The sequence below is a fragment of the Mesorhizobium sp. B2-3-4 genome (genome assembly GCF_006442315.1).
Taxonomy (GTDB): domain Bacteria; phylum Pseudomonadota; class Alphaproteobacteria; order Rhizobiales; family Rhizobiaceae; genus Mesorhizobium.
The window spans coordinates 171181-227196 of record NZ_VFVY01000002.1; the positions used below are offsets into that span (position 1 = coordinate 171181).

General features: G+C 64.8%; 53 protein-coding genes (2 of these 53 cut by a window edge). 30 read left to right on the forward strand and 23 right to left on the reverse strand.

Translation table 11 applies throughout. The features are described from left to right. The 5 genes in view from FJ967_RS04490 to FJ967_RS04510 are tightly spaced (each overlapping or abutting the next) and all read right to left on the reverse strand, a layout consistent with a single transcriptional unit that may run on beyond the window. Window positions 1–1149 carry the 5' portion of an aspartate aminotransferase family protein gene (locus FJ967_RS04490; RefSeq protein WP_140730493.1) on the reverse strand. The gene continues 168 nt to the left of window position 1, outside the view, so 1149 of the gene's 1317 nt are visible here — the first part of the coding sequence; its start codon is at window positions 1147–1149; its stop codon lies beyond the left edge, outside the window. After that, window positions 1146–1931 (reverse strand): N-formylglutamate amidohydrolase, encoded by a 786-nt coding sequence (locus tag FJ967_RS04495; RefSeq protein ID WP_140730494.1) that lies wholly within the window; start codon window positions 1929–1931, stop codon window positions 1146–1148. Before FJ967_RS04495 ends, FJ967_RS04490 begins: the two co-directional genes overlap by 4 nt. Continuing rightward, the gene (locus FJ967_RS04500) at window positions 1931–3253 is read right to left on the reverse strand and encodes a glutamine synthetase (protein WP_140730495.1); all 1323 of its coding nucleotides are present in this window, start codon (window positions 3251–3253) and stop codon (window positions 1931–1933) included. Before FJ967_RS04500 ends, FJ967_RS04495 begins: the two co-directional genes overlap by 1 nt. After that, window positions 3250–3912 carry an isochorismatase family cysteine hydrolase gene (locus FJ967_RS04505; protein WP_140730496.1) on the reverse strand — a complete coding sequence of 221 codons (663 nt, stop codon included), beginning with the start codon at window positions 3910–3912 and terminating at the stop codon, window positions 3250–3252. Before FJ967_RS04505 ends, FJ967_RS04500 begins: the two co-directional genes overlap by 4 nt. Then, the gene (locus FJ967_RS04510) at window positions 3909–4865 is read right to left on the reverse strand and encodes a MurR/RpiR family transcriptional regulator (RefSeq protein ID WP_140730497.1); all 957 of its coding nucleotides are present in this window, start codon (window positions 4863–4865) and stop codon (window positions 3909–3911) included. The genes FJ967_RS04505 and FJ967_RS04510 overlap by 4 nt, the downstream gene beginning before the upstream one ends. Before the next feature lie 154 nt (window positions 4866–5019). On the opposite strand from FJ967_RS04510, the gene FJ967_RS04515 reads away from it, so the two are divergent. The 10 genes from FJ967_RS04515 (at window position 5020) to FJ967_RS04560 (ending at window position 15493) form a co-directional block, all read left to right on the forward strand. Further along, window positions 5020–6186 (forward strand): FAD-binding oxidoreductase, encoded by a 1167-nt coding sequence (locus FJ967_RS04515; protein ID WP_140730498.1) that lies wholly within the window; start codon window positions 5020–5022, stop codon window positions 6184–6186. Beyond that, window positions 6186–8048 carry a branched-chain amino acid ABC transporter ATP-binding protein/permease gene (locus FJ967_RS04520; RefSeq protein WP_140730499.1) on the forward strand — a complete coding sequence of 621 codons (1863 nt, stop codon included), beginning with the start codon at window positions 6186–6188 and terminating at the stop codon, window positions 8046–8048. The genes FJ967_RS04515 and FJ967_RS04520 overlap by 1 nt, the downstream gene beginning before the upstream one ends. A 43-nt stretch (window positions 8049–8091) precedes the next feature. Beyond that, entirely contained in the window at window positions 8092–9264 is a 1173-nt protein-coding gene (locus FJ967_RS04525) for an ABC transporter substrate-binding protein (protein WP_140730500.1), read from the forward strand. Between the two features lie 4 nt (window positions 9265–9268). Beyond that, window positions 9269–9973 carry an ABC transporter ATP-binding protein gene (locus tag FJ967_RS04530; protein ID WP_140730501.1) on the forward strand — a complete coding sequence of 235 codons (705 nt, stop codon included), beginning with the start codon at window positions 9269–9271 and terminating at the stop codon, window positions 9971–9973. A gap of 6 nt (window positions 9974–9979) precedes the next feature. Next, the gene (locus FJ967_RS04535) at window positions 9980–10861 is read left to right on the forward strand and encodes a branched-chain amino acid ABC transporter permease (RefSeq protein ID WP_140730502.1); all 882 of its coding nucleotides are present in this window, start codon (window positions 9980–9982) and stop codon (window positions 10859–10861) included. Between the two features lie 18 nt (window positions 10862–10879). After that, on the forward strand, window positions 10880–11509 hold the full coding sequence (locus tag FJ967_RS04540) for an FMN-binding negative transcriptional regulator (protein WP_140730503.1): 630 nt from the start codon (window positions 10880–10882) through the stop codon (window positions 11507–11509). 31 nt (window positions 11510–11540) lie between these two features. Next, complete coding sequence (locus FJ967_RS04545) at window positions 11541–12581, forward strand: ornithine cyclodeaminase (RefSeq protein WP_140730504.1); 1041 nt, start codon at window positions 11541–11543, stop codon at window positions 12579–12581. 250 nt (window positions 12582–12831) lie between these two features. Further along, entirely contained in the window at window positions 12832–13851 is a 1020-nt protein-coding gene (locus tag FJ967_RS04550) for an isopenicillin N synthase family oxygenase (RefSeq protein ID WP_140730505.1), read from the forward strand. 287 nt (window positions 13852–14138) lie between these two features. Beyond that, on the forward strand, window positions 14139–14828 hold the full coding sequence (locus FJ967_RS04555; protein WP_140730506.1) for an SDR family NAD(P)-dependent oxidoreductase: 690 nt from the start codon (window positions 14139–14141) through the stop codon (window positions 14826–14828). A gap of 413 nt (window positions 14829–15241) precedes the next feature. Then, entirely contained in the window at window positions 15242–15493 is a 252-nt protein-coding gene (locus tag FJ967_RS04560) for a DUF768 domain-containing protein (RefSeq protein WP_140730507.1), read from the forward strand. Between the two features lie 57 nt (window positions 15494–15550). On the opposite strand, the gene FJ967_RS04565 is transcribed toward FJ967_RS04560, so the two are convergent. The 3 genes from FJ967_RS04565 to FJ967_RS04575 all read right to left on the reverse strand — a co-directional run bounded on the left by FJ967_RS04565 (window position 15551) and on the right by FJ967_RS04575 (window position 19345). Then, entirely contained in the window at window positions 15551–16669 is a 1119-nt protein-coding gene (locus FJ967_RS04565) for a P1 family peptidase (protein WP_140730508.1), read from the reverse strand. A 3-nt stretch (window positions 16670–16672) separates the two neighbouring features. Beyond that, entirely contained in the window at window positions 16673–18319 is a 1647-nt protein-coding gene (gene xseA / locus FJ967_RS04570; protein WP_140730509.1) for an exodeoxyribonuclease VII large subunit, read from the reverse strand. Window positions 18320–18388: 69 nt separating this feature from the next. Further along, window positions 18389–19345 carry a LysR substrate-binding domain-containing protein gene (locus tag FJ967_RS04575; RefSeq protein WP_140730510.1) on the reverse strand — a complete coding sequence of 319 codons (957 nt, stop codon included), beginning with the start codon at window positions 19343–19345 and terminating at the stop codon, window positions 18389–18391. Between the two features lie 177 nt (window positions 19346–19522). On the opposite strand from FJ967_RS04575, the gene FJ967_RS04580 reads away from it, so the two are divergent. After that, window positions 19523–19813 carry a DUF1127 domain-containing protein gene (locus FJ967_RS04580; protein WP_140730511.1) on the forward strand — a complete coding sequence of 97 codons (291 nt, stop codon included), beginning with the start codon at window positions 19523–19525 and terminating at the stop codon, window positions 19811–19813. 166 nt (window positions 19814–19979) lie between these two features. Here FJ967_RS04580 and FJ967_RS04585 read toward each other — a convergent pair whose 3' ends face one another. From FJ967_RS04585 to FJ967_RS04600, 4 genes are all read right to left on the reverse strand, one after another. Then, on the reverse strand, window positions 19980–21011 hold the full coding sequence (locus tag FJ967_RS04585) for a DUF937 domain-containing protein (protein ID WP_140730512.1): 1032 nt from the start codon (window positions 21009–21011) through the stop codon (window positions 19980–19982). A gap of 89 nt (window positions 21012–21100) precedes the next feature. Further along, a complete protein-coding gene (locus FJ967_RS04590; RefSeq protein WP_140730513.1) occupies window positions 21101–22474 on the reverse strand; it encodes a glutamate--cysteine ligase in 1374 nt (457 codons plus the stop codon). Window positions 22475–22620: 146 nt separating this feature from the next. Beyond that, window positions 22621–23355: a 16S rRNA (uracil(1498)-N(3))-methyltransferase gene (locus tag FJ967_RS04595; protein ID WP_140730514.1), complete on the reverse strand. Its 735-nt coding sequence runs from the start codon at window positions 23353–23355 to the stop codon at window positions 22621–22623. A gap of 31 nt (window positions 23356–23386) precedes the next feature. After that, window positions 23387–24034: a hypothetical protein gene (locus FJ967_RS04600; protein WP_140730515.1), complete on the reverse strand. Its 648-nt coding sequence runs from the start codon at window positions 24032–24034 to the stop codon at window positions 23387–23389. 88 nt (window positions 24035–24122) lie between these two features. Between FJ967_RS04600 and FJ967_RS04605 the strand changes: the two genes are divergently transcribed. Both FJ967_RS04605 and FJ967_RS33910 read left to right on the forward strand, forming a co-directional pair. Beyond that, window positions 24123–24821: a type 1 glutamine amidotransferase gene (locus FJ967_RS04605; protein WP_140730516.1), complete on the forward strand. Its 699-nt coding sequence runs from the start codon at window positions 24123–24125 to the stop codon at window positions 24819–24821. Window positions 24822–25109: 288 nt separating this feature from the next. Next, entirely contained in the window at window positions 25110–25241 is a 132-nt protein-coding gene (locus FJ967_RS33910; RefSeq protein ID WP_013893872.1) for a hypothetical protein, read from the forward strand. A 30-nt stretch (window positions 25242–25271) separates the two neighbouring features. Here the strand turns inward: FJ967_RS33910 and FJ967_RS04615 are convergent, their stop codons facing one another. Genes FJ967_RS04615 through FJ967_RS04625 form a run of 3 tightly spaced genes read right to left on the reverse strand, consistent with a single transcriptional unit; the run spans window position 25272 to window position 28040 of the window. Further along, a complete protein-coding gene (locus tag FJ967_RS04615) occupies window positions 25272–26039 on the reverse strand; it encodes a metallophosphoesterase family protein (protein ID WP_140730517.1) in 768 nt (255 codons plus the stop codon). A 35-nt stretch (window positions 26040–26074) separates the two neighbouring features. After that, window positions 26075–27211, reverse strand: coding sequence for an alpha-hydroxy acid oxidase (locus tag FJ967_RS04620; protein WP_140730518.1), 1137 nt, complete (start codon window positions 27209–27211; stop codon window positions 26075–26077). 25 nt (window positions 27212–27236) lie between these two features. Continuing rightward, a complete protein-coding gene (locus tag FJ967_RS04625; protein ID WP_140730519.1) occupies window positions 27237–28040 on the reverse strand; it encodes an FCD domain-containing protein in 804 nt (267 codons plus the stop codon). A gap of 206 nt (window positions 28041–28246) precedes the next feature. On the opposite strand from FJ967_RS04625, the gene FJ967_RS04630 reads away from it, so the two are divergent. From FJ967_RS04630 to glcF, 5 genes are all read left to right on the forward strand, one after another. After that, window positions 28247–29569, forward strand: coding sequence for a DUF3422 family protein (locus FJ967_RS04630; protein ID WP_140730520.1), 1323 nt, complete (start codon window positions 28247–28249; stop codon window positions 29567–29569). A 156-nt stretch (window positions 29570–29725) separates the two neighbouring features. Further along, window positions 29726–31222 carry an FAD-linked oxidase C-terminal domain-containing protein gene (locus FJ967_RS04635; protein ID WP_140730521.1) on the forward strand — a complete coding sequence of 499 codons (1497 nt, stop codon included), beginning with the start codon at window positions 29726–29728 and terminating at the stop codon, window positions 31220–31222. Continuing rightward, the gene (locus tag FJ967_RS04640) at window positions 31176–31808 is read left to right on the forward strand and encodes an ASCH domain-containing protein (protein ID WP_246675171.1); all 633 of its coding nucleotides are present in this window, start codon (window positions 31176–31178) and stop codon (window positions 31806–31808) included. The genes FJ967_RS04635 and FJ967_RS04640 overlap by 47 nt, the downstream gene beginning before the upstream one ends. After that, window positions 31805–33010 (forward strand): FAD-binding protein, encoded by a 1206-nt coding sequence (locus FJ967_RS04645; protein WP_140730523.1) that lies wholly within the window; start codon window positions 31805–31807, stop codon window positions 33008–33010. Before FJ967_RS04640 ends, FJ967_RS04645 begins: the two co-directional genes overlap by 4 nt. 65 nt (window positions 33011–33075) lie before the next feature. After that, the gene (glcF, locus tag FJ967_RS04650; protein ID WP_140730524.1) at window positions 33076–34401 is read left to right on the forward strand and encodes a glycolate oxidase subunit GlcF; all 1326 of its coding nucleotides are present in this window, start codon (window positions 33076–33078) and stop codon (window positions 34399–34401) included. A gap of 8 nt (window positions 34402–34409) precedes the next feature. On the opposite strand, the gene FJ967_RS04655 is transcribed toward glcF, so the two are convergent. Together FJ967_RS04655 and FJ967_RS04660 are read right to left on the reverse strand one after the other, a co-directional pair. Beyond that, window positions 34410–35330, reverse strand: coding sequence for a bifunctional 5,10-methylenetetrahydrofolate dehydrogenase/5,10-methenyltetrahydrofolate cyclohydrolase (locus tag FJ967_RS04655; RefSeq protein ID WP_140730525.1), 921 nt, complete (start codon window positions 35328–35330; stop codon window positions 34410–34412). Window positions 35331–35640: 310 nt separating this feature from the next. After that, complete coding sequence (locus FJ967_RS04660) at window positions 35641–36369, reverse strand: L,D-transpeptidase (protein WP_140730526.1); 729 nt, start codon at window positions 36367–36369, stop codon at window positions 35641–35643. A 211-nt stretch (window positions 36370–36580) separates the two neighbouring features. Between FJ967_RS04660 and FJ967_RS04665 the strand changes: the two genes are divergently transcribed. Beyond that, window positions 36581–37219, forward strand: a complete 639-nt coding sequence (locus FJ967_RS04665; protein ID WP_140730527.1) for a DNA-3-methyladenine glycosylase I — start codon at window positions 36581–36583, stop codon at window positions 37217–37219. A gap of 90 nt (window positions 37220–37309) precedes the next feature. On the opposite strand, the gene FJ967_RS04670 is transcribed toward FJ967_RS04665, so the two are convergent. Together FJ967_RS04670 and FJ967_RS04675 are read right to left on the reverse strand one after the other, a co-directional pair. Beyond that, window positions 37310–37699: a hypothetical protein gene (locus FJ967_RS04670; RefSeq protein WP_140730819.1), complete on the reverse strand. Its 390-nt coding sequence runs from the start codon at window positions 37697–37699 to the stop codon at window positions 37310–37312. Between the two features lie 53 nt (window positions 37700–37752). Beyond that, window positions 37753–38004: a hypothetical protein gene (locus tag FJ967_RS04675; protein WP_140730528.1), complete on the reverse strand. Its 252-nt coding sequence runs from the start codon at window positions 38002–38004 to the stop codon at window positions 37753–37755. Window positions 38005–38254: 250 nt separating this feature from the next. Between FJ967_RS04675 and hisS the strand changes: the two genes are divergently transcribed. The 4 genes from hisS (at window position 38255) to FJ967_RS04695 (ending at window position 43683) form a co-directional block, all read left to right on the forward strand. Then, the gene (gene hisS / locus FJ967_RS04680; RefSeq protein WP_140730529.1) at window positions 38255–39760 is read left to right on the forward strand and encodes a histidine--tRNA ligase; all 1506 of its coding nucleotides are present in this window, start codon (window positions 38255–38257) and stop codon (window positions 39758–39760) included. A gap of 259 nt (window positions 39761–40019) precedes the next feature. Continuing rightward, window positions 40020–41141, forward strand: coding sequence for an ATP phosphoribosyltransferase regulatory subunit (locus FJ967_RS04685; protein ID WP_140730530.1), 1122 nt, complete (start codon window positions 40020–40022; stop codon window positions 41139–41141). Then, window positions 41138–41836: an ATP phosphoribosyltransferase gene (gene hisG, locus FJ967_RS04690; protein WP_140730531.1), complete on the forward strand. Its 699-nt coding sequence runs from the start codon at window positions 41138–41140 to the stop codon at window positions 41834–41836. Before FJ967_RS04685 ends, hisG begins: the two co-directional genes overlap by 4 nt. Before the next feature lie 74 nt (window positions 41837–41910). Then, window positions 41911–43683, forward strand: a complete 1773-nt coding sequence (locus FJ967_RS04695; RefSeq protein ID WP_140730532.1) for an AMP-binding protein — start codon at window positions 41911–41913, stop codon at window positions 43681–43683. Between the two features lie 7 nt (window positions 43684–43690). Here FJ967_RS04695 and FJ967_RS04700 read toward each other — a convergent pair whose 3' ends face one another. Then, complete coding sequence (locus FJ967_RS04700) at window positions 43691–45235, reverse strand: alpha/beta hydrolase (protein WP_140730533.1); 1545 nt, start codon at window positions 45233–45235, stop codon at window positions 43691–43693. Between the two features lie 201 nt (window positions 45236–45436). On the opposite strand from FJ967_RS04700, the gene FJ967_RS04705 reads away from it, so the two are divergent. After that, entirely contained in the window at window positions 45437–46078 is a 642-nt protein-coding gene (locus FJ967_RS04705; protein WP_140730534.1) for a class I SAM-dependent methyltransferase, read from the forward strand. Window positions 46079–46220: 142 nt separating this feature from the next. Continuing rightward, window positions 46221–47195: a nucleoside hydrolase gene (locus FJ967_RS04710; protein ID WP_140730535.1), complete on the forward strand. Its 975-nt coding sequence runs from the start codon at window positions 46221–46223 to the stop codon at window positions 47193–47195. A 63-nt stretch (window positions 47196–47258) separates the two neighbouring features. Here FJ967_RS04710 and FJ967_RS04715 read toward each other — a convergent pair whose 3' ends face one another. Then, window positions 47259–47936, reverse strand: coding sequence for a TetR/AcrR family transcriptional regulator (locus FJ967_RS04715; RefSeq protein ID WP_140730536.1), 678 nt, complete (start codon window positions 47934–47936; stop codon window positions 47259–47261). A 103-nt stretch (window positions 47937–48039) separates the two neighbouring features. After that, window positions 48040–48984 carry a nucleoside hydrolase gene (locus FJ967_RS04720; protein ID WP_140730537.1) on the reverse strand — a complete coding sequence of 315 codons (945 nt, stop codon included), beginning with the start codon at window positions 48982–48984 and terminating at the stop codon, window positions 48040–48042. 103 nt (window positions 48985–49087) lie between these two features. On the opposite strand from FJ967_RS04720, the gene FJ967_RS04725 reads away from it, so the two are divergent. The 4 genes from FJ967_RS04725 (at window position 49088) to FJ967_RS04740 (ending at window position 52844) form a co-directional block, all read left to right on the forward strand. Beyond that, window positions 49088–50098, forward strand: coding sequence for a 2OG-Fe(II) oxygenase family protein (locus tag FJ967_RS04725; protein ID WP_140730538.1), 1011 nt, complete (start codon window positions 49088–49090; stop codon window positions 50096–50098). 86 nt (window positions 50099–50184) lie between these two features. Further along, on the forward strand, window positions 50185–51042 hold the full coding sequence (locus tag FJ967_RS04730) for an ABC transporter substrate-binding protein (protein ID WP_140730539.1): 858 nt from the start codon (window positions 50185–50187) through the stop codon (window positions 51040–51042). A 57-nt stretch (window positions 51043–51099) separates the two neighbouring features. Beyond that, on the forward strand, window positions 51100–52041 hold the full coding sequence (locus tag FJ967_RS04735; protein ID WP_140730540.1) for an amino acid ABC transporter permease: 942 nt from the start codon (window positions 51100–51102) through the stop codon (window positions 52039–52041). After that, complete coding sequence (locus FJ967_RS04740) at window positions 52038–52844, forward strand: amino acid ABC transporter ATP-binding protein (protein ID WP_140730541.1); 807 nt, start codon at window positions 52038–52040, stop codon at window positions 52842–52844. The genes FJ967_RS04735 and FJ967_RS04740 overlap by 4 nt, the downstream gene beginning before the upstream one ends. Window positions 52845–52853: 9 nt before the next feature. Here the strand turns inward: FJ967_RS04740 and FJ967_RS04745 are convergent, their stop codons facing one another. Next, on the reverse strand, window positions 52854–53762 hold the full coding sequence (locus FJ967_RS04745; RefSeq protein ID WP_140730542.1) for a hydrogen peroxide-inducible genes activator: 909 nt from the start codon (window positions 53760–53762) through the stop codon (window positions 52854–52856). A gap of 162 nt (window positions 53763–53924) precedes the next feature. Here FJ967_RS04745 and katG point away from each other — a divergent pair, with 162 nt between their 5' ends. Beyond that, a protein-coding gene (gene katG / locus FJ967_RS04750; RefSeq protein ID WP_140730543.1) for a catalase/peroxidase HPI crosses the window boundary here: on the forward strand, window positions 53925–56016 show its 5' portion. Its footprint extends 107 nt past the window's final position; 2092 of the gene's 2199 nt are visible here — the first part of the coding sequence; it begins with the start codon at window positions 53925–53927; the stop codon falls past the right edge of the window.

Here is a 56016-nt window from a genome sequence, read left to right on the forward strand (position 1 = left end):
CGCGCCCAGCTCGTAGCCGCGATAGATGATCTTGGCGGTCGTCGTGGCCGCGACCGGCTCGCGCGTCGCGCGGTCCTTGACGAGGTCGACGCCGATCGCCAGCCCGCGCCCGCGCACATCGCCGATGATCTCGTACTTTTCGCCGAGCGCCCGCAGCGCGTCGGAAAAGAGTTTGCCGATCCGTGCCGAGCGTTGGACCAGGCCTTCGCTCTCGATCGTCTTCAGCACCGCATTGCCGGCCGATGCCGCCACCGGGTTGCCGGCGGTCGTCTGCAGGGCGAAGGCAGGCGCATGATCCATGATGTCCTTCGGGCCGACCACGGCCGACAGCGGCAGCCCGCCGCCAATGCCCTTGCCGAACACGACGAGGTCCGGCGTCAGCCCCTCATGCTGGAAACAGTGCATCATGCCGCTGCGGGCAAGCCCGACCTTGACCTCGTCGACGACGATCTTGATGCCGTGTTTGCGGCAGCGCTCCTGCAGCGCTTTCAGGAACCCCGCCGGCGGCACGATCAGCCCGCCATCCGACATCAGCGGCTCGATGAACACGGCCGCGACCTGATGCGGCGGGCAGGTAGTTTCGAACTGGTAGTCGAGCAGGGCCAGCACGTCCTCGCCACTGAAAGCCGGCCGGAACGGATCGGGATAGGGCAGCAGCACCACGCCCGGGCGCGGCAGCGTGTGGGTCATCGCGGTGTGGCCGCTGATGCCCATCGAGCCCGAAAGGTTGCCGTGATAGGAACCGATGAAGGAGATGAAGCGGGAGCGGCCAGTGGCCGCTTGCAGCACGCGCACCGCGCAATCATTGGCGTCCGAGCCGGAATGACCGAACCAGACGCGACGCTCGCCGTCTCCCGGCGTGATCGCCAGCAGCCGCTCCGCCAGCGAGACGGCGGGTTCGTTGGGATAGAGCAGCAGGCTGGCGCCCGCCATGTCACGGATCGAGGCTTCAACCGCCTCGACGATGGCCGGATGGCCGTAACCAAGCACCGCCGGTCCGGCCGATCCCGACAGGTCGAGCAACGAACGGCCGCCTTCCTCGAACAACCGGTTGCCCTTGCCGCCGATCACGCTGAGCGGCGAGAAGCGCAGCTTGCCGATCTGTGCGATCGACGCCGCGTCCCGCTCGCGCAGGCTGAGATTGCTCACGAAACCGTCTCCGCTTCATGCGCGGGGAGCGCGGCCGCCAGCCGGTCTGCCCACTCCTCGATGCCGGACCGTGTTGCCAGGAGGTCCTGCCTTATCTCGACAAGGACGGCGGGGATGCCGCGGTCATCGCCATGGATGGGCACCGCGTAGTCGGCGTCGCGGCTGATCACATAGGGCACGTTGGCCGCGACATTGAGTGTGGCGTCGGTGCGCAGGCCCGAAAGGATTTTCGCGGCGAGGTCGGCCGCATGGTCATGCAACACACCCGCATGCCATGGCCTGGCGACGCCGAGAAAGACCGGCGTGAAGGAATGGATGGTCACGATCCGCGTCGGCCAGCCCTCGACCGTCCGGCGGTCGAGATGTCCGGCCACCCGTTCATGGAACGGCGAAAACATGATCTCGGCGCGCCGGGTCCGTTCCGCCGTGTCGATACCGGTATTGCCCGGAATGTCGGTGTCCTCCGAGAGCACGGGAATGCTGCCCGCGCTGCCCAATGGCCGGTTGAGGTCGATCAGCAGCCGGGAATAGCCGCTGAGGAAGGCCGGAGCATCGAGCCGCACCGACAACAGGCGCGTCACCTCCGCGGCCCCGATGTCCCAGGCGATGTGACGTTGCAGATGGGCCGCATCCAGCCCGAGCCGGCCATATTCCGCCGGCATGTGGTTGGATGCGTGCTCGCACAGCAGGACAATATCCGAGCGGCCGTGCTCGTTGAGGACTTCGACGGCGTCGGGCCAATCTTTTTGAGGCAGCAAGTCTCTTTCGCTCCGCACGGTCATCAATAGAGCGTCCGGTAAAGATCGCAGATAGCGGCCGGATCAAGGCCGGCGAGGCGGTCGGCTTCATGCCGCTTCAGCCCGACGAAGGTCTCGATGAATACAGGCGCGAACCATCCGGTCACTGTCTTGTCGGCGAGAAGCGCATCCAGCGCCGCCGGCAAGGTCTCGGGCAGCCGCACCAGGCCGAGCTTTGCCCGCTCCGCCTCACTCATCAGCGTCGGGTCGCCGGTCACCAGCGGCGGCGAGGGCAGATCCGCCTTGAGCCCTTCAAGCCCGGCACGGATGATCGCCGCCAGCGACAGATAGGGATTGCCGGTGGCGTCGGCGGCCCGGTATTCGACATTGTACTGCCGGGCCGGATCGCGCCCGCCGATCGTCACCGTCGGACAGATGCGCAAGGACGCCTCGCGATCCCGGTCGGCGAGCCAGGTGTAGGACGAACTCCAGCTGTGCGGTTTCAGCCGGTAGAAGGACGACACGCTCGACGCCGTCATGGCGGTGATCGCCGGCAGGTGGCGCAGCACGCCAGCGCAGAAGGCGCCGGCCTTGGCGGAAAGGCCGCCGGGCCGCGCCGCATCGTAGGTCACCGGTTTGCCGTCCTGATCGACGAAGCTGAAATGGATGTGCACGCCGTTGCCGACGGCATCGGGAGCGATCTTGGGCGCGAAGCTCGCGCGCCAGCCGGCATTGCGCGCCACTTCGCGCGTAACCTCGCGGATGGCGACGGCACGGTCGGCTGCGGCAAGCGCATCGGCCGGCTCGTGCGTCACCTCGAATTGCTCGCTGCCGAATTCGGCGATGACCACTTCGGGGCCGACACCCGCCTCTTCGAGTGCCGCCATCAGATTGGGGGCGAACGGGTCGGTGCGGCGCAGCGCGGCGAAGGACATTGAATGCGCCGGCGCGAAGCTGCCATCGGCAATGTGAAACTCATGCTCGAAGGCGGCGATGACCGAAAGGCCGGTTGCGGCCTTCAGCTCCGCCAGCGCGTCCTTCAGCATCGTGCGCGTGCAGCCGAGCCAGGGACTGCCGTCGAGTTCGACAATATCGCCGGCAACCATGTCGAAAGGCGTTGCCGTTCCGGTTCTCTCCGTGCGGAAGCGCGCCTTGAGATCGGGGATAAGCCTGAGGTCGCCGGACGAGCCCCAGGGGTTGGGGTCGACGATGGAGTTGAACGGCGTCATAGACAGATTGGCCTGAAGCCAGCCGACACCTGTCGCGGCGGTTTTCTGCAGTCTGCTTTCGACAACGAAGCGTCCGCGCGTAATCGCGGAAAGATCGGTTGTGACAACCGCGACGAGGGGTTCGACAGCGGATGTCATGCCGGTTTTCCCAGGGCGTTAAAGCGGTCGACGATGGTGTCGGTATCGGCGACCCAGCAATAGCCGCCGAAGGCCTTGAGCGCGAGGTCATGGCGTTCCTGGGTGATGCTGGCGCAGGCATCGGACACGCAGGTGACCAGGTAACCGCGGTCCGCGCCGTCGCGCACCGACATGTCGACGCACTGGTCTGTCAACACGCCGACCACCACGAGGTAACGGATGCCGAGGTTCTTCAGGAGATAGTCGACATTGGTCGAGTTGAAGAGACCGGACGACGTCTTTGGCAGCATGATCTCATCGCCGACAGGCGCCAGCGACGGCACGGGAAGACCTTCCGGGAGGCTCGGCGGGACATGGATTGGCGTCAGCTTGTGGTCGAGCGAACGATCTCGGCCATCTTCCGTCAGGCTCTGGATGATGGTGTGCAGCACCTCCACCCCGTTGGCGCGCGCCGCCGCAAGCAACCGCTCCTGGTTCGGGATCGTCTGCGACGATGTCTGACGATAGAAATAATGGTCCGGGCCACGCTCCGGATGCGAGGGATCGGCGCCCGGTTCCAGCCAGATGCGCTGCATGTCGACCAGCAGCAGTGCCGTCTCGCCGGCGCGGAAGGCTTCGTCTCGCTTGGGTAGGGCCTGCTTGGGCGGGGATTGGGTCATGCTTTGTGGTCCTGCTTTGCTGATTTGGGTCCAGGTGTCTTGCGTGGTCCAGCTGTCTTTCTCGGCCCGGGCGTCTGGCGCCCGCCATCCTCTTGCGGGTCGCTGTCGAGCGTCACCGCATTGGCGTGGCGGACGGTCTCGATCCTCTCGATGCGGGCTCGTGCCTCGTCGCCCAGCGTCGAAACAATGTGGGCGGTCAGCGCCTCCATCTGTGCGATGGCCGGCGCCAGCGTGTCGTAGGGCGAGGCGACTTCGAGCGGACTGACGATGGTTACTTCGGCGAGGTCAGATATCGGCGACAGCCATTGGTCGGTGAAGAGCAGAATGCGCACGTCGAGTGCCGCGGCCTGTCTTGCATAGGCCATCACGTCAAGCTGATAGCGGCGATAGTCGAAGACGACGAGCACGTCGCGGCGGCCGAGATCGGCTAGCGTGTCGAATGCCTGGGGTGAGAGCACGCCGAGATCGCGGACTCCGGTGCGGAACTGCACCAGATATCCGGCCAGCATACCGGCGATGTGGCGGCTGAATCGCCCGCCGACCAGCACGATCTCGCCCTTGGCCTCCATCAGCAGGCGCGCGGCCCGCTCGTAGGTCTGGACCGGTGTCGCGGCGGTTGCCTTCTGCAGGGCCGCCGTGACGGAATCGAGATAGGCCAGCACCGCGCTGTCGCTGGAGCTGGTTTGCCGCTTGGTCTCCATCATCAACAGCGGCGAATGCAGCCTGGCTTCGACCTCGGCCAGCAGCTTTGCCTGGAAATCCGGAAACCCTTCATAGCCTAGCTTGACCACCAGCCGGACCACGGTCGGATCGCTGACGCCGGCGCGCCGGGCAAGCGACGAAGCGGTGCCGAGGCCGGAGGTCGGATAGTCGGTCAACAGCAGCCGGACGATCTTCTCTTCCGACGGCGTCAGCGCCAGATCCCCGCGCATCAGAACATCGCGTATCGCCATTGGCCTCCCCGAAAAGCGTGTTGGGCTCTTAGCCTCGTTGTGTTGAGTTTATTACAGGGATTTTAATTCCGGTCAACAATGAAGAGATGTTGACATTACTGGAAGAGTGGCCTTAGCTTGTCCGAAAGCAGCCAAGAGACTGTGGGGAACAGCCATGCGCAATGGAAACGACGTCATCGTCGTCGGTGCCGGTATCGTCGGATCGAGCACTGCCTATCATCTGGCCAAAGCCGGTGTGAACGTCACGCTGATCGAGCAGACCCATCCCGCCGGCGGTCCGTCCGGCAAATCGTCGGCGCTGCTGCATGCTTTCTACCTGATGCCGGAACTGTCGCAGCTTTCGATCCGGGGCCGGGAGATATTGGTGTCGTTGCCCGAGATCGCCGGAGAGGGCTCTTTCGTGACCGAAATCGGCATGATGTGGGTCTGCGGCAAGGACAATGAGCCGGGCTGGAAAGCGGCGGCCGAACGCATCCGCGGCGAAGGCGCGCGCATCGAGACATTGTCGCCGCAGGCTTTCGCCGATGCGGCACCGGGCTTTGCGCTGGACGATGTCGCGCTGGCGCTTTGGGAGCCTGAATATGGCTATGCCGATGCCTTCGGCGCCACCAACGCCCTTGCCCGTGCCGCCCGGGCCAATGGTGCCAAGATCTTGCAGAACACGCTTGTCGAGGCTCTGCTGAGGAAGGGAGACCGTATCACCGGTGTCGCCCTGACCGATGGGACGGTGCTGGAAGCCGATACGGTCGTGCTGGCCGCCGGGCCGTGGACGCGCCGCTTGCTGGCGACGGTCGGTCTCGACCTGCCGCTGCATGTCGAGCGCCATCCGATGGCTGTGCTCAATGCCGCCGGCAAGGCCCGGCATGTCATGCCTTTTGCCTGGTGCGACGACATTTCCTGCAACTACGCGCGGCCCGACAATGACGGTGTCATCCTGGCCGGCACCTGGGCCGGCGGCGGCACCGGGCTGCGCCACGAGCATGCCGGCCGTCCACGTCTGGTCGAGAATCCCGACACCTACATGGAAGGCGTCGAGGAGTCCGAATCGGTCGAAATCCTCGAGACCTTCGCCACCCGCGTGCCCGCCATGACCGAACTCGGCATTCGGCCCGGTTATGCCGGGCTCTACGACATGAGCCCCGACGACCTGCCCGTCATCGGACGGATGCCCGGTGTCGAGGGGCTGGTCGTCTCGGCAGGATCCTCCGGCCATGGTTTCAAGACCGGACCCGCCGTCGGCGAGGCAATTGCCAGACTTGTCAGCGAGGGCGCCCAGCCGATCCTGGCGCCGTTTTCGCCCGACCGCTTCAAGGCCGCGTGATGGCTTCCGTTGCGATGAGCGAGAGCAAGTCAGGCCGTTTCATGCCGGCGGCATTCCGCAATGCGACGGCCGACGCCTTGTGCATGGTGGCGGTGCTGTTGCTGGTGGCGCTTGCCGCCTTCTTCTTCGGCGGCGTCGCCATGCAGCGCGTCGTCACTTATGCCGCGATCATGCTGACGGCGGTGCTTGGCCTGCAGATATTCTCAGGCAACAGCGGCATCGTCTCCTTCGGCCAGGCTGCCTTTGTCGGCCTCGGCGCCTATGCAACCGGCATTCTCACCATGCCGACCGCGCTGCAGCGCACGGCATTGCGTGATCTGCCGCAGTTTCTCGCCGGGCATGAACTCTCCTTCTTCGCCGCGCTCGCCGTGGTGCTGGTCCTGGCTGTCGTCATAGGGCTGCTGACCGGCACGCCTCTGCTGCGGCTCACAGGATCGAGCGCCTCCATCGCCACGCTTGCCATGCTGATCATCGTCTACACGCTGCTCGTAGCCGGGCGCGAAATCACCCGCGGCAGCCAGCCTTTCTACGGCGTGCCGCGCGAGGTCGGCCTGTGGACAGCCGCCGCCGTCGCCTCGGTGGCCCTGGTGGCGGCACGGCTGTTTCGCGAAACCTCTTTCGGTCTCGCCAGCCGCGCCGCGGCCAATGACGAGCGCGGTGCCGCCGCCGTCGGCGTCGATCAACGCACGGCGCGGCTGGCTGCCTGGGTGGCGGGAGTGGTCGCCGCGATGGCCGCCGGCGCCATGATGGCGCAGTTTCTCGGGGCTTTCTCGCCGCGCGATTTCTATTTCGACCTCGGCTTCACCATGCTCGCCATGCTGATCGTCGGCGGCATGACGTCTTCGCTGGGCGCCTTCGCCGGCGTCGTCGTCACCATCGTGGTGATCGAGATCGTGCGCCGCTTCGAAGGCGGCGGCGAGGTGCTTGGCCTGCATCTGCCGGTGCTGTTCGGCCTGACCCAGGGCGTGCTCGCCATCGCCATGATCCTCGTCATCTGGCGGCGACCGACCGGTCTCTTCGGCGAGCGCGAACTCAATCTCCTGCGCCGTTCCGGACGCAAGCCGGACATGGCTTCGGCCGCGCCGCCGCAGCAGGTTGGCGGGGACAAGCTGGTGGCCGACCGTCTGTCGCGCCGCTATGCCGGCGTTGTCGCCGTCGACAACGTCAGCTTGAGCTTCGAGACCGACAGCATATCAGGCATCATCGGTCCCAATGGCGCCGGCAAGACGACGCTGCTCAACATGCTGGCCGGTGATATCAAGCCGAGCGCCGGCACGGTATCGGTGGGTGGCACGGTGCGTGAGGCCTCGGCCTTCCGCTTTGCCCGGTCGGGCATTGCCCGCACCTTCCAGAATATCCGCGTTTTCCCGAGCATGACCGTGCTGGAGAATGTCGTCGTCGCCGCCCGCCAGGTCGAACCCGATCTCGGCCGCGCCGAGGCCGCGGCGATGCGCGAGCTGTCCCGCATGGGCCTGGACAAGTTTGCCGATCAGCCGGCCGCAAGGCTTGCCTATGGGCAGCGTCGACGGTTGGAGGTGGCGCGCGCCTTGGCGCTGAAACCGCGCTTCCTGCTGCTCGACGAACCGGCGGCCGGCATGAATGCCGTCGAAACCGCCGAGCTGGTTTCGATCCTCTCGGCGGTGCGTGCCGAGCGCCGCATCGGCGTGGTGCTGATCGAGCACGACATGCGGCTGGTGATGAATCTGTGCGAGCGCATCGTCGTCATCGACCATGGCCGCGTCATCGCCGACGGCACGCCCGCCGATGTCCAGAACAATCCCGCCGTCATCGCCGCCTATCTCGGCAGCCGCACGGCACGCGCCACGACGGCGCACGCGACAGCTGAAAACCAGACCGCATAGAACCGCCACCGCCAACGATAACAAATCCAGAAGGAGAACCGACATGCCAAGCCTTTATCGCCTCCGCCGCGCCGCCTTGTGCGCGGCCGTGTCCGGCGCCACCATCGCCGTCGTTTCGACAGCGTCCGCCGAGGAGATCATCATCGGCGCCGCGACCGCGCAGACCGGCGTGTTGGCGCCCTATGACCAGCCGGCGCTTGCCGGCCTGCGCATGGCGCTCGACGAACTCAATGCTAAGGGCGGGCTCGGCGGCAAATACACCGTCAAGCTGATGATCAAGGATACGCGCTCCGACACCGCGCAGACCGCCACCGTCGCTCAGGAGCTGATCGACGCCGGCGCCAAGATCATGATCACGCCTTGCGACGCCGATCCCTCGATTTCCGCCGGCCAGCTCACCCAGCCGCTCGGCATCCCGACGCTCACCCTGTGCGGCTCGGCGCCCGTGCTCACCGGTGCCGTCGGCGACGTCATGTTCGGCACCTATCCGGCCGACAACGTGCAGGCGACGGCCGTGGCCGATTTCGCCGTGTCCGAAGGCAAGAAGAAGGTCTTCCTGCTGACCTCGCCCGACACCACCTACACCGCCAACCTGCCGGAATATTTCGGCAAGGTGTTCGAGAAGAAGGGTGGCGCCGTTGTCGGGCGCGGCACCTTCACCATGGGCCAGCCGGACTTCTCCGCCGAGATCACCAACATCAAGGGTCTGGCCGACAAGCCGGACCTGATCATGACGGCGGCCTACGAGCCTGATTTCCCTGCCTTCATCCAGCAATTGCGCGGCGCCGGCGTCACCATCCCGGTCTACGGCGCCGATGCCATCGGCACGCCGACCATTAAGGCTCTCGGCAAGCTGGTCGATGGCGTCGTCTACACGGCGGCCGGCTATGCCGAGCCCGGCAGCAAGCTGGAAGCCTTCAACGCCGCCTTCACCAAATATGCCGGCCATGCACCGGAATCGACCTATGAGGTCAACGGTTACGAGATCGGCCTGATCCTCGACCAGGCGGTCAAGACCGCCGGCACCGACGATCCCAAGGCAGTCCGCGACGCCATCGCCAACCTCAAGGATTTCGAAGGCATCACCGGCAAGATCACCTATGCCGGCACCAATCGCATGCCGCTCAGGCCCGTGGCGCTAATGCGTTACGATGGTGGCGAAGGCAAGCATGTCGAGACGCTGATCCCAGACGCAGCCGACGTCCCGGCGCCGTGATCTCATGCTGAGCGTCGAAGCCCTCAAGATACGCTACGGTGAAGTCGAGGCGGTGCGCCGCGTTGACCTCACCGTCGACAGCGGCGAGATCATCGCACTCGTCGGCGCCAATGGCGCCGGCAAGAGCTCGACGCTCGGCGCGGTCGCCGGGCTGGTGCCGGCGGCGTCAGGCAAGGTGATCTTCGACGGTGCCGACATTACCGGCCTGACGCCGGAGGCGATCGCTCGCAAGGGCGTCGCGCTGGTGCCCGAGGGCCGCCGCATCTTCGCCAGCCTGACCGTGGCCGACAACCTGCGCCTTGGCGGTGCGGTGCATCAGCCGGCGGCGGAGGCGAGGCTGCGCGAAGAGGAAATGCTGGAGCTGTTTCCGATCCTGCGCCGCTACCACCGCGTCAAGGGTGGCAATTTGTCGGGCGGCGAACAGCAGATGCTGGCCATCGCCCGCGCCCTGATGGGCAAGCCGCGCATGGTCCTGCTCGACGAACCCTCGCTCGGGCTCGCCCCGCAACTGATCGATACCGTCTTCGACCTGATCGCCGAGCTACGCCGCAAGGGCCTTACCATCCTCCTGGTGGAGCAGAATGTGGCGCTCGCGCTGGAAATCGCCGACCGCGCGGTGGTGCTTGCCAATGGCGAGGTGGTGCTGTCGGGCACGGCGAAAGAACTCGCCTCCTCGGACCTCGTCCGCCAAGCCTATCTGGGAGCTTGAGAAGCAATGGTCGCGCAACAGATCATCAATGCGGTCAGCCTCGGCGGCGTCTATGCGCTGCTGGCGCTCGGGCTGGCGATCGTCTTTTCAATTGTCGGCCTGATCAATTTCGCCCATGGCGAGCTGATGACCTTGTCGGGCTATGCGCTTCTGGCATCGCTGGTGCTCGGCTTGCCTTTTCCGGTCGCCGTGCTGGTCGCCGTCACCTGCGGCGCGCTCGCCGCCGTCGCCATGGAGCGCATTGCCTTCAGGCCGATGCGTGGCGCCTCCGTCACCAGTCTTTTGCTGACGAGCTTCGCTGTGTCCAGCCTTTTGAAAGTCGTCTTCCAGAACGGCATTTCGGCCCGGCCGCAGGCCGTCGCCATGCCCGGCTGGATGACGGGTGCCTTCTCCTTCGGCGATTTCACCATCGGCGTCGGCCCCAGCATCTCCATCGTCGTTTCCGCCCTGGCTCTGATTGCGCTTGAAGTCTTCCTGCGCCGTTCGGTCACCGGCACGGCGATGCGCGCCGCGGCCGAGGATTTCGACGTCGTGCGGCTGATGGGCATTCCGGCGAGCCGTATCATCGCCACCGCCTTCCTGCTCTCCGGCCTGCTTGCCGGCCTGGCGGCGATGCTGTGGGTGGCGCAGCGCGCCTCCGTCGATCCGCTGATGGGCTTCACGCCTGTGCTGAAGGCATTCATCGCCGCCGTGGTTGGCGGGCTGGGCAGCCTGCCGGGCGCCGTCGCGGGTGGCTTCCTGCTCGGCATCATCGAAGTTCTGCTGCAGGCGACGCTGCCGGCGACGATCGCGCCCTATCGCGACGCCATCGTGCTGTCGGGGGTGATCGCCGTGCTGCTGCTGCGCCCGCAAGGCCTGATCCCGGCCGTGCGCGTCCAGCGAAGCTGAGCGTCAGGGCACACACGGATGTACAGCAAACCTGAATACGAGCCGTTGTCGCGCGACCAAGTGTTCGGTCTGATCGAGACGGCTGCTTTCGCCACCGTGGTCACTGCCGGGCCACAGGGGTTGGCCGTCTCGCATCTGCCATTCGTGCTCGATCGCGCACGCGGCGAAAACGGCACGCTGGTCTCGCACCTCGCCAGGGCCAATCCGCACAGCGCGCTGATTGCCGAGGGCAGGGAGACGGTCGCGGTCTTCCACGGGCCGCATGGCTATATCTCTTCCTCCTGGTATCCCCGCAATCCCGTCCGCGACAGCGCGCCGACCTGGAATTTCGCCGTCGTCCATTGCCATGGGCATCCCGTGCCGCTCGACGATCACGGCACCGCCCGGCATCTGCTGCAACTGGTCGACGTGCTGGAAAAGGATCGCGACGACCGCTGGCGCATGCGTGAGCTCGGCCCCGGTGGCATGGAACGGCGCATTCCCCACATTATCGGTTTCGACCTGCCGATCGAACGTCTCGAAGCCAAGTTCAAGATGGGGCAGGATGAGCGCCGCTACGACACTTCAGGCGCGATCGACGCGCTGGAGCAAAACGATCCGGTGCTTGCCGCGATGATGAAGGCGCACAACGCGCACCGCACGGACTGACTGGCGCAGGAATGCGGGCAAGGACCAGGACATGATCCCCAATCTCAACATCGTGCCGTTCGTCAGCGTCGACCATATGATGAAGCTGGTGCTCAGGATCGGCGTCGAGCGCTTCCTGGTCGAACTCGCCGGTTACATCGAGGACGACTTCCGCCGCTGGGAGCTGTTCGACAAGACGCCGCGCGTCGCCTCGCACAGCGCCGAGGGCGTCATCGAACTGATGCCGACCAGCGACGGCGAGGTCTACGGCTTCAAATATGTCAACGGCCATCCCAAGAACATGCGCGAGGGCCGCCAGACCGTGACCGCCTTCGGCATGCTGGCCGACGTCCACAACGGCTATCCCGTATTGCTGTCGGAGATGACCATCCTGACGGCGCTGCGCACCGCGGCCATGTCGGCGCTTGCCGCCAGGCATCTGGCGCCGGCCGGCTCCCGCTGCATGGCGCTGATCGGCAATGGCGCGCAGGCCGAGTTCCAGGCGCTCGCCTTCAAGGCGCTGCTCGGCATCGACAGGCTGAGGCTCTACGACATCGACCGGTCGGCGACCACCAAATGCATCCGCAACCTTGCCGGCCTCGGCTTCGACATCGTTGCCTGCGCCAGCGCGCAGGAAGCGGTCGAGGGCGCCGACATCATCACCACCGTCACCGCCGACAAGCAGTATGCCACCATCCTGACCGACAACATGGTTGGCTCGGGCGTGCACATCAATGCCGTCGGCGGCGACTGTCCGGGCAAGACCGAACTGCACCGCGACATCCTGTTGCGCTCGGACATCTTCGTCGAATACCCGCCGCAGACCCGCATCGAAGGCGAAATCCAGCAGCTGGCACCGGATCATGAGGTGACGGAGCTGTGGCAGGTCATGACCGGCGCGGTCAAAGGCCGGCGCGACGCCGGCCAGATCACGCTGTTCGATTCGGTCGGCTTCGCCATCGAGGATTTCTCGGCGCTGCGTTATATCAGGGACCAACTGTCTTCGACCGGGCTCTATCAGGAACTCGACATGCTGGCCGACCCCGACGAGCCGCGCGATCTCTTCGGAATGCTTCTGAGAGCGGCCCAATAAGGCAGAGGCCGCGCGCCTGCCGGGGTACCGTATCCACTCAATGATCGCGATCATTGTCAGCTTGCCGGCGCGCGTGGAAAAATTATTCGTCGCGGCGGCTTCGAAGGGCCGATCGTTTCTTCCTTGGCAATCTGGTCTCGATGAGACTTGTGCGCATTGCTGGCGGTTGTGACCGTCGAAGAGTGCACGCATGTCCAACAGACCTGGCTGTGGATGGGCACACGCCCGGAAGCCAGGAAAGGAGCCTGATATGCCCAGAATAGTGCCCGTGCTCGATTTGAGCCGCTTTGAACAGGGTGCATCGGAGCGCCGGACGTTTCTGGCGGATCTGCGCTCCGCTTCGCGCGACATCGGCTTTTTCTATCTGGCCGGGCACGGCATCTCCTGGGCCGATATCAGCGAGGTGCTGACCGCGTCCCGCCGCTTCTTCGCTTTGGCCGAGGCCGACAAGCTGGCGATCGAAATGGTCAGGTCCTCGCAATTCCGCGGCTATACGCGTGCCGGCGGCGAACTGACCAAGGGCAAGGCGGACTGGCGCGAACAGCTCGATATCGGCGTCGAGCGCCCACCCATAGCGCAAGGCCCCGGAATTCCCGCCTGGACACGTCTGCAAGGGCCGAACCAGTGGCCGACCGCACTGCCGGAACTCAAACCCGCCCTGCTGGCCTGGCAAGCCAAGGCGACGGCGGTGGCCATCAGACTGCTGAAGGCCTTCGCGCTGTCGCTCGACCAGCCGGAGGATGCCTTCGACCCGATCTACCGCGACGAGCCCAACCACCGCATGAAGATCGTGCGCTATCCAGGCCGCGAGGCGACCGGCGGCGACCAGGGCGTCGGAGCGCACAAGGATGGCGGTTTCCTGACGCTGCTGCTTCAGGATGACAACAAGGGGTTGCAGGTCGACTATGACGGAAGCTGGGTCGATGTGGACCCCATTCCCGGAACGCTGGTCGTCAATATCGGCGAATTGCTTGAACTGGCCTCGAACGGCTATTTACGCGCCACCGTGCATCGCGTGGTGACGCCGCCCGCCGGCATCGAACGCATTTCGGTGCCGTTCTTCTTCAGCGCCAGGCTCGATGCGACGATACCGTTGCTCGAACTCCCGGACGAACTGGCCGCGCAGGCGCGCGGGCCGGCCAGCGATCCACACAATCCGCTGTTTCGCGATGTCGGAACCAATGTGCTGAAAAGCCGGCTGCGCTCGCATCCCGACGTCGCGCGCCGCCACTATGCCGATCTGCTCGAGCCGGAAACCCGGGCGGGTTGAGCCGTTGACGCAAGAACGAATGGGATTTTTCGCAATTCCGGCTGATTTTGGAAAATCGTTCGTCGTATCGACACCAAGATCGGTTCAAAAAAGAAAAACCCGTTCGGTGTTTTCCTCCCATTTCGCTGAACGGTGTTCCCCTCTGAAGGTTATCACCTTCTTTTGGCCGGGCCGTTTTCGCGCCCGGCCATTTTTCTTTCCGCGTTGCGCGTTGCCGGTGCGGCGTTGATCCGGCAGACTTCGGCGTGCGCCAAACCGGTGCAATCAGCGCAAGAAGGAGAGCTCTCATGACATCCAATGTCGCCGTCATTGCCGGGGTGGGCTCCGGATTGAGCGCCTCGCTCGCGCGTCTTCTCGCCAGGGAAGGGTTCCAGATCGTCCTGGCCGCCCGCAACATCGACAAGCTCAGCGCCCTGCAAGCGGAAACCGGCGCGCAGGCCGTGGCGACGGATGTTTCGGATCCGGCCTCGGTGGAGCACCTGTTCGAAGTTTCCGACAAGGCCGGTCCGCTTTCCCTGGTGGTTTTCAACGCCAGCGGCCGCGCCCGCGGTCCGATAGCTGAGCTTGATCCCGAGGCGGTCCGGCAGGCGCTGCTGGTCGGCGCCTATGGCGGGTTCCTGGTCGGCCAGCAGGCGGCCCGACGGCTCGTCGCCCGAGGAACAGGGTCGATCCTCTTCACCGGTGCGACGGCAAGCGTGAAGGGGTTCGCCGGGTCCGCCGGTTTTGCGATGCCCAAATTCGGATTGCGCGGACTGGCGCAGTCCATGGCCCGCGAACTGGCGCCCAAGAACGTCCACGTCGCGCATTTCATCATCGACGGCGCCATTGCCTCGACCGTTTCCGGCCAGGAGTCCGATCCGCAGGATCGCCGGCTGTCGCCGGACGCGATCGCCGAGGCCTATCTCGCCATCCACCGCCAGCACCGCAGCGCGTGGACCTGGGAGATGGAGCTCAGGCCTTGGGTGGAGACCTTCTGATCTGGGATTGGCTTGATGATCGATGCGACTTGTGCATGGCTCATATGCACGTCCTCGAGGAGAGTCGACATCGCATGAGGATATCACTATATAGCGGCGGCCTCGATGACTGATGCTCGCAAACGGCAAGGTCGTCAGGCAGCTGTTACAACAGCCAGTGAGACGCAAACGGACTGAAAGCCGTAAGAAGCAAGTAGAAGCAGCCTCTCTCCGCGGGATAGAATTCCCGTAACGGTATCAGTCTCTTAGAATCAGAAAATGTTCCCCAATCTTCGATTTTCTCCGGCTCTGTGGACCTTGGACGACGTCGGCTTGCGAGCCGAGGGCGACTCGGCTCGAATGGGGACATGCATTCTTCGCGGGATGCCGAATCTTGTGATTACCAACCGGCTTTGCCGCCAGGGAAAAGCAGTATGAGTGAACATGCGATCGAGTTCTTGCGGGGATGGATCGGCGAAAAGGTCCATTGCCAGTCCCACGCCAGGATCGAAAAGCAGGCCGAGACGCTGGCCCGCGAATGCGCGGCCAAGGCGGCTGAAGTCGGCATACCGCTGGAGGACATCCAGGAGGAAGTCGGCGACATCCAGGAATTGATCGCTTCGCGCCTCGAGGAAGCCGCGGAGGCCGACGAAAACCAGCAGGCCTCCGCCAAGGCCGCGGAATAGATTTTTCGAGGGACAATCCTGTCTGAATGCGCGGGCCGTTCGGCCCGCGTTTTCGTTTCAGCCGAACCTGTCTTTCAGCCACGCCTTCGGCAGCGCCGGCACGAAATTGCCGTCGCGCCCTGTCATGTCTTCATTGGCGACCAGGGCATTGAGGATCGATTCCTCCACCGTCTGGATCACCGCATCGAAGAACGGGTCGATATCCACGTCGGGAATGAAGTCGGCATTGGCGATGCGGCCGGACGGCGCGAGGGCTGCGGCGGGATTGGCCGTCGAGAAGGCGAGAAAGATATCGCCCGAACTGTGGTAGCCGAAGCCACCCGTCATGGCGACGCCGAGCGGCACGCGGCGGGCCAGCCGCTTCATCTGATGCGGCAGGAACGGCGCATCGGTGGCGATGATGGCGATGATCGAGCCCTTTTCCGCGCGTAAGGTGGCTTCGCGGATCGCCGGCTCGGTGAGTTCGGATTCGACGCGCAGGCCGCGAATGGTGAAATTGTGCCGCTTGCCGAAATTCGATTGCACGAAGGCGCCGACCGTATAGGCGCGCCCTTGCCATGCGACGATCCGTGACGCGGTGCCGGATCCGGCCTTGAAGCCGAAGGTGATCATGCCGGTGCCGCCACCGACGCTACCCTCCTCGATCGCGCCGCTGCCCGCGCCGTCGAGCGCCTGGGCAACATGCTCGAAGCCGACATGATGGCCGTTGATGTCGTTGAGGAAACCGTCATAGGTCTCCGCCGCCACCGGCAGACCCCAGGCGCTGTCGATAGCCGCCGGCAGTTCGCGCTGCATCCAGCGCAACGTGCCGTCGCGCGTGACGCCGCAGGAATGCGTGTTGGTAATGGTGATCGGAAAATTGAAGGCGCCGGTTTCCTCGATGATATGCGTGCCGGTCAGCTCGCCATTGCCGTTCTGGCTGAAGACGCCGGCAAAGACCGGCGTCGCCAATTCCGGGCGCGGCCTGGGCAAAATGGCGGTGACGCCGGTGCGCACCGGTCCCTCGCCGACCACGAGCGGACCGTCGCCCGAGATCAGCGTCGCATAGCCGACGGCGACGCCGGCCACGTCGGTGATGGCGTTGAAGGGCCCGGGCGTCCCGTCGAAGGCGATTGCGAGGCTTCGCGCGCGTGGCTTGCCGGATGGCGTTGCCAGATGGTGCGGATTGTCGGTCATGCTTTAGAACAATGATCCCTGATTGCCGGGTTCCTTCGTCTTGGCAACTAGGGCCTTGGCCGCAGGCTTGACAGCAGGCTTCGGTCGCGCCGCGCCGCTGGTTGCCACCGCGTCCGCGGTGCCGTCGGCGAACTCCAGCGAAAGCGTCATCCCCGACGCCACGTCGGCAGCCTGCTTGATGACGGCGCCGTCGGCGTCCTTCACCAGCGCGAAGCCGCGTGCCAGGACCGCCTTGTGCGACAGCGTCGCCATCAGCCTGTCGGCCTGGCCAATACGGCTGCGCAGGCGTTCCAGCCTGATCAGCACCGCTTGGCGGCCACGTCGCGTCAGGGCCGTCAGCAAATCCCTTTGTACACGCTGCCGCCGCGCGGTCGGCTCGATCGTGATGCGGCCTTGCAGGAGAGCCAGCTGCTGCCTGTGTCGCTGCAGCGAGGCCTTCGCGCATTTTGGCAACTGGTCGGCCGCGCGATTGAGTTCGGCGCGCCGGGCTCTGGCCAGCGCGCGCAGCGCTGCCTGCGCCCGCAAAAGGTTGCGGTCGTTGTGGCGCCGTGCCTCGGCGATCCGCTGCGACAGCATTGCCGGGTTCAGCTTCACCGCGAAGAAGCGAGCCCGTTTTCGTTCGGTGGAGACCATGAGGCCGCGGCCGAGCCTCGATGTCGCGTCGTCGAGCCGCCGGCGCGGCAGAGCCAGCAATTGATCGGGCGAGGGCAGTGCCCGCGCCGCCGCGCGGGCTGCCTGCCGCTTGCGTTCGAAATTGCGCAAGACCGCGGATTTGAGCCGCGCCCCAAGGCTGGCCAGCGTCGCTTCGAGGTCTGCCTTCACCGGCACGGCGATTTCGGCCGCACCCGTCGGTGTCGGCGCCCGCACGTCGGCGACAAGGTCGATCAGCGTCCAGTCGGTCTCGTGCCCGACGGCCGAGATCACCGGAATACCGGAGGCGGCGACGGCGCGGGCGAGTGCTTCGTCGTTGAAGCCCCACAGATCTTCCAGGCTGCCGCCGCCGCGTGCCACGATCAGCAGATCGGGTCGCTGGATAGGGCTATCCCATGCCAGCGCGTTGAACCCGGTGACGGCATTGGTCACTTCCGCGCTTGCCGTGTCGCCCTGCACGCGCACCGGCCAGACCAGCACATGCAGCGGGAAGCGGTCCTTGATGCGGTGGATGATATCGCGGATCACCGATCCGGTCGGCGAGGTGACGACGCCGATGACGCGCGGCATGAACGGCAGCCGGCGTTTGCGCCCCGCATCGAAAAGTCCCTCCGCCTGCAGCCGGCGCTTGCGCTCCTCCAGCAGCGCCATCAGCGCCCCGGCGCCGGCCGGCTCCAGATTGTCGATGACGATCTGGTAGTTGGATTTGCCGGGATAGGTGGTGAGCTTGCCGGTGGCGATCACCTCCATCCCTTCCTCGGGGCGGAATTTCAGCCGGCTCATCGTGCCTTTCCACACCACGGCGTCGAGCCTGGCGCGGTCGTCCTTCAGCGCGAAATAGGCATGGCCCGAGGAATGCGGCCCGCGATAGCCCGATATTTCGCCGCGCACGCGCACATTGCCGAACACGTCTTCCACGGTGCGCTTCAGCGCGCCTGATATTTCGCTCACCGTGTATTCGGTGGCGTTGGTGCGTGATTCGGATGCTGCTTCGCTCATCGGCCGATTGGGGGCTGGTTGGGTGCCTGCGTCAAGGCGCCCGTGCCAAGCCAGCTGTTCATGACCTTCCTACCAACCCGGCAGGATCTGGTTGGGCCTTGTCCGTTTCATCTTGGCAAAGGCAAGGGCGGCGAAGTCGAAAGTCCCTGTTTCCTCGCCAAGCGGGATCGAGATGTTGTCCAGGCTTTCCGAGATGTGGCGGGCAAGCGCGTCGACGATTTCCGGTCGCGAGGTCTGGCCGCGCATGATGCCGATGCGGCAGTCAGGCAGCGCGCCGAAGCCGTCGGCTTCGCCCAGCACCCGCATGCCGGGCCTGAGCGCGCATTCCGGCAGCACCGAGACCGCAAGACCCGACAGCACGGCGGCGGTGATCACGGTCGCCGAGAAGCTGGTGAACAGGATCCGATAGTCGCGGTTCTGCTGGTCCAGAACGTCGACCGCGGCGCGCCGCCATATGCAGTTCGGCCGGCCAAAGGCCATCGGCAGGATTTCCTGCTCATGCGTGGCATGATTGGCCGAGGAGACCCACAGCAGCGGTTCGCGCCGCACGACCTCCGATTGGCCACGCACGTCATTGTGCGTCACCAGCGCCAGGTCGAGATTACCGCGCTTGATGTGTTCGACCAGCCCCGGCGTCGGCTCGCAGATGACCGTCAGTTCGACGCGCGGATTGGGACGGGTGAAGCGGGCCATGATTTCGGGCAGGAAACGGTCGGCATAGTCGTCGGGCGTTCCGATGCGGATGGTGCCTTCCAGCCGCTGGTCGTCAAAGGCCGCGAGCGTTTCTCGGTTGAGGTAGAGCAGCCGCCTCGCATAGGAGAGCAGCTTGTCGCCTTCCTCCGTCAGCCTGTTGGTGCGCCCCTCTTTCTCGAACAGCGGCTTGCCGATCCGCTCCTCCAGCCGGCGCATCTGCATCGACACGGCCGACTGGGTGCGGTGCACTTCTTCGGCGGCCCGGGTGAAGCTTCCCGTGTCGGCGATCGAGATGAAGGTCTGCAACTGATCCAGATCGAGCGGCGCTTTCATCGGCGTGATCCATCATTGATGTTGATGCCTAGGATTAGAAACATTCGTTGGATTAATCAATCGGTCGATGGCAAATTGGCATTGTCCACATGAAGGCATGTGTATTGGGACCGGAACGGCGCTTCTCCCGGGCGCCGATTGCCTGGTTTCGTCCGCTCGACTCCGAAGGAGACTGACATGACCACGATCGATTTCGCCACCGAGACCACGCGCATCACCTCGCGTCCGGCCGTTGCGATGCGCGTGGCCAACGCGGCCTTCAATTTCTACCGCGCCTGGAAAAATCGCCGCGCCTTCTATCGCCTGGGCGAGATGTCGGATGCCGAACTCGCCGATATCGGCCTGACGCGCGCCGACCTTTACGTCGCCATCGACGTGCCGTTTGGCCGCGATCCCACCGTGATCCTGCGCGAAATTGCCAGCGATCGCGTGGAAACGATCGAGGACATCGCCCGCAAGGTGGCCTGATAGGCTCCGTTTCGGTCCCGCTGAACCTTTTTATCGTTCAGCGCGACCAAGGTTCATGCAGGCTTCCCACTCCCTGCCGGTTCCCCGCCGGCCAGCCTGCACGCTGCCCGGTCCTCCCAAGGACCGGGCTTTTCTTTTCTGGTTCCGAGCAGCGCTGACCCGGCGGCTACCGCCGGTCCATGTCCCGCTTGAACTGGTCGAAGATCGTTTCCACGCCCTTCTGGTAATCGTCACGCTGCTGGGCGCCGGTCTCGAACATCTTGCCGAACAGATCGTCGAAAGGGTTCCTCGGCCTGCCGCTCGGATTGGCTTGCGGCTGCGGCGCCTGGCGCTGCTGCGGCGGCTGACGCTGTTGTGGCGCCTGGGGCTGTGGTGCCGGCTGTCCGCCGGGGAGGCCGAAGCCGCCGCCACCGCCTTGCCGCAGCATTTCCTCAAAGATCTTGCCCAGCGGATTATCGCCATAAGGGCTTTGTGTCTGTTGCGGCTGCGGTTGCGGCGCCGCGCCGCCGCCGAACATGTCTTGCAGCACCTTGCCGAGCGGATTGTCTCCATAGGGGTTCTGCGTCTGCTGCGGCTGGCTTTGCGGCTGCGGCGTTCCGCCCCCGAACATGTCCTGCAAGACTTTGCCGAGCGGGTTGTCCATAGGGTTCTGCGGCGGCGGCGCCTGGCGCGGCTGTGGTGCCGGCGCCTGCATGCCTCCGCCTTGCCGCATCATCTGCTCGATGATCTCGCCGAGCGGATTGTTGCCGCCGCCGAAGCCTCCCGCGGCCTGCATCTGATTTGTGGTCTGCTTGAACAGCCCGCCCATCACCATCGAGGCGATGGCGGGCAGCATCTGTTGCAGGATCTGCTGGCTGACGCCGCTCGCCTGCGCCGCCTGGCTGGCCACGGCGCGCGACAGGTCCTTCGAACCGAAGAGGTGCCCGAGGATGCCGTTGCCCTCGTCGACGCCTTGCGGCGAGAAGGCACGCGTGGCGTCCTCGAAATATTTGGCGTGCTGGCCGCTTGCCATCGCCGTCATGAAAGCGCCGAGCCCGTAGGGATCGGCGGTGTTGCGCTGCAACCCTTGTGAAAAGGCCGGCAGCAGTGCAGCGACCGCCGCCTGCGTCTGTTGCAGCGAAAGCCCGTATTGCTGGGCAAGCGCCTGCATGCCGTTGCCGTTCTGGGCCTGCGTCAGCATGTCGAACAAGGTAGGCATCGGCTTCTCCTCCTGAATTCCTCGGAAGAGAGCCTAATTCGTTTCAACAGTCGATTGAAGCGGCTTTTGCCGCTCCTCAACGCGCGCGGTTAATAGGCATATTCCATGAACACGGGCTCGATCGAGCCACCCCAGCGCGTGTGGTAGGCCGACAGCATTTCCTCGGCGCTGGTGGTGCCGCGCGCCACGACCTCGTCGAGCGTGTTGAGGAACGAGGTTTCGTCGTAGCCGTCACGGTTCTTCTTGCCGCGGTTCTTCAAGCCAGTGCGAGAAATGGCCATCACGTCGCGCGCGATCTCACGCAGCGTGGTGTTGCGGAAGGGCGCGGAAATGCCCAGTTCCGGCACGGCGTTGCGCATGGCCAGCACTTCCTTGTAGGTCCAGCTCGAGGTCAAGGCCTCGGCCGCGTCGAGCGCCGCTTCGTCATAGAGCAGGCCGACCCAGAAGGCCGGCAGCGCGCAGATGCGCCGCCACGGCCCGCCATCGGCGCCGCGCATTTCCAGGAAGCGCTTCAGCCGCACATCCGGGAACAGGGTCGACAGATGGTTCGCCCAGTCGCCCATGGTCGGCAGTCCGTCCGGCACTTCCTTGCGTGCGGCGCCGGCCATGAACTGGCGGAAGGTGATATGCGTCATGTCGTGATAGTGGCCGTCGCGGATGACGAAATACATCGGCACGTCGAGCGCCCATTCGACATAGTCGGCGAAACCGAAATCGGGCGAGAAGCAGAATTCGAGCAGGCCCGAGCGCTGGTTGTCGGTATCGCGCCAGATGTCGCCGCGCCAGCTCTGCAGCCCGTTCGGCCGGCTGTCGGTGAAGGGCGAGTTGGCGAACAGCGCCGTCGACAGCGGCTGCAGCTTCAGCGAAACCTGCATCTTGCGACGCATGTCGGCCTCGCTCTCGAAGTCGAGGTTCACCTGGATGGTGCAGGTGCGGTACATCATGTCGAGGCCCTTGGTGCCGACCTTGGGCATGTAGCGCGTCATGATCTCATAGCGCGACTTCGGCATTTTGGGCGTCTCGGCCAGCGACCATTTCGGGCTGCCGCCGAGGCCGAGGAAGCGGATCCCCATCGGCTCGGCGATCTCGCGCACCTGTGCCAGATGGGCATTGCCCTCGCGGCAGGTCTGGTGGATCGTCTCCAGCGGGGCGCCCGAAAGTTCGAACTGGCCGCCGGGCTCGAGCGAGATCGCGCCCTGGCCTGTCGGTTCGACCAGGCCGATGATACGGCCGCCATCGATGATGGGATCCCAGCCCAGCTTGTTCTGCATGCCCTCGAGGATGGCGCGGATGCCGCGCTCGCCGCCGTAAGGCACCGGCGCGTTGCCATCGACATAGAACGGAAATTTCTCGTGTTCGGTGCCGATGCGCCATTTTTCGCGCGGCTTGTTGCCCTCGGCGAGGTGCTCGACAAGCTCGTCTATGCCTTCGATAGGCCGGAAATCGGTTGTGTCGCGCGCCATGATCAAGCCCTCAGAACGCGACCAGGAGGGCCGCCGGCGGTAAATGGACGAAATGTCAGGAGACGATCAAGCGAAAAATCCTGAGCCACAGGTCAAGAGGAATTGAAGGCCACGGCCCGCAAGCACCCCTTGCAAGGGACAAAGTCCTACCAGTCGCCGATCGTTGCCTGCATCACCGCAAGTGCGGCGACGGCCGCCGTATCGGCGCGCAGGATGCGAGGCCCGAGCGGAATGGCGGTCACGAAAGGCAGGGCGCGGAGCATCTTGCGCTCCTCGTCGGAAAAGCCGCCCTCGGGCCCGACCAGCAAAGCGAGCTTTTTCTCCTGTATCGCCTCCAGGGCAGGCAGCGGGTTGTTGGTCGCGGCGTCCTCGTCGCAGAAGACCAGCCGTCTTTCCTTGTCCCAGCCGGTCAGCAGGCGTTCGAATCTTTCCGCCTCGCGCACCTGCGGCACCGCCAGTATGCCGCATTGCTCGGCGGCCTCGACGACATTGGCGCGCAAACGATCGATCGAGGGTTTTGCCACCTGTGTATGCTGGGTGATCACCGGTTGCAGCACGCCGGCCCCCATCTCGACCGCCTTCTGCACGAGATAGTCGAGCCGGCCCTGCTTCAGCGGCGAAAAGCAGTAGATGAGGTCGGGCAGGGGCGGCTGCGGCCTTTGCGACGCCAGCACTTTCAGCCGCACGGACCGTTTCGATTTGGCCGATATGACCGCCGACCACTCGCCGTCGCGGCCATTGAAGACAAGGATCTCGGCGCCTTCGGCGAGCCGCAGCACATGCAGGAGATAATGGCTCTGCTGCTGGCCGGGTTCGAACTCGGCATCCGGCCCGAGATCGTCGGGCACGAACAGGCGTTGCATCTTGTAATTGGCGCGCATGGCCGAGGAATGGGCGAGGCGGCGCCCGGCGTCAAGCCTTGGCGGAAGGGTGCCATACGGGCTGAAAACCGCGACGCAGGACGGCAAGCGTCGTTTCCGGGGTCAGCAGCACGAGCGTCTCGTCGCGAGACCGATCAAGGATGGTTGGCGGGCCGTATCCGGCAAAACTCCAGGCCAGCATCCTGCCGTGGCGCACGGCATAGGCGCTGCCGCCAGCCGCGATCATCGCGCCGTCGGGCAGGCCCGCAAGCGCGTCCATTGCGACGGCGGGCCGTTTACCGCCCGAGGCCAGCCGCTCTCCATGCAATCGCTTGTCCACCTGCGGAGCGCGGGGCTCCTCGATATCGAAGGCCTGGCCGAAGCGGCCGACAAAGTCCCTGGCCCGTTCGCGCTGGCAGAAGAAGCACGGGCGATGTCCGGCGGCGAGCGCGGTTACCTCGTCGAGGAAGAACAGTTCGGTCCAGCCGGCCTTTCCCCCAGGCCGGTTGCGGCCCATCGGCTCGCGCCGCACATTGCGGAATTGGCACACGCAGATGATCCAGGCCGGCAAGGCCCAGCGCTTCTTCAGAAGGGTCTTGGTCTCGGGGTCGTGGATGATGCCGCGATTGCCGGTGAACAGCCCGCGCTCTGATACAGCGTGGATGGCGCCGAACGGATCGACCCGGTTCTGCAGTGGCATAGTTTTCTCCCGCGATACGCATCTTGGCTGAAATGCTGGCGCCATGATATCGCTCACGGCACCATTTTCATGTCAGCAGGGTTTTGCGATGCGGGTGCTGGTGGTCCAGAACTACGACAATACCGGGCTCGGCCAGGTCGGCGCGGCGCTTGCCGAAGCAGGTGCCGATCTCGACGTGCGCCTTCCCTACAAGGGCGATCCGCTGCCGCATGACGCGACCGGCCATGACGCCATGGTGGTGCTCGGCGGCGGCCAGAATGCGCTGGCCGACCAAGACTATCCCTATTTCCCGGAGCTGCTCGAACTTATCAGCGATTTTGCCGGCAAGGATCGCGCCGTGCTCGGCATCTGCCTCGGCAGCCAGCTCGTGGCCCGCGCCTTCGGCGGCGAGAACCGCATCGGCGGCGCCAACGAATTCGGCTGGCGCGGCGTCTCGCTGACGCCAGACGCCAAGGCCGATCCGGTGCTCGCCGAATTGCCCGAAAAGTTCCCGATCTTCCAGTGGCACGACGACACGTTCGATCTGCCCGAAAGCGCCGTACGGCTCGCCGGCAACGACGTCGCTGAAAACCAGGCGTTTCGCGTCGGCCGCGCCGTCTACGGTTTTCAGTTCCATTTCGAGGCCGATCGGCCGATGGTGAAGGACTGGAGTTCCTCCTTCGCACCGACCATTGCCGCACGCCATCCCGACTGGGCCGGCAAGCTCGACGGCGAAATGGCTCGCAACGGTCCCGACGCCGATGCTGCTGGCCTGGCCATTGCCCGCGCCTGGGTCGCGACCATCTGAGCGTCGCTCATGGCCCGCCGCGTGACATAATTGGCACGCGGCGGGGAATCCGTGTGGGAAAACCCCTTTCATCCTTGGCTTGTGTCCGGCCGCTATCCTAGAAGGCGCGCGCCTTACATCGGCTGTGCAACCGGGATGAACCTTTTGTGTGACCCGTGCGACACACCACCGATACAGAACACGCCTAGAAGCTGCAAATCGTCGAAACTTTGAGACGTATTTTCAGTTTCAACGCATTGGTAACCGCCTCGTGCACAGATGCAGAAAGCTCAACAAGAGATGACCTCCGTGAAAGCAGCGCTTCTGTCCTTTGCCATGCTGTCCGCTATCGTGCTCTGCGGCCTGGGTATCTATGCCGCCGATGCCGCCAACAACCACAATGCGGTCGACGGCTACGGCGTCACCGCCTCCCTGCGCTAAGCCAGGGCATCCTCGCGCCCCGGATGGGGCTCAAGGCCCCTTTATCGACATTTCCAGGATGCGTTTGTCCGCGCCGTCGACGACGAGTGCGGTGAGCATGCCTGATTGCCAGGCGAGCGTGTCGACATTGACGCGGTTGGCCATCACTTCGGCCTCCGGGACCGGTGTGTGGCCGTGCACCACGATCTTCGGCAACAGGCCGGTGTGATCGTGGAAAAGGTCACGGATCCAGATCAGGTCCTGCGGGTTCTGTTTGTCCAGGGGAATGCCGGGCCGGATGCCGGCATGGCAGAAGAAGAAGTCGCCAAACGTCAACGAGAACGGCAGCGACCGCAAGAAGTCGACATGGCCAGGCGGCACGGCCTCAAGGAGGGCCGCATGTCCCCGTCGAACTGTTTCCATCTTACCAAACCAACTGGCGTCGGCGGTGAGCGACACGCCATAGGACAGCGCTGTCTGAACGCCGCCATAGCGCATGAAAAGCCCCTCCGGATCAGGGGTTTCCAGAAAATCGAGCAAGCCGATGTCATGATTGCCGGCGAGCATCAGGTGGCGCGGATCGCGCTCCCGTGCCTCGATCAGGAAATCGATGACGCCTTTGGAGTCCGGCCCGCGGTCGACATAGTCGCCGAGGTGGATTACCCGCCAGTCGCGAACTGGTTTCCATTCCAGCTCGCTCTCGATCCGCTGGTGCATGGCCGCCAACAGGTCGAGCCGGCCGTGTACGTCGCCAATGGCATAGAGGCGCATGCCGTCCGGGCCGTGCGCGTCGAGGAAATGGATGCCGGGTTCCGCCAACGTCTGGATATCTCCGTGGTCAGATGCCACGGACTTTAGCGGCGGAGCTGGTCTTTGCCCATGTCGGTGACCAGACGCTTTCCGCACAGTGCCAGCGTGATGTCCATCTCCTTGCGAATGATTTCCAACGCTTTGGTAACCCCTTCCTTGCCGAGCGCGCCGAGGCCGTAAAGAAACGGCCGGCCGATATAGGTGCCCTTGGCGCCGAGGCAGAGCGCCTTCAGCACGTCCTGTCCGGAACGGATGCCGCCGTCCATGTGCACTTCTATCTTGTCGCCGACCGCGTCCGCGATCTCTTCCAGCGCCATGATCGAGGACGACGCGCCATCGAGCTGCCGCCCGCCATGGTTGGAAACCACGATCGCGTCGGCGCCGGTCTTGGCCGCCATCAGCGCGTCCTCCTTGTCGAGGATGCCCTTCAGGATCAGCTTGCCGCCCCAGCGTTCCTTGATCCAGGCGACGTCTTTCCAGGACAGTTGCGGATCGAACTGCTCCGTCGTCCATGACGACAGCGAAGAGACGTCGCCGACACCCTTGGCGTGACCGACGATGTTGCGGAAGGTGCGGCGCTTGGTGCCGGCTATGCCCAGGCACCAGCGCGGCTTGCTGGCCAGGTCGATGATGTTGGCCAGCGTCATCTTGGGCGGCGCCGAAAGCCCGTTGCGCACGTCCTTGTGGCGCTGGCCGAGGATCTGCAGGTCGAGCGTCAGCACCAGGGCCGAGCACTTCGCCGCTTTCGCCCGGTCGATCAGGTCGAGCACGAAATCCTTGTCGCGCAGCACGTAGAGCTGGAACCAGAACGGTTTTGTCGTCGCCGAGGCGACATCCTCGATCGAGCAGATGCTCATCGTGGAGAGTGTGAACGGCACGCCGAACTCCTCCGCCGCCTGCGCCGCCAGCATCTCGCCGTCGGCATGCTGCATGCCCGTCAGGCCGGTCGGTGCCAGCGCCACCGGCATCGACACTTTCTGGCCGATCATGGTCGATTCCAGCGAGCGGTTGCTCATGTCGACCAGCACGCGCTGGCGGAATTTGATCTTCTGGAAGTCTTCTTCGTTCGCCCTGTAGGTGCCCTCGGTCCAGGCGCCCGAGTCGGCATAGTCGAAGAACATCTTGGGCACGCGCCGGCGCGCGAGATCCTTGAGGTCTGCGATGGTGAGAATGTCGCTCATGATGGTCCCCGCTTGATCGAATTGATTAGGAGCGTCTGCGCGCCGGTTCGCTGTCGCCGGCGTCCGAACGCTGCCTCAGCCTCAGCCGCGACACGCGTTGCCAGTCGCCGCTGCGTTCGGCTTCGGCCATCGAACGCTCGACATAGGTCATGTGGTCCATCGCCGCCTGGCGGGCGCCGGCTGGATCGCCGGCCTTGACCGCGGCGTGGATCGCCCGGTGCTGCGCCAGCAGTGCCTCGCGCGCACCGGGCACGGTGAACACCAGCAGCCGGTTCTGGAAGACGCCTTCCGACAACAGCCGGTAGCAGGAGCGCAGCGTGTGCAGGAGCAGGATATTGTGCGCGCATTCGCAGATCGCGTGATGAAATTCGACATCGATCTCGGCCTCGTCGTCGAAGTCGCCGGTACGATGCGCCTCGTCCATCCGCGCCATGATGCGGTCGAGCAGCGCAAGGTCCTCCGGCGTGGCGCGCCGCGCCGCGTATTCGGCGGCTATGCCTTCGATCTCGCGGCGGTATTCCAGATAGTCGGTCACCGCCTTGCGGTGCATCGAGATCAGGTCCGCCACCGGTTTGCTGAACAGCTGACCGATAATGTCGGCGACATGGGTGCCGCCGCCGGCCTTGGTCGTCAGCAGCCCGCGTCCTTCGAGCGCCTTCAGCGCGTCGCGCAGGATCGGCCGCGACACGTCGAACTGGCGCGCCAGTTCGCGCTCGCCCGGCAGCCGGTCGCCGGTGCGCAGCACGCCTTCGAGGATGAGGCTTTCGATCTGCTGCACCACCTCATCGGCGGTGCGCGAATGCTCGATCCTGGAGAAAATGTCGCTCAAGGGAAGCGCCTGGGGTACGGGATGGATGTCGCCCAGATTAAAGCCACTTTCACCAACTGGTCAAATTATTTATCCAATTCGTCTCAGCCGGTCGATCTCCGCGCCGCCCCGGCATATCGCCCGGCGCTAAACTTTGCTGTTTACCTGCCTTGCCGATTGCCGCAAGACGACGCCATTGCACGAAGGTCGAAACAGGGGGACCAGACGTGTCGGACGAGACGTCCAATCTTGAATTCCAGCCGCGCAGCCAGGGCAGCGTCATGGGCTTTCCGGCGCATGAAGGCCGGCCTGGAGCGCTGGGCGAGGTTCACGCCCGTCCGCATCCGTTGGTCGAGAAGCCGCGTGTGCTCGTCCAGCTCTCCTTCATGACCGAAGGCGGCTCCGCGGTCGACCATGCCGTGCTTTCGGAACTGTCGCGCCGCCTCGGTATCGCCGCCCCCGATCGCCAAGCCCGCCACCACGCCATGAAATGGGGCAAGGGCTCGCTGCGCTGGGAAAGGCACACCGAATTCTCGACCTATCTCTGGGAAGGGCCGCTGGCTGAGAATGGCCGCGGACAAGAGGATTCGCCCTTCGGCAACGGGTTTTCGCCGCCGGGAACCGTCATCTCCGGCATCCGGCTCGAAATCCGCAAATGGACGCAGGCGAGCGAGAGGCTGGTCGCCGGCTTCGATCCGACCAGCCTCTGCTACTCGCTGGTCGAGCGCGGCAGCGCGGCCATCCTCACCGATTTTCGCCAGGACGGCGACGGCATGACCCGCATGCTGGTGCTCGACCGCGGCCTGACGCCGGCCAGCACCGGCGCGCTGTCGCAGCGGCTGATCGACATCGAGACCTACCGCACGCTTGCCATGCTCGGCCTGCCGCTGGCTCTCAGCCTTTCCGGCCGCGCCCGTCGCATCGAGGACCGCCTGGCGCAGACGACGCTGGAAATGAAGGTCTCCGAGACCCGCGACAGCCAGACGCTGCTCGCCGATCTGACGGAACTTGCCGCCGAATTGGAGGCGGATGCCGCTTCCAGCCTCTATCGCTTCGGCGCCAGCCGTGCCTATGACGGCATCGTCACGGAAAGGCTGGAGGCGCTGGATGAGGAGCCTGTGCAGGGCTACGACACCTGGGCGGGCTTTCTGCTGCGGCGCATGGCGCCAGCCATGCGCACCTGCCGCTCGGTCGAGGAGCGCCAGGCCAATTTGTCGCGCAAGCTGACCCGTGCCACCACGCTGCTGCGCACCTGGGTCGACGTCGAGGTCGAGAAGCAGAACCGCGACCTGCTCGCCTCGATGAACAACCGCGCCCGGCTGCAACTGCGTCTGCAGCAGACCGTCGAAGGCCTCTCGGTCGCCGCCGTCTCCTACTATGTGGTTGGCCTCATCGGCTACGTTGCCAAGGGCGCATCGGTCTTCGGCCATGCCTTCGCGCCCGAAGTCGTTACCGCGGCGTCCGTGCCCGTCGCCATCCTGCTGGTCTGGTGGGGCGTGCGCAGGGTGCGGCGGATGCATTCCGAGCCGGCCAGGCATCCGGGCGAATAGTTCGCCATGACGCTTCAAAACGATGGATGCGCAGCGGCAGATTGCCGCTGCGGAAGTTTCGCTTGGGTCCGCCGCCAGCGCATCACCAAAGCAAGGTTTGCAACAATGGCCGCCAGCTGGTAAATCATTTTTACCAGTCGAGTGGAGGAAGTGCCGATGTCCGGCCTTGCCATGCCCAAGCCAGACGCCGGGACGCTGCGCCGGCGCTCCGAAATCGTCGCCGACATGCGCATCATCGTGCCGGGCGAGGGCGTCGTCGACGCGGCCAATGAAATGCGTGCCTTCGAAAGCGATGGCCTGACCGCCTACCGGCAGGTGCCCCTGGTCGTGGTGCTGCCCGAGACGGTGGCGCAGGTTTCGCGCGTGCTGAAATACTGCAGCGACCGCAACATCCGCGTCGTGCCGCGGGGATCCGGCACCTCTTTGTCGGGCGGCGCGCTGCCGCTGGAGGACGCGGTGCTGCTCGTCATGAGCAGGTTCAACCGCATCCTCGCGATCGACTTTCCCAACCGCATTGTCGTCGCCCAGCCCGGCGTCACCAATCTCGGCATCACGACGGCCGTCGAGCAGGAGGGCTTTTACTACGCCCCCGATCCATCCTCCCAGATCGCCTGCTCGATCGGTGGCAACGTGGCGGAGAACTCCGGTGGCGTGCACTGCCTGAAATACGGCCTCACCGCCAACAATGTGCTGGGCATCGAGATGGTGCTGATGAATGGCGAGGTGGTTCGGCTCGGCGGCAGCCATCTCGACGCGGAAGGCTATGATTTGCTCGGCGTCATGACCGGCTCCGAAGGACTGCTGGGCGTCGTCACCGAGGTCACGGTGCGCATCCTCAAGAAGCCGGAGACGGCGCGCGCCTTGCTGATCGGCTTTCCGACCAGCGAGCAGGGCGGCCAGTGCGTGGCCGACATCATCGGCGCCGGCATCATTCCGGGCGGCATGGAAATGATGGACCGGCCGGCGATCCACGCAGCCGAGGATTTCGTCCATGCCGGCTATCCCCTCGATGTCGAGGCACTGCTCATCGTCGAACTCGACGGTCCTGGCGTCGAGGTCGATCACCTCATCACGGCGGTCGAGGCAATCGCTATTGCCAACGGCTCGACCACGTGCCGCATCTCGCAGTCCGAGCAGGAGCGGCTGAGCTTCTGGGCCGGCCGCAAGGCGGCCTTTCCCGCTGTCGGCCGCATCTCGCCGGACTATTACTGCATGGACGGCACCATTCCACGCAAGGAACTGCCGCGCGTGCTGGCCGGTATGCGCGAATTGTCGGAGAAATACGGTCTCGGCGTCGCCAACGTCTTCCACGCCGGCGATGGCAATCTGCATCCGCTGATCCTCTACGATGCCAATATACCCGGCGAACTCGACAAGGCCGAAAGCTTCGGCGCCGATATTCTGCGGCTCTGCGTCAAGGTCGGCGGCGTGCTGACCGGTGAGCATGGCGTCGGGGTCGAAAAGCGCGACCTGATGCCGGAAATGTTCAGCCAGATCGACCTCGACCAGCAGATGCGGGTCAAATGCGCGTTCGATCCCGGTCACCTGCTCAATCCCGGAAAAGTGTTCCCGCAGCTGCGCCGTTGCGCCGAGCTGGGGCGCATGCATGTACATCGGGGGCAAGTGGCTTTTCCGGATATTCCGAGGTTTTGAGTTGCTGTTCAAACAATCATCGCTGGACAGAATCGCGCGCAAGGAGGTGACGCTCGCCTTTCGTCGCTGGAATCGACCGACGGTAAAAGCCGGCGGGCGGGTCCGCACGGCCTCGGGCGTGGTGCTGATCGGGAACATCACCATCGCACATGCTTCGGCACTGACGGAAAACGACGCGATCGCGGCTGGCTTTCCGACACTTGCAGCCCTTCAGGAGATGCTCGGGCCCGATGACGGCACACAGGTCTACCGTATCGAACTCAACGGTATCGAACCCGACGAGCGCGTTCCCTTGCGTGGCGATGCCTCGTTTTCCGATGCGGACTGGCATACCCTGACCGCACGCCTCGCGCGCTGGGACAAAACGGCGCCCGGCTACTTCCCGTCCATTCTGCGAACAATCGGCGCCCATCCGGAAGTGCGGGCGGCCGACCTGGCCGCGATGGCCGGCGTCGAAACGCTGAAGTTCAAGCAGGATGTGCGCAAGCTCAAGGAATTCGGGCTGACCGAGAGCCTCGATGTCGGTTACCGGCTGTCGCCGAGAGGCGAGGCCTTGCTCGAAAAGCTCAGGGAGCACAGGCTTTGACGACGTTCACCCCGACCACGTCGGAAGAGGTTCTTTCCAGTGTTGCCTGGGCCGTGGCGGAAGAGGCGCCGCTGGAAATTCTCGGTCACGGTTCCAAGCGGGGCATCGGCCGTCCGTTGCAGACCGAGCACACGCTCGACCTGTCGAAACTCTCCGGCGTGACCCTCTATGAACCCGCCGAACTGGTGCTGTCGGCAAAGGCCGGTACGGGGCTGGCCGAGATCGAGCAATTGCTTGCGCAAAACGGCCAGCAACTGGCCTTCGAGCCGATGGATTACGGCCCGCTGCTGGGCGGCGAGCCCGGCAAAGGCACCATCGGCGGCGTGCTGGGCGCCAACCTGTCCGGTCCGCGCCGGCTGAAGGCGGGCGCTGCCCGCGATCATATCCTTGGCATCAATGTCGTGTCCGGCCGGGGCGAGGCCTTCAAGTCCGGTGGCCGCGTGGTCAAGAACGTCACCGGCTATGATCTCTCCAAGCTGATGGCCAACAGCTGGGGCACGCTGGCCGTCTTCACCGACGTCACCTTCAAGGTCCTGCCGACGGCCGAGACCGAGGTGACGCTCGCCGTGCGGGGCCTGCTCGACGACGCGGCGGCAGGCGCCATGGCCTTGGCGCTGGGTTCCAGCGCCGAAGTGTCGAGCGCGGCCCATCTGCCGGAGCGCATCGCCGCGCGCGTTGCCGGCGGCAGCCTCGGCAGCGATGCCGCGACGGTGCTGCGCGTCGAAGGTTTTGGTCCCTCCGTCGCTTATCGGATTGCGGCGCTGAAGACACTGCTCGGCAAGGCCGGGCCGCTGGAGGAGATTGCCGGTGAGGCCTCGAAGGCGATCTGGCGCGATGTCAGGGATATCAGGCCCTTCGTCGATGGCAGCGAGAAGCCGGTCTGGCGGGTCTCGATGACGCCGGCACAGGGGCACCAGATGGTCCTGACGCTGCGCATGCAGGCGGGCGTCAGCGCCTTCTATGACTGGCAGGGTGGGCTGGTATGGCTGCGCATGGAAGAGGGCGATCCGGAAGCCGCCCTGCTGCGCGGCCTTTTGCGCAAACATGGCGGTGGCCATGCGACGCTGGTGCGCGCCGCGCCCGCCCACCGCGCCGCGCTGCCGGTGTTCGAGCCGCAGGCGCCGGCATTGGCCGCGCTCAGCCAGCGGCTGAAACAGGAATTCGACCCGAAGAACATCCTCAATCCCGGCCGCATGGCCTAGAGCAACTCCGGGAAAAGTGTGAAACGGTTTTCCGTCCGGAATTGCGCCTAAACAGAGCGTCAGAGATGCAGACCAATTTTACATCAGCGCAACTCGCCGATCCTGATGTCGCCGAATCTGAAAAGATCCTGCGCAAATGCGTGCATTGCGGGTTCTGCACCGCCACCTGCCCGACCTATGTGACGCTCGGCAACGAGCTCGATTCGCCGCGCGGGCGTATCTATCTGATCAAGGACATGCTGGAGAATGGCCGTCCCGCCGACAAGGAGATCGTCACCCATATCGACCGCTGCCTGTCTTGCCTGGCCTGCATGACCACCTGTCCGTCGGGCGTGAATTACATGCATCTGGTCGACCATGCCCGCGCCCATATCCAGAAAACATACAAGCGGCCGCTGCTCGACCGGTTGACCAGGGCCATGCTGGCCTTCGTTCTGCCCTATCCCCAACGCTTCCGCGCCGCGCTCAAGCTTGCGAGGCTGGGCAAGCCGTTTATCGGCCTGTTCGAAAGGGTTCCGGCGCTGAAGCCCCTGGGCGCGATGCTCAAGCTCGCGCCGGCATCGATCCCGGCGGCCTCGCCGATGGCCTTGCCGGCCGTCCATGCCGGACAGGGAGCGAAAAGAGGACGCGTCGCCATTCTCACCGGCTGCGCGCAGTCGGTCCTCGATCCCGGCATCAACGACACGACCATCTCGCTGCTGACGCGGCTCGGCGTCGAGGTGCTGGTGCCGCCGGGCGAGGGCTGCTGCGGCGCGCTGGTCCACCACATGGGGCGGGAAGAGGCCGCCCTTGCCTCGGCCAGGCAGAATGTCGATGCCTGGACGCGCGCAATCGGTGAAGGCGGGCTCGACGCCATCATCATCACCGCGTCGGGCTGTGGCACCACGATCAAGGACTACGGCTTCATGCTGCGCCTTGATCCAGCCTATGCCGACAAGGCGGCGCGTGTCTCGGCGCTGGCCAAGGACATCACCGAATATCTCTCCGCAATCGACCTGCCCGAGCCGGTGCGCAAGCCAGGCACGGTCGTTGCCTATCATTCCGCCTGCTCGATGCAGCACGGCCAGAAGATCACGCGCCAGCCGAAGGAGCTTTTGGCCAAGGCCGGTTTCATCGTGCGCGAGCCGCGCGAGGGCCATCTGTGCTGCGGCTCGGCCGGCACCTACAACATCCTGCAGTCCGAGATTTCGGCCAGGCTGCGCGACCGCAAGGTGAAAAACATCGAGGCGACGGGCGCCGCGATCGTCGCCACCGGCAATATCGGCTGCATCACCCAGATCGCGTCGGCGGCGAAAATGCCGGTGGTGCACACGGTCAAATTGCTTGACTGGGCTTATGGCGGGCCAAAGCCGCGGGGCGTCCGGGAAGAAAGCCTGATCGCCGCGGAATAGGACTGGCGCTACTCTGCCGCGAGTTGGTCCGGCACGCCATAGGTGGCGCGATAAAGCGCACGCTGGCGGTTGAGCGCCACCATGGTGTTGCGCAGCAGGATCGCCACCGTCAATGGGCCGACCCCACCAGGCACCGGCGTGATCCAGGAAGCGACTTCCTTGACGCTGTCGGTATCGACATCGCCGACAATGCGGGTCTCGCCATCGGGGCCGATCTCCGAATTGATGCCGATATCGATGACGGCCGCCCCCGGCTTCACCATATCGGCCTTGATCAGGCGCGGCTTGCCGACGGCGACGAACAGCGCATCGGCGCGGCGGGCATGGGCGGCCAGCGACCGGGTCATATGGTGGCAGACCGTCACCGTCGCCCCCTCGCTCATCAGCAGGAAAGCGATCGGCTTGCCGACGATCTCGGAATGGCCAACGACCACCACCTCGAGCCCCTTGAGCTCGAGCCCGGTCTCCTTCAGCAATTCGACGGAGGCGGCGGCCGTACAGGGCGCCAGATCGAGCTGGTTGTAGACGATGTTGCCGATCGAGGCCGGGTGCATGCCTTCGACATCCTTCAACGGATGCACCGCCGCCTGCAGCGTCTTGATCGGAATATGCGCGGGAACGGGCCGCTGGATGATGATGCCGGTGACGCGCGGATCGGCGTTGAGGCCGTGGATCGCGGCTTCGAGTTCGCCGGCGGTGATGGTGGCGGGAAAGCGCCGTTCCTCGAAGCTGATGCCGGCGAGCGCGGCCTTGGCGCGCTGGTTGCGCACATAGACGTCCACGGCGTCGGTATCGCCGACGGTGATCGAAACCAGCTTCGGCGGAAAGCCCTCCGCCGTGGCAATCGCTGCGTCCTCGCGCACCGCGGCGATGATGCGCTGCGCGACCGGGCCACCTCTCAGGTAGCGACTGTCATCGGTCCGGGTCATGGCTGGCACCTCTGCCTCTTCGACAATTCCGGAAAGCGCGGGGCGGTTTCCGTCTGGAATTGCGTAAAATTACGAATTGTGCGCTGCAATAGCAGAGACGTTCCGGAAAATCAGCCCCCGAATGCGAACCGCACTGGTTCCGAGGCGACTTGCCTCGATAGGGGAGGCAAGATTGGCGGCGGGGGTCAAAAAGAAAGGGCAGCGCGGTTTCCCGCGCTGCCCTTCTTGACCGACCGCATCCCCATACGGCCCGTCCCCCGTTATTCCGTCCGATCCAGGCAAACCCGGACCGGGTGATTCGTTCCGGGAATTATATCACCTCTACAGTGGTTCCGACATTGACCCGCTCATAAAGGTCGACCACGTCCTCGTTGCGCATGCGGATGCAGCCCGACGATACCGCGCCGCCGATGGTCCAGGGCTGGTTGGTGCCGTGGATGCGGTATTCCGTCGTGCCGAGATAGAGCGCGCGTGCGCCAAGCGGGTTTTCGATGCCGCCGGCAAGATAGGTCGGCAGGTAACGGCCCTTGGCGGCCTCGCGCTTGATCATTTCCGCCGGCGGACGCCAGTCCGGCCAGACGCGCTTGTTGGTGATCTTGTGCGTGCCCGACCATTCGAAGCCGGGCTTGCCGGTGCCGACGCCGTAGCGCCGAGCCTTGCCGTTCTTCTCGACCAGATAGAGGAAATTCTGCGTGGTATCGATGACGATGGTGCCGGGCTTCTGGCCTCCGTCATAGGCGACTTCCTGCGGCAGGTAGACCGGGTTGATCTGCGGCCGCATGACCATGCGCTTGGCCGGCGCCTGCACGCCCGCCGTCTGCAAGCGGTCGGGCTGCGCGGTGCGCTGGCGCGGCTGCTGCACGGCCTGTCGGGTCTGCCGCACGATGCCCGGCGCATGGCCAAGCTGAAGCACCCAGGGCGCGGAAAGATCGGGGCTGACCATCACCGGCGGCCTGTCGGCATAGCGGTCCTCGGCATGGGAGGGCATGGCGCTTGCGGCGAGCAGCGCCGCGCTGAACAGAGGAAGCAGCAATTTCATGGGAACGCACCTTGATCGCCTGATACGCCGGGCAAGAACGCTCCCGGTTTTCGCGATCATTGGCGGTGAGCAGCAACCGAAACATGAATCGGAATGCGTAAAATGCGGTTCTGTCAGTAAACCTTTTGGTGTGGTTACCGCCGGGTTCAGGAATCTGGTAAAGCCACGGTAAAAGCGGCGCTGAAGCGCGTTAACAGATGGATTTCCTGGGATGAGCAATGAAAATACCGGCCTGCTTACCGGTTCTGACGGTGTCGTGCGCTGCTTCTGGCATGGCAACCTGCCCGACTACCTGCACTACCATGACCATGAATGGGGCCGGCCGGTGGCCGACGACCGCAGGCTGTTCGAAAAGATTTGCCTGGAAGGGTTTCAATCGGGCCTGTCGTGGCTGACCATTCTGCGCAAGCGCGAGAATTTTCGCGAGGCCTTCGCCGGCTTCGATTTCGACAAGGTCGCCGCCTTCACCGACAAGGATGTCGAGCGCCTGCTCGGCAATGCCGGCATCATCCGCCATCGCGGCAAGATCGTCTCGACCATCAACAACGCCAAACGCGCCCGCGAGATGGTGGACGTATCAGGCTCGCTGGCCGCCTGGTTCTGGAAATTCGAACCCGGCAAGGAGGAGCGCCCGCAAACCGTCGACCTCGCCCATTTGCGCGCCAACCCGACCACCGCGGTCTCGGTACGGATTTCGAAGGAGTTGAAGAAGCGCGGCTGGACCTTCGTCGGCCCGACCACGGTCTATGCCTTCATGCAGGCCATGGGCCTGGTCAACGACCATCTCGAGGGCTGCGTATGCCGCAAGCAGGTCGAGAAGGAGCGAAAGGCGTTCAAGCGGCCGAAATAGACACTTTTCCCTTCTCTCCGTTCACGGGGAGAAGGTGGCCGAAGGCCGGATGAGGGGCGGCGTCGACCTTGCCAGATGTCGCGCCACGCCTCACTTCTCGAAGCGCCCCTTGTGGCCGCTGCCATTGATGTTCCACACCAGGCTGCTGCCCGAGACGGTCAGCACCAGGCCGTTGAACCCGCTGTCGTCGGGCGTGTGATGTGTCGATGCGGAGCTGCGTCCGGCGGGAATGACCTCGACGGTCGATCCCTTCCTCACCCAACAGCCCTTGCCGTATTGGTCGTTGGCGCCATAGGCCAGCATGAACTCGAAGCTGCCATCCTTCTTCAAAAGCAGTTCGGAACCGACCTCCATGACGCCATGCAGGTAGTAGTGTCCGGCAAGACCGGCGTCGCCCGGCTTGCAGCCGGCGGCACTGGCCGGATCGGCCACACCGAGTAGAAATGCGCAGCCAAGTGCGTATGCGTAGCCCAGGCGCATGCTCAATCTCCCCTCCAGAAATATGGAAATGGCGTCCCGCGAAGCGGGCGGTTTCAGGTGCCGTTGGCGCTGGCCAGGTACAGCCCGGCGACGATCGCAGCCACGGTGGCGACCGTCGGATAGATCACCAGCAGGCCGGTCACCAACGCGTCGCGCAGCGAGGGCCCCTTGCCGGTGGCGGCCGGCACATCGAAAGGCCCGGCCGCCTGGCCAACCATCTTCGGTGCATGGGTGCCCGCCGGGCGCAGGCGCGCCGGCATGTCGCCGGCCTCGCCTTTGGCATGGAATTCCGTTGCGCTGGTCATGTCCCGAACCCCTTCGTTTCGGTGCGTTGTATCGGCCTTGATTGTGTCGGCACAATGCCGCGCTCATGGCGGCATTGTTTCATTCCTGGTGCGTTTTGTTTCAGGCAGCTTCGTGCGCCTTCGACGCTCGTTGGATACGGGGCTGGGCGCCAACCCTTGCCGCTCCCGGCTTCATCGGTTAGGAAACGCGCGCTACGGGACGGGAGATTTCTCGTCCACGCAAAGCCACGAAACTCCGGGTGCTCATCTCATGGCCGACAAATCGGAAAAGACGAAAGCGCGGCTGCCGCGCGGGTTTACCGACCGCAGCGCCGAGGACATCCGCGCCGTCGAGAAGATGATGGCGACGATCCGTTCGGTGTACGAGCTTTACGGTTTCGAACCGGCCGACCAGCCGCTGATCGAATACACCGATGCGCTGGGCAAATTCCTACCTGACCAGGACCGGCCGAACGAAGGCGTGTTTTCCTTTCAGGATGACGACGACCAGTGGCTGTCGCTGCGCTACGATCTGACGGCGCCGACCGCGCGCTTTGTCGCCGAGAATTTCGAGCGCCTGCCCAAGCCCTATCGCAGCTATCGCTCCGGCTGGGTGTTCCGCAACGAGAAGCCCGGCCCCGGCCGCTTCCGCCAGTTCATGCAGTTCGACGCCGACACGATCGGCACGCCGGGCGTCGCGGCGGACGCCGAGATGGCGATGATGATGGCCGATGTCATGGAAGCGCTCGGCATCAAGCGCGGCGACTACGTCATCCGCGTCAACAACCGCAAGGTGCTGGACGGCGTGCTCGAAGCCATCGGCCTTGGCGGCGAGGAAAATGCCGGCCGCCGGCTGACGGTGTTGCGCGCCATCGATAAGCTCGACAAGCTTGGCCCGGAAGGCGTGAAGCTTCTGCTTGGCCCCGGGCGCTGGGATGGCGGCAAGGAAGGCGAGGGCGATTTCGCCAAGGGCGCAGGGCTTGATGAGGCGCAAGCCCAGGCGGTTCTTCTGGCGACGGCGCGCAACGCGCAGGCCGGCCAGGATGCCAGAGTCAGCGGGAACGCGGTCTACCAGGAAGGCGTCGGCGAACTCGCGACCATCGAGGCCCTGGTCAGGGCCGCCGGATATGCCGAGGATCGCGTCGCCATGGATCGTTCCGTCGTGCGCGGCCTCGAATACTACACCGGCCCGGTCTTCGAGGCCGAACTGCTGGCCGAAATCCCTAACGAGGACGGCCAGATCGTGCGTTTCGGCTCGGTCGGTGGCGGCGGACGCTATGATGGCCTGGTTTCCCGCTTTCGTGGCGAGCCGGTGCCGGCGACAGGCTTCTCCATCGGTGTCTCCAGGCTGATGACGGCGCTCAAGAACCTTGGCAAGCTCGACAGCGCCGACGTGATCGCGCCGGCCGTCGTGCTGGTGATGGACAAGGATACGGAAAGCCTCGGCCTTTATCAGAAGATGGTTTCGCAACTGCGCGCCGCCGGCATCCGCTCCGAAATGTATCTGGGTGGTGCCGGCATGAAGGCGCAGCTGAAATACGCAGACCGTCGCGGCTGCCCGGTTGCCGTGATCCAGGGCGGCGACGAGCGTGCCAAGGGCGAGGTGCAGATCAAGGACCTGATCGAAGGCGCCCGCATGTCGGCCGAGATCACCGACAACGCCGAATGGCGCGCCGCGCGGCCGGCGCAGGTGACGGTGGCGGAGGGCGAACTGGTTGCCGAGGTGCGGAAGATCCTGGCGGCGCAGGCGGCAGACCGCGCGAAAGGTGGCGCTTGAGCCCCCGTCTCTGGCCTGCCGGACCCGGCCCTTCGCTGTCGCTCCGGGCGTTCGGCATTCGGAAAGCCAAGCAATTGGCTTCCCGTCCGCTTCGCGGACCTCTCCTCACCCCCCTCAAGGGGGGAGATCAGCAGCTTCAAGCACTGCGCTCTTTCTGCAACGCGGCAGATTGGCGAAAGCGTTCGCGACATCCAATCTCCCCCCTCGAGGGGGAGATGTCCGGCAGGACAGAGAGGGGGGCCTCGCGCCCAACCTATCCATGACCTCCCGCTACCCCGCCATCTCAGCCGATATCACCAGCCTCTTCGCGGCCCGCAACACCCACGCGGTCGAGGTTGCCGTGCTACAGCCGGCCGACCCGTTTCTCGACATGGCCGGCGAGGATCTGCGCCGCCGCATCTTCCTCACCGAAAGCGAGACCGGGCAGACCTTGTGCCTGCGGCCGGAATTCACCATTCCCGTCTGCCTCGACCACATTGCCAGCCAGGCTGGCACGCCGCGCCGCTACTCCTATCTCGGCGAGGTGTTTCGCCAGCGCCGCGAGGGCGGCAACGAGTTCTTCCAGGCCGGCATCGAGGATCTCGGCGACCGCGACACGGCTGAAGCCGATGCCCGCTCGGTGGCCGACGCGCATGCGCTGCTGTCGCTTGTGCTGCCGGGCCAGGCTCTGGCAGTCACGCTCGGCGACCAGGGTATTTTCGAGGCGGTGCTGGCGGCGCTCGGCCTGCCGCGCGGCTGGCGCATGCGGCTGGCGCGAGCTTTCGGCTCGGCGCCGATGCTGGAGGCGGCACTTGCCGATCTCGCCAATCCGCCGCGCAACGGCCAACTCTCCGGCGATGTCGCGGCGCTGGTCCTTGATGGCGACTTGGACGGTCTTTCCCAACACATTGCCGGCGGCATGGAGCAGGCTGGCCTCTCCGCATCGGCCGGGCGCGCGCCATCGGACATTGGGCGGCGGCTGATCGAAAAGGCCGAGTTGCGCAGCGTACGGCTGTCGAATGAGGCTTTCGCGGCGCTGAAGGGTTTTCTGGCGATCGATGTCCCTCTGGATGGCGCAGCGCTGGCGCTGGAGTCTTTCGCCGCCGGCGCCGGGCTTTCCTTGGGGGCGGCGCTGGAAAAATTCGCGGCCCGCGCCAGGGCGATCAAGGCACACGGCTTGCCCTCGGGACAAATCCGCTACGATGCGGCCTTCGGCCGTCCGCTCGACTATTACACCGGTCTGGTTTTCGAAATCGTGGCGCGGGATGGCGAGCGCGCCCTGGCCGGCGGCGGCCGCTACGACAGGTTGCTGACGCTGCTCGGCGCCAAGACCGCGATCCCCGGTGTCGGCTTCTCGGTATGGCTCGACCGCATCGAGGCGTTGCGGGAGACGGCATCATGATCACGCTGGCGATCCCGTCGAAGGGCCGGCTCAAGGAGCAGGCGCTGGAGGTGCTGGCCAAGGCTGGCCTTGCCGTCAGCCTGCCTGGCGACGAGCGCAAATATCACGCCCGCGTCGAGAGCCTGGACAATGTCGAGGTCGCCTTCCTGTCGGCTTCCGAAATAGCTGGAGAAATCGGGCAGGGCGCGGTCGATCTCGGCATCACCGGCGAGGATCTGGTGCGCGAAAACCTTGCCAACTGGGAAGCGCGCGTCGAGATCGTCGCCCGCCTCGGTTTCGGCCATGCCGATGTCGTGGTCGCGGTGCCTGAAATCTGGCTCGACGTCGACACCATGGCCGATCTCGACGATGTTGCCGCCGATTTCCGTCAGCGCCACGGCCGGCGGCTGAGGATCGCCACCAAATACTGGCGGCTGACGCAGCAATTCTTTTCGCTCAAGCACGGCATCCAGGTCTATCGCATCGTCGAGAGTCTCGGCGCCACCGAGGGCGCGCCGGCGGCCGGCCTTGCCGACGTCATCGTCGACATCACCTCGTCAGGCTCGACGCTGCGCGCCAACCATCTCAAGGTGCTGGGCGATGGTGTCGTCCTGAAGTCGCAGGCCTGTCTGGTGGCCTCGAAGAAGGATCGTTCCACCACCGATGAGGCGCTCTTGCGCGACATAGCAGCGAAGATGATGGCGGCGGTCGGATAGCTCCACGACCATCGGCGGGATTTCCACGATCCCGGCAGGCTGATAGGCTCGACCCGTGCTGGGAGGAGACAGCGATGCCGGTCAATCTCGACGAGTTGAAGAACGCCACCAATCTGCGCGGACGCGGCGCGCGCGCCGGCATTGTCTTTGTCGCGCCTGTGGACGGCAAGGCGCATGTTTCGGGCGAACGCAAGGTGCCGTTGCTGGAGCAGACCATTCCAGCCCTGTTCTCCGACACCGTCAGCAAATACGGAACGCTCGATGCCGCCGTTTTCGTCGGCCAGGATAAGCGCTTCACCTGGAGCGAACTGTCGGACACGGTCGATGCGCTGGCCGCCGGCTTCCTGGCGCTCGGCCTCAAAAAGGGCGACCGCGTCGGCATCTGGTCGCCCAACCGCTGGGAATGGCTGGTGACGCAGTTCGCCACCGCCCGCATCGGCCTGATCCTGGTCAACATCAACCCGGCCTACCGGCTGACCGAACTGGAATATGCCTTGAACAAGGTCGGCTGCAAGGCGCTGGTGACGGCGGCGAGCTTCAAGACCTCGGACTATCTCGGCATGATCGGGACGCTGGCGCCCGAGATCGCCACCGCGACGCCGGGCAGACTGAAGGCCGCCAAGTTGCCGGCGCTCAGGATCGTCATTCGCATGGGCGAGGAGAACTCGCCAGGCATGTTCAATTTCGGCGACGTGCTGGCGATGGCCGGCCGCGACGAGCATGACAGCCTCGACCGGATTTCCGAGAGCTTGAAGCCGGGCGATGCGATCAACATCCAGTTCACCTCCGGCACGACAGGCGCGCCCAAGGGTGCGACGCTCACCCATCTCAACATCGTCAACAACGGCAATTTCGTCACCTCGGCCATCAAGCTCACCGTCGACGACCGGCTCTGCATTCCGGTGCCGCTCTACCATTGCTTCGGCATGTCGATGGGCACGATGGGCTGCGTCACCAAGGGCGCGACCATGGTTTTCCCTTGCGAGGGCTTCGATCCCGGCCTGACGCTGGAGGCGATCACGCAGGAGCGTTGCACCGGCCTCTACGGCGTCCCCACCATGTTCGTCGGCATGCTCGACCATGCTGATTTCTCGAGCTTCGATCTCTCCAGCCTGCGCACCGGCATCATGGCCGGCTCGCCATGCCCCATCGAGGTGATGAAGAAGGTGGTGTCGCTGATGCATATGTCGGAGGTGACAATCGCCTATGGCATGACCGAGACCAGCCCCGTCTCGTTCCAGAGCGGCACCGACGATCCGGTGGAAAAGCGCGTCTCGACCGTCGGGCGCATCCATCCGCATGTCGAGGTCAAGGCGGTCGATGCCGATGGCGCAACGGTTGCCGTCGGCGCGCCGGGCGAGCTTTGCACGCGCGGCTATTCGGTGATGAAGGGCTATTGGGACGACGACGAAAAGACCCGCGAGGCGATCGACGCCGACGGCTGGATGCACACGGGCGACCTCGCCACCATCGACGCCGAGGGTTATTGCAACATCGTCGGCCGCGTCAAGGACATGGTCATCCGCGGCGGCGAGAACGTTTATCCCAGAGAGGTCGAGGAATTCCTCTACCGCCATCCCAAGATCAAGGAGGTGCAGGTCTTCGGCATTCCCGACGCCAAATATGGCGAGGAACTGTGCGCCTGGATCGTGCTGAAGCCCGGTCAGCTCGCCACCGAACAGGAAATCAAAACCTTCTGCGCCGGCCAGATCGCCCACTACAAGGTGCCGCGCCATATCCGCTTCCGCGCTGAATTGCCGATGACGGTGACCGGCAAGCCGCAGAAGTTTTTGATGCGTCAGGCAATGGTGGAGGAACTCGGGCTGGTGGCGCAGAAAACGGCTTGAGGCAGGACTACCGGGGCCGCGCCAACGCGCCGATGCTGTCGAGCAGCAACTGACGGTCGCCGACCCAGAACCAGTGGTCGTCGCCTTCGACCTCGATGAATCGCGCGCCTGGAATCCTGGACGCCAGGAACCGCCCGGCCTCGATGCGCACGGCGCGGTCACCGGAGCGGTGGACAACAATCGTCGGGGCCGAGACTTTTGCCAGGAGGTGACGGACATCGGCGTCCCGTAGCGCCTCCAGCAGCCCCGCGACCGCGCCCGGACTGGAGGCTGCCCTGAGCAAACCGGCCCACCAGATCCTCGCCTGGCGGTCGTCGCCAAGGCTCGGGGCGAAAGTCTCGATTTCCGCCGGGCCGCCCCAGCCAGCCAGCAGCCGTTGCTTCCAGAGGTCGTATTGCGCGACGGTCAATGCGTAGGGATAGTCGGCCGCGCGGCTGCCTTTGGCGAGCGAGCCCCAAAGGACGAGGCCGCTCAGGCGATCGGGATGGTCCACGGCAAAGCGGATACAGCCCGGCCCGCCCTCCGAAGCACCGACCAGCAGGGCCCGGCGGCTGCCGGCCGCGTCCATGACCGCCAGAATATCCTGCGCCGTCGCCTCGACGGTGGGACGGGCGCCGACGCGGTCGGAAAGCCCCATGCCACGCCGGTCGAAGAGGATCAGGCGACCCAGGCGCGAAACCGCGGTCAGCCAGGCGCGGCAGCTCGGGTCTTCCCAGATGCGCTCGACATGCGAAATGAAGCCGGGAACAAGCACGATGTCGACCGGGCCCTTGCCGACGATCTGGTACGCGATGTGGATGCCGCCCACCGCGACATAGCGCGTCCTGGGCACCTCCAGGGCCGCGTCTTGCACTGGGCCGCGCAGCATGGCGAGCGTGGCGGGGTCCGGCGCCACGCCGAGTTCATCGCGCAAGAGCCGGATGCACGTCTCGATCTGCCGCTCGGCCGCCGCCTTGTCTCCGGTCGCCAGATGGGCACGGATCAAATGGCGGTGCGCGCTTTCGCTCAAGGGATCGAGTGCCGTCAGCCGTGTCGCATGAACGACCGCGCCGCGCGGCTCACCGCCGGCGATCTTGGCTTCGACGAGCCGCTCCAGCGCCTGCACCAGCCGGCCGCGCAACGTCTCCCGCCGGAAGAAGACCCATTCCTCGAATTGCGGACAGTCCGGTAGTGAGAAGCCGGCGAGATAGTCGTCCCTGTAGATCCCGGCTGCTTCATCGAGAGAGCCGGAATCGCACGCATGCTCGAAAACCCTGGTGTCGAGTTCGGCGGTCAGTGCCGGGTGCAGGCTGAGGGCGTCGCCTTTGGCGGCGATGATCTCGCGGCCAAAGGCGATGCGGATTTTGTGCAATGTGCGCCGCAGGCGTGCGCGGGCGGCCTGCTCGTCGGTTTCGGGCCACAAAAGCGTGGCGGCGACCTCGCGCGCCACCGGTCCACTCGCCTCGGCGAGATAGATGAGAAGCGCCGCCGCCTTGCGCAGGGCAAGCTCCACTCGCCGGCCGTTCAAGTGGAACTCCGGAAAACCCAGGAATCGGAACTCCAATTGTTCCATCGATGCGCACACGGCCATCCAGGGGACGTTGAGGGGACGCCGGCCTTCTATCCAATCCCACGACACCGGGCCGACCGGCCCGATCAGAAAACTCCCTTGGAGCGAGAAATGTCACGGGTCAATACTCTCAACCGCTATCGCACGTCCGGATCCGTTGCCGGCGGCCGCGCCGCTGCCGACACAGGGCAAGGAGGCTGAGATATGTGCCAATCCTGCCTTTCCTGGTACGCGCGTTGCGTCGCGCCATACATCGTCCACGCCGGCTGTTCGGCAAACGCGTTCGCTGACATGCGAAAGCGCATGATTCCGCGGGCAGCGGGCTTTGTCGTCGAAGTGGGCTTCGGGTCAGGGCTCAACCTGCCATATTACGACGTCGGCAAGGTGAAGCGGTTGGTCGGCATCGATCCCGACGGCACGATGCTGGGCCTGGCCGAACCGAAGAGCCGCTCCGTGCCGTTCGATGTCGACTGTATCAGGGCCAGCGGTGAAAGGCTGCCCTTGGCCGACAGCTTCGCCGACACGGTGGTCGTCACCTATGCCTTCTGCACCATTCCCGACCCTGAGGCCGCACTGACCGAAATCCGGCGCGTCCTGAAGTCCACGGGCCGGTTGATCTTCATCGAGCACGGTCAGGCCGAAGGAACGCGTTGCCGCAAATGGCAGGAACGCCTGAACCTGGTATGGGGTCGGTTCGCCGGCGGCTGTCACCTCAACCGCGATCCATTGCAACTGATCCGTGCGGCGGGCCTGCATGTCGTCGAAGCGGAGCGCGACCGGTTCCGGCTGCCCTTCTGGCAGTTGGGAAGTCACCATGCAGGCATCGCGATTCCCGGGACGGGGTGACTGGCCTGGTCGCCTCCTGCAACCGTCGACCGGTAAAAGGCACTGTACTGCATTCGCTTCCACGACGAATGACCCGAACTTGACTGTGCGGGCGTGGCGGTCTCTTGTTCCCGAGGATCAGGCCGACAGTGGAGGTGTCATCATGGAAAAGATCATCCTGGATTGCGACCCCGGGCATGACGACGCCATCGCCATTCTTCTGGCGGCAGGCAATCCGAACATCGATCTCCTCGGCATCACGACGGTTTCGGGTAACCACAATGTCGAGAACACCACGCGCAATGCGCTGGCCACCTGCACCGCCTATGGCATCAAGGTGCCGGTGGCGAAGGGCTCTCCGGGCCCACTGATCAGCGATCAGGTGCTGGCGGTCGAAATTCACGGCGATACCGGGCTCGACGGCCCGGTGTTGCCGCCTGCTTCCTTCGAACTCGACAAGCGGCATGCCGTCGACTTCATCATCGACACGGTCATGGCGCACGAGCCGAAGACCGTGACGCTGGTGCCGGTCGGCCCCTACACCAACATCGCGCTCGCTGCCCGCAAGGACCCCCGCATCATCGAACGGGTGAAGCGGGTCGTCGCGATGGGCGGGGCCTATACCAGGGGCAACATCACGCCGGCGGCCGAGTTCAACATCTATGGCGACCCGGAGGCGGCCGACGTGGTGTTCCGCGCCGCCTGGGACGTCACCATGGTCGGGCTCGACCTGACGCACCAGGCGCTGGCCACGCCGGAGCTGCAGGACAGGGTGCGCGCCGTCGGCGGCCCGATCGCCAAGTTCATCCTCGATATCTGGGAGTTCATAGCGACCACGCATGGCGGCCTGCTGCAGATCGAGTACCCCGCCGTCCACGATGCGTGCTGCGTCGCGGCCATGATAGACCCGACCGTCTTCACCACCGAGAAGGCCGATATCCGTGTGGAAATCGCCGGCCGGTGGACCAAGGGCATGACGGTCTGCAATTTCGAGAAGATGGGCGGCATGCACCATTTCGGCGGCACCGCAAGCGAGCAGCTCAACTTCCGCCACAACGTGGCGATGAAGCTCGATCATGCGAAGTTCTGCGACCTGATCGTCGATGCGCTGGAGCGCCTTGCCAGACAAAAGGCGTGATCGGCGCCTTCTCCCGGCGAACCGGCGCGAACAGCACGATCTCGGCAAAATCGGCTTCTTTCGTCACCGTTGCCGCCCGCCCTTGATCTCCGACGGCCGCGGCGCCGTCCCTCGCTCCTGCACCAGCGGCCCGAGCAGCACCTCGCCGAACAGCGGCTGGTAGCTCCTGCGCACCGCCGGATCCTCCTTGAAGGACAGCGCGTACTGACCGATCTGGTGGAAATAGGTGATGCGCGCGCGCACCAGGCTTTCATCCGGCGGATAGCCCATGGCGCGGAACGAGCGGATCAAAAGCTCGATGCGCAGATCGTCGATATCCTTGACCTCCTGCGCCAGCTTCTTCGATGTTCGCGACCAGTCGCGCACGGCCAGATCAAGCAGCGGACTGAACGGCGCCTCGTCGACCCAGACATGCACGATGTCGGTGAAGAACTGCAGGCCATCCGGGTCGTGCGTCTCGCGCATCGCCCAGAACGGCTGGCAATTGATGTCCCGCCATTCCTGCAGCAGGCCGTCGCGAAGATCGGCCAGGCTGGTGAAATGGAAGTAGAAGCTGCCGCGGGTCACCTTGAACTGCTTGGCGAGGCGGTCGATCTTGACCTCGCCGATGCCGTGTTTCTCCAGCACCTTGCGTGCCGCCGCGATCCAGGCCTCGCGGCTCAGCGTCTGCCGCGCCGTTTTCGCGGGCGCGGCGGCCTTGGACGGTCTCTTGCCTCTGGCAGGGGCGCTGTCCGCTTTCATGTGGTCAAGACCTTCATCGCCATGCCCAATGCCTGCAATCCGTTTGCCGGCTCCGATGCGCTTCGCGACTCTTCGAGTGTCCATCTATCGCGGAACACCGGGCTCAGGGCAATGCGCTGATCCGCTCAAGCATGAGTTCGAAGAACGGCGCCGGATCGATGCGCCGCAGCACGTTGCAGTTCTTGCGCCGTCCGGTCACGTGCCACCAGTCGACGACGGTCATGCCGATCGTCTCCGGCGAGACGATGTCGACCGTCACGGCGCACTGGCGCTGCTCGTAGACCTGCGGCGCCAGCAGATAGCCGGTGACGCAGGCGTCGTGGATCGGGCGCGCCGGCGTCTCGAACTTGTGGGTGCCGTACTGGCGGTAGAAGTCGGCGAGGTTCGCGGCCTCGATCGCGGCGCGGCTGCCGGTGGCGCGCAGGCGGTCGAGCCATTCCGGGGTCATCAGCGCGGTGTAGGTGCAGTCGATACCCGCCATGGTCACCGGCGCGCCGCTGTCGAACACCTTGTGCGCGGCATGCGGGTCGACGAAGATGTTGAACTCGGCGGCAGGCGTGGCGTTGCCGCCCTGGAAGAACCCGCCGCCCATCAGCACCACCTCCCGCAGGCGCGGCACGATCCTCGGCTCCATGGTCATGGCCATGGCCAGATTGGTCATCGGCCCGAGCGTGCAGACGGTCAGTTCGCCTTCGGGCGCATCCATGATCGTGCGCACCATGTAGTTGACCGCATGTTCGCCTTGCAGCGGCGTCGCCGGCTCGGGCAGGTCGGCACCGTCGAGACCGGTTTCGCCATGGACATATTCGGCCGTGATCAGCTTGCGCACCATCGGCGCCGGGCACCCGGCGTAGACAGGCACATCAGGCCGTCCGGCGAGTTCCACGACCTTCAGCGCGTTCTTCGATGTCAGCGCGAGCGGCACGTTGCCGCCGACCGTTGTGATACCGACCACGTCGAGCTCGGCTGGCGACCCCAGTGCGAAGAGGATGGCGAAGGCGTCGTCCTGGCCCGGATCGGTGTCTATGATGATCTTGCGTGGTGCCATGATGCCGCGTCCTTCCGTTTGCGATCGAAAGCCTATTGATGAGGCCGTTCGGATGTGTAGAAATACAGTACTGTATCTTATGTTCAAGACAGGGTGTCCGAAAATGAATGCACAAGAGCGCGGCGATTTTTCCAAAATTCCGATCCTCGACGTTTCGGCTCTCTACGGCGACGACGAAGGCGCGATCCGGGCGACGGCCGCGACGCTGCGCCGCTATCTCGAGACGATCGGCTTCCTCTATGTCACCGGCCACCCCATTGCGCGCGCCGATGTCGAAGCGGTGCGCGAAGCCTCCAAGCGCTTCTTCGCCCTGCCCGAGGAGGAAAAGGCTAAGCTCAAGATCGACAGGAATTTCCGCGGCTTCCTGCCCTTTGCCGGCTCGACCATCGTCACCTCGTCGGTGGCGACCGTCAGCAAGCCGAACCAGAGCGAATCGATCTTCTTCATGCACGAGGTCGGCGCGGACGATCCGCGCGCCTTGGCCGACAAGCCGCTGCAAGGCCCGAACCAGTGGCCCGATGAGGCGGCTCTTGCCGGGTTCCGCGAAACGATCGAGCGCTATGTCGAGGAGATGGGCACGCTCGCCCGCAAGATGGTGCGCGCCATCGCGCTCTCGCTCGGCCTGCCCTCCGACAGTCTCGATCGCTATTTCGAGCAACCGACGACCTTCCTGCGGCTGTTGCACTATCCCACCCAGCCGCAGGAGGAGGGGCTGTTCGGCTCGGCGCCGCACACCGATTACGGGTTCATAACGCTGCTGGCGCAGGACAATGTCGGCGGCCTTGAGGTCAAGAACAAGGCTGGCGACTGGGTTCCCGCGCCTCCGGTTCCGGATTCCTTCGTCATGAATGTCGGCGACATACTGGCGCGCTGGTCGAACGACCAGTTCGTCTCGACGCCGCACCGCGTCATCAACCGCTCCGGACGCGAGCGCTATTCGCAGCCCTTCTTCTTCGACCCCTCGATGGACGAGACGATCGAAGCACTGCCGGTCTGCGTGCCGGCCGGCACCCAGCCGAAATACGAGCCGGTGCTCTATGGTGATTATCTGATGGAGCGCATCGACAAGAACTATCACTACCGCAAGAAGGCCGCGCAAGCCGCCGCCTCGTAAGGCATGCCAGGCTCTCGCCGGCTTGAACCGGGCCGGCGCGGGCTTGCTGGAAATACCGCAAACAAGCACAAGAAAGGGGAACAGCAATGAACAGATATCTGAAAATGACCGGCTTCGCGCTGGCAATTTCCGCCACCGTCTGGAGCGGGGTCTCCAAGGCCGCGGACATAACGAAATCGGCTGAGGTCAAGCAGAGCGGAACGCTCGCCGTCGCCAACACGCTGGACTTCGCGCCGTTCGAATATCTCGATGCCGACGGCAAGCAGACCGGCATCATCATCGAACTCGCCGGCGAAGTGGCCAAACTCGTCGACGCCAAGCTCGATATCCAGCGCACGCCGTTCCCGTCGATGATCCCCGGCCTTGCCGCCGGCCGTTTCAAGATCGCCTGGGAGACGTTCTCGGCCACGCCGGAGCGACTGAAGCAGGTCGATTTCATCATGTTTCTCAAGGCTGGCCTCGCCGTCTCGACGTCGCCGGACAAAAAGGCCAGCTTCAGCGGCGACACCCCGCTCTGCGGCAAGCGCATCGGCGTCTCGGCCGGCAGCGCCTCGGATTTCCTGGTCGACAAGCTCGGCAAGGACTGCACCGACAAGGGGCAGCCGGCCATCGCGAAGTCGGTGTTCAATTCTTCGACCGATATCGTCCAGGCCGTACTCTCGGATCGCGTCGACGCGCGTATGGACGATGCCACCGCATCGAGCTATTTCGAGGTGACGAGCAAGGGCCAGCTGGTGGTGCTGCCGACGCTTTACGAGGTGGCGCCGCTCGGCATGGCGATTGCCAAGGACGACAAGGAAACCGCCGGCATGATGGTGGCCGCACTTGCCGAGCTGTTCAAGAACGGCACGTACAAGGCTATCCTGGAAAAGTACGGCATGGGCGCCTATACGATCAAGGAACCCTATTTCGTCGGGACCATGGACGCGCTGCGAGCCGAATAGGGATTATCCGGCGCCTGACCCCTGGCCAGGCGCCGGCCGGAAATCAGGAGACCGTTGATGGGCGTGGCCCACCCGACCGAGATCGGCGTCGAGCCGGGCGCTGCCGCCGCCGTGTCGCGGCTGACCGTCGTGCCGCAGCGCCGCTATGGCATCTGGATCGGCACCGCGCTCGCCTTGCTGCTGGCGTTCCTCATCATCCGCGCCTTCGCCAGCAATCCAGCCTTCGCCTGGGGCACGGCCGCCGGCTACCTGTTCCATCCATCGATCATGCGCGGCCTGGGCAACACGCTGATGCTGACCGTCATCATCATGCTGCTGGGCATCGTGGTCGGCACCGTCATCGCCATCATGCGTGTGTCGCCAAGCCCGGTGCTGCGCGCCTTTTCCGGCGTCTATGTCTGGTTCTTCCGCGGTGTGCCGGCGCTGATCCAGCTGATCTTCTGGTTCAACCTGTCGCTGCTGGTGCGCGAGATCTCGCTCTCGTTGCCGTTTGTCGGCACGCTGTTTTCCGTGCGCACCAATGATTTCATGACGCCGTTCTTCTCCGCCGTCGTCGCGCTTTCGCTGTGCGAGGCCGGCTACATGGCCGAGATCATCCGCGCCGGCATCAAGTCGGTGCCGTCGGGTCAGTCGGAAGCGGCGAGCGCGCTCGGCATGCCCTACCGCATGATCCTGAAGCGCATCACCTTGCCGCAGGCCATGCGCTTCGTGCTGCCGCCGACCGGAAACGAGGCCATCAACCTCCTGAAGATGACATCGCTGGTGACCTTCATCGCCGTCGACGACCTCTTCTACACCGCGCAAAGCATCTATGCGCGCACCTTCGAGACGATCCCGCTGCTGATCGTGGTCGCCTTCTGGTACCTCGCCGTGGTCAGCATCATGTCGGTTGGCCAGCATTTCCTGGAGCGCCATTTCGGCCGCAGCGATGTCAGGCGCGACCCCCTGACGATGCGTGCCCTGCGCAACGCCGTCAGCCTGCGTGGCGTTACCCGATGAGCGATGTCAGGTCCGAAAATCGTGCCCGCTTCGGCGTGCCCGCCAACTCAATGGTGTTCGCGCGCGGCGTGCGCAAGACCTATGGCCAGCTCGAAGTGCTCAAGGGCGTCGACCTCGACGTGCCGGAAGGGTCGGTGGCCTGCATCATCGGCCCTTCGGGATCCGGCAAGAGCACGTTCCTGCGCTGCATCAACCATCTCGAGAAGCTCAGCGGCGGCATCCTGCTCGTCGACAGCCAGTTCGTCGGCTACGACCTCCAGGGCGACAAGCTCTATGAGGTGAAGGACGACCTTCTGTGCCGGCGCCGCGCCGAGATCGGCATGCTGTTCCAGTCCTTCAACCTGTTCTCGCACATGACGGTGATGGAGAATCTGATCGAGGCGCCGACGCAGGTGCGGCGTATCCCGCTGGACCAGGCCAAGGCGGAGGCGGAAGTGCTGCTGCGGCGCGTCGGCCTCGCCGACAAGGTCGATCGTTACCCCCGCGAACTGTCCGGCGGCCAGCAGCAGCGTGTCGCCATCGCGCGCGCCATGGCCATGAAGCCGAAGGTGCTGCTGTTCGATGAGCCGACCTCGGCGCTCGATCCGGAACTGGTCGGCGAAGTGCTGCAGGTGATGCGCGACCTTGCCGAAAGTGGCATGACCATGGTCGTCGTCACCCATGAGATCGGCTTTGCCCGCGAGATCGGCGACCAACTCGTCTTCATGGATGGCGGCGTCATCGTCGAACGCGGCGCGCCGCGCGAGATGATCGCCAATCCGCAATCGCCGCGCACCCGCGAATTCCTGTCCCGGGTTTTGTAGCGCCGGGTCTCACGCGGCCAGCACCGCCGCACCAAGGCCCCGGATGATCTTCGCTAGTTCGACGCACTCGCCGTGGCGGGCATTGTTTCGCCGCCAGGCAAGGCAGATCATGCGCTGCGGCATCGGCTCCTGGAACGGCACGATCTTGAGGTCGGGAATGGTGCCGGCTGGCCCCGCCGCCATTTCGGGGATGAGTGTGACGCCGAGCCCGTGCGCCACCATCTGCAGGAGCGTGGTCAGGCTGGTCGCGCCATAGCTTGCCATCGCCACCGGTCGCACATTGCCGCAGACGGCAAGCGCCTGTTCGCGCAGGCAATGGCCTTCTTCCAGCAGCATCAGTCTTTCCAGCGCCGGGCTCTCGGGTGGAACCGGCGGCGAGGCAAAGGCCGGATCGTCCGACGGCACGGCCAGAAAGAAGCGGTCGGGAAACAGCGCCTCTGTGATCAGTCCCGGATGGTCGAGTGGAAGCGCGGCGACGAAGGCGTCGAGTTTGCGTGACGCCGTATCCTCGACGAGGGAGGTGGTGACCGCCTCGCGCAGTTCGAGCAGCAGGGCCGGGAAGTGCTTCTTCAATTCGGGCAGGGCGCGCGGCAGAAGGTAGGGTGCGACGGTCGGGATGATGCCCAGGCGGAAACGTCCCTCCATGGCTGTGCGGCCGCGCCGCGCCGTCGTTTCGACGTCACGTATGTCAGCCAGTATGCGCTCGATACGCGGCAAGAGGGCGATCGCGTCATCCGTCATGCGCACCGACTTGCCGCCGCGCTCGAACAGCCGGCAGTTCAGCCGCTGCTCCATTTCGGCGATCTGGGAGGATAGCGCCGGTTGGCTGACACCTGCGAGTTTCGCCGCGCGTCCGAAATGCAGCGTCTGGGCCAGCGCGTCGAAATAATGCATCTGGCGAACTGTCAATCCTATCATAAGAAAATCCTATTGAAATAAACAGGAAAGGCAATTTGTTTTTATCGTCCGCGTGGCCTAGTCTGGAATCGTTCCAGATAGGCGTGGGCCGCTGGCGGCCCCCTAAATCTCGGCAAAAATCAACCTCGGCAAAATCAAACCTCGGCAAAATTGGAGTGAGAGATGGACGCGAAAACCGACGACAACAGCGCGGGCAAATGCCCTGTGGCGCATGGGTCCGCCGGCCGGACCAACCGTGACTGGTGGCCGAACCAGCTTGACCTCGGCGTTCTTCACCAGCAGTCGAACCTGTCGGACCCGATGGGCGAGGACTTCGACTATGCCAAGGAATTCGCAAGCCTCGATCTCGATGCGGTCATCAAGGACCTGCACCATGTGATGACTGACTCGCAGGACTGGTGGCCGGCCGATTTCGGCCACTACGGACCGCTCTTCATCCGCATGGCCTGGCACAGCGCCGGCACCTACCGCATCGGTGACGGTCGCGGCGGCGCCGGAGCTGGCCAGCAGCGTTTCGCGCCGCTCAACAGCTGGCCGGACAACGCCAATCTCGACAAGGCGCGCCGCCTGCTCTGGCCGGTCAAGCAGAAATATGGCCGCAGCATTTCCTGGGCCGATCTGTTGATCCTCACCGGCAACGTCGCGCTGGAATCGATGGGTTTCAAGACCTTCGGCTTCGCCGGTGGTCGCGCCGACGTCTGGGAGCCCGAGCAGGACGTGGACTGGGGTTCGGAAACCAAATGGCTCGGCGACGAGCGCTATTCGGGCGACCGTGAGCTTCGGGGCCATCTCGGCGCCGTGCAGATGGGCCTGATCTACGTCAATCCGGAAGGGCCGAACGGCAAGCCCGATCCGCTGGCCTCGGCTCGCGACATCAGGGAAACCTTCGCGCGTATGGCCATGAACGACGAGGAAACCGTGGCGCTGATCGCCGGCGGCCACACTTTCGGCAAGACCCATGGCGCAGGCGATGCCTCGCTGGTCGGTGCCGAGCCCGAAGGCGCCGGCATAGAGGCGCAGGGCCTCGGTTGGTCGAGCAAGCATGCGTCGGGCATTGCCGGCGATGCCATCACATCGGGCCTCGAGGTCACCTGGACGACGACGCCGACCAAGTGGAGCAACAACTTCTTCGACAATCTGTTCAACTATGAATGGGAACTGACGAAGAGCCCGGCCGGCGCCCATCAGTGGACGCCGAAAGGCGGCGCCGGTGCCGGCACGGTGCCGGATGCGCACAATCCGTCGAAGCATCACGCGCCAGCCATGCTGACCACCGATCTGGCGCTGCGTTTCGATCCCGCCTACGAGAAGGTCTCGCGGCGCTTCCACGAGCATCCGGATCAGTTCGCCGACGCTTTTGCCCGTGCCTGGTTCAAGCTGACCCATCGCGACATGGGACCGGTCGTGCGCTATCTCGGCCCGTTGGTGCCGAAGGAAGAGCTGATCTGGCAGGATCCGATCCCGGCGGTCGATCATGAATTGGTCAGCGAGCAGGATATCGCCACGCTGAAAGCCAGGATCCTCGCCTCCGGCCTGTCGGTTTCCGAACTGGTCTCGACGGCCTGGGCTTCGGCTTCGACCTTCCGCAACTCCGACAAGCGCGGTGGCGCCAACGGCGCGCGCATCAGGCTCGCGCCGCAGAAGGACTGGGCTGTCAACGAGCCGGCCGAGTTGGCGAAGGTGCTGGCCAGGCTCGAGGCCATCCAGAAGGAGTTCAATACCGGCGGCAAGAAGGTCTCGCTGGCCGACCTGATCGTGCTCGGCGGTGTTGCCGCGGTCGAGAAGGCCGCGAAGGACGGCGGCAACGACGTGAAGGTGCCGTTCACGCCGGGCCGCATGGACGCCTCGCAGGAACAGACCGACGTCCACTCCTTTGCCGCGCTCGAGCCGAGAATCGATGGCTTCCGCAACTATGTCAGGGGCAAGCAGCCCATGTCGGTCGAAGCCATGCTGGTCGACAGGGCGCAGTTGCTGGGCCTGACGGCGCCGGAGCTGACGGTGCTTGTCGGCGGCCTGCGGGTGCTCGGCGCCAACACGGGCAAGTCCCGGCACGGCGTGCTTACCGACAAGCCCGGCACGCTGACCAACGACTTCTTCGTCAACCTGCTCAGCATGAGCACTGTCTGGGATCCGGCCGCCGGCTCCGAGCCGGGCGCGGCCGAGGTCTACGAGGCGCGCGACCGCAAGACCAAGGCAGTCAAGTGGACCGGCACCCGCGCCGACCTGATCTTCGGCTCGCACGCGCAACTGCGTG

Bases quoted from the DNA above. Each gene is read 5' to 3' on its own strand.
- FJ967_RS04530 (WP_140730501.1), top strand. From the start codon at position 9,269: ATGCTGAGCGTCGAAGCCCTCAAGATACGCTACGGTGAAGTCGAGGCG.
- FJ967_RS04635 (WP_140730521.1), top strand. From the start codon at position 29,726: ATGTCCGGCCTTGCCATGCCCAAGCCAGACGCCGGGACGCTGCGCCGG.
- FJ967_RS04515 (WP_140730498.1), top strand. From the start codon at position 5,020: ATGCGCAATGGAAACGACGTCATCGTCGTCGGTGCCGGTATCGTCGGA.
- FJ967_RS04740 (WP_140730541.1), top strand. From the start codon at position 52,038: ATGAGCGATGTCAGGTCCGAAAATCGTGCCCGCTTCGGCGTGCCCGCC.
- FJ967_RS04605 (WP_140730516.1), top strand. From the start codon at position 24,123: ATGCGGGTGCTGGTGGTCCAGAACTACGACAATACCGGGCTCGGCCAG.
- FJ967_RS04555 (WP_140730506.1), top strand. From the start codon at position 14,139: ATGACATCCAATGTCGCCGTCATTGCCGGGGTGGGCTCCGGATTGAGC.
- FJ967_RS04640 (WP_246675171.1), top strand. From the start codon at position 31,176: ATGTACATCGGGGGCAAGTGGCTTTTCCGGATATTCCGAGGTTTTGAG.
- FJ967_RS04655 (WP_140730525.1), bottom strand. From the start codon at position 35,330: ATGACCCGGACCGATGACAGTCGCTACCTGAGAGGTGGCCCGGTCGCG.
- FJ967_RS04520 (WP_140730499.1), top strand. From the start codon at position 6,186: ATGGCTTCCGTTGCGATGAGCGAGAGCAAGTCAGGCCGTTTCATGCCG.
- FJ967_RS04580 (WP_140730511.1), top strand. From the start codon at position 19,523: ATGACCACGATCGATTTCGCCACCGAGACCACGCGCATCACCTCGCGT.
- FJ967_RS04545 (WP_140730504.1), top strand. From the start codon at position 11,541: ATGATCCCCAATCTCAACATCGTGCCGTTCGTCAGCGTCGACCATATG.
- FJ967_RS04495 (WP_140730494.1), bottom strand. From the start codon at position 1,931: ATGACCGTGCGGAGCGAAAGAGACTTGCTGCCTCAAAAAGATTGGCCC.
- FJ967_RS04660 (WP_140730526.1), bottom strand. From the start codon at position 36,369: ATGAAATTGCTGCTTCCTCTGTTCAGCGCGGCGCTGCTCGCCGCAAGC.
- FJ967_RS04665 (WP_140730527.1), top strand. From the start codon at position 36,581: ATGAGCAATGAAAATACCGGCCTGCTTACCGGTTCTGACGGTGTCGTG.
- FJ967_RS04505 (WP_140730496.1), bottom strand. From the start codon at position 3,912: ATGACCCAATCCCCGCCCAAGCAGGCCCTACCCAAGCGAGACGAAGCC.
- FJ967_RS04675 (WP_140730528.1), bottom strand. From the start codon at position 38,004: ATGACCAGCGCAACGGAATTCCATGCCAAAGGCGAGGCCGGCGACATG.
- FJ967_RS04575 (WP_140730510.1), bottom strand. From the start codon at position 19,345: ATGAAAGCGCCGCTCGATCTGGATCAGTTGCAGACCTTCATCTCGATC.
- FJ967_RS04745 (WP_140730542.1), bottom strand. From the start codon at position 53,762: ATGATAGGATTGACAGTTCGCCAGATGCATTATTTCGACGCGCTGGCC.
- FJ967_RS04510 (WP_140730497.1), bottom strand. From the start codon at position 4,865: ATGGCGATACGCGATGTTCTGATGCGCGGGGATCTGGCGCTGACGCCG.
- FJ967_RS04730 (WP_140730539.1), top strand. From the start codon at position 50,185: ATGAACAGATATCTGAAAATGACCGGCTTCGCGCTGGCAATTTCCGCC.
- FJ967_RS04715 (WP_140730536.1), bottom strand. From the start codon at position 47,936: ATGAAAGCGGACAGCGCCCCTGCCAGAGGCAAGAGACCGTCCAAGGCC.
- FJ967_RS04705 (WP_140730534.1), top strand. From the start codon at position 45,437: ATGTGCCAATCCTGCCTTTCCTGGTACGCGCGTTGCGTCGCGCCATAC.
- FJ967_RS04550 (WP_140730505.1), top strand. From the start codon at position 12,832: ATGCCCAGAATAGTGCCCGTGCTCGATTTGAGCCGCTTTGAACAGGGT.
- FJ967_RS04585 (WP_140730512.1), bottom strand. From the start codon at position 21,011: ATGCCTACCTTGTTCGACATGCTGACGCAGGCCCAGAACGGCAACGGC.
- FJ967_RS04685 (WP_140730530.1), top strand. From the start codon at position 40,020: ATGACCTCCCGCTACCCCGCCATCTCAGCCGATATCACCAGCCTCTTC.
- FJ967_RS04670 (WP_140730819.1), bottom strand. From the start codon at position 37,699: ATGCGCCTGGGCTACGCATACGCACTTGGCTGCGCATTTCTACTCGGT.
- FJ967_RS04710 (WP_140730535.1), top strand. From the start codon at position 46,221: ATGGAAAAGATCATCCTGGATTGCGACCCCGGGCATGACGACGCCATC.
- FJ967_RS04525 (WP_140730500.1), top strand. From the start codon at position 8,092: ATGCCAAGCCTTTATCGCCTCCGCCGCGCCGCCTTGTGCGCGGCCGTG.
- FJ967_RS04540 (WP_140730503.1), top strand. From the start codon at position 10,880: ATGTACAGCAAACCTGAATACGAGCCGTTGTCGCGCGACCAAGTGTTC.
- FJ967_RS04535 (WP_140730502.1), top strand. From the start codon at position 9,980: ATGGTCGCGCAACAGATCATCAATGCGGTCAGCCTCGGCGGCGTCTAT.
- hisG (WP_140730531.1), top strand. From the start codon at position 41,138: ATGATCACGCTGGCGATCCCGTCGAAGGGCCGGCTCAAGGAGCAGGCG.
- glcF (WP_140730524.1), top strand. From the start codon at position 33,076: ATGCAGACCAATTTTACATCAGCGCAACTCGCCGATCCTGATGTCGCC.
- FJ967_RS04595 (WP_140730514.1), bottom strand. From the start codon at position 23,355: ATGCGCGCCAATTACAAGATGCAACGCCTGTTCGTGCCCGACGATCTC.
- FJ967_RS04725 (WP_140730538.1), top strand. From the start codon at position 49,088: ATGAATGCACAAGAGCGCGGCGATTTTTCCAAAATTCCGATCCTCGAC.
- FJ967_RS04590 (WP_140730513.1), bottom strand. From the start codon at position 22,474: ATGGCGCGCGACACAACCGATTTCCGGCCTATCGAAGGCATAGACGAG.
- FJ967_RS04700 (WP_140730533.1), bottom strand. From the start codon at position 45,235: ATGGAACAATTGGAGTTCCGATTCCTGGGTTTTCCGGAGTTCCACTTG.
- FJ967_RS04620 (WP_140730518.1), bottom strand. From the start codon at position 27,211: ATGAGCGACATTCTCACCATCGCAGACCTCAAGGATCTCGCGCGCCGG.
- FJ967_RS04720 (WP_140730537.1), bottom strand. From the start codon at position 48,984: ATGGCACCACGCAAGATCATCATAGACACCGATCCGGGCCAGGACGAC.
- FJ967_RS04560 (WP_140730507.1), top strand. From the start codon at position 15,242: ATGAGTGAACATGCGATCGAGTTCTTGCGGGGATGGATCGGCGAAAAG.
- hisS (WP_140730529.1), top strand. From the start codon at position 38,255: ATGGCCGACAAATCGGAAAAGACGAAAGCGCGGCTGCCGCGCGGGTTT.
- FJ967_RS04500 (WP_140730495.1), bottom strand. From the start codon at position 3,253: ATGACATCCGCTGTCGAACCCCTCGTCGCGGTTGTCACAACCGATCTT.
- FJ967_RS04695 (WP_140730532.1), top strand. From the start codon at position 41,911: ATGCCGGTCAATCTCGACGAGTTGAAGAACGCCACCAATCTGCGCGGA.
- FJ967_RS04600 (WP_140730515.1), bottom strand. From the start codon at position 24,034: ATGCCACTGCAGAACCGGGTCGATCCGTTCGGCGCCATCCACGCTGTA.
- FJ967_RS04735 (WP_140730540.1), top strand. From the start codon at position 51,100: ATGGGCGTGGCCCACCCGACCGAGATCGGCGTCGAGCCGGGCGCTGCC.
- xseA (WP_140730509.1), bottom strand. From the start codon at position 18,319: ATGAGCGAAGCAGCATCCGAATCACGCACCAACGCCACCGAATACACG.
- FJ967_RS04565 (WP_140730508.1), bottom strand. From the start codon at position 16,669: ATGACCGACAATCCGCACCATCTGGCAACGCCATCCGGCAAGCCACGC.